The organism is Bacillus sp. FJAT-14266 (assembly GCF_001719225.1).
Classification (GTDB): Bacteria; Bacillota; Bacilli; order Bacillales; family Bacillaceae; genus Bacillus; species Bacillus subtilis.
Genome location: NZ_CP017072.1, coordinates 3,342,501 through 3,400,171, shown reverse-complemented (window position 1 = coordinate 3,400,171; position 57,671 = coordinate 3,342,501). Strand labels below are relative to the sequence as shown.

Sequence of the window (57,671 nt, the reverse complement as noted above, 5' to 3'; positions counted from 1 at the left end):
AAAAAACAAATTCCTCAGACATAAGGCAAATGAGAAATTTCCCGCTCTATGGGAAAAAACACTAAAATTGATCAAATGACCTAAGTGCGCCAAACGTGTTACGGGACGGGCTCTCCCATGGTATAAATGAAATTGTAAACGTTATCAAGGAGGTCGTCATATGAAGAAAAAATCATTCTCAATTGTAATAGCGGGCGGAGGAAGCACTTTCACTCCAGGGATCGTACTCATGCTCTTGGACCATTTGGAGGAGTTTCCGATCAGAAAGTTGAAGCTGTATGATAATGATAAAGAGAGACAGGATCGCATTGCAGGCGCCTGTGACGTTTTTATCAGAGAAAAAGCGCCGGATATTGAATTTGCAGCGACGACTGACCCGGAAGAAGCTTTTACAGATGTCGATTTTGTTATGGCGCACATCCGGGTGGGGAAATACGCGATGCGCGCGCTGGATGAACAAATTCCGTTGAAGTACGGAGTTGTCGGCCAGGAGACATGCGGGCCGGGCGGGATCGCGTACGGGATGCGTTCGATCGGCGGTGTGCTTGAAATATTAGATTACATGGAAAAATACTCGCCTGATGCGTGGATGCTCAATTATTCCAACCCGGCGGCGATTGTAGCTGAAGCTACGAGACGCCTTAGACCGAATTCTAAAATTCTCAATATCTGTGATATGCCTGTTGGAATTGAAGACCGGATGGCGCAAATTCTTGGCTTGTCCTCAAGAAAAGAGATGAAGGTCCGCTATTACGGATTGAATCATTTCGGCTGGTGGACATCGATTCAGGATCAAGAGGGCAACGATTTAATGCCGAAGCTGAAGGAACATGTATCCCAATACGGTTATATTCCGAAAACAGAGGCTGAAGCTGTGGAGGCAAGCTGGAATGACACGTTCGCCAAAGCGCGTGACGTGCAGGCTGCAGATCCTGATACACTGCCGAATACGTATTTGCAATATTATTTGTTCCCGGATGATATGGTGAAAAAATCAAATCCGAATCATACGCGGGCAAATGAAGTGATGGAAGGGCGCGAAGCTTTTATTTTCAGCCAATGTGACATGATTACACGTGAGCAGTCCACAGAAAACAGCGAAATCAAAATCGATGACCACGCATCATATATCGTTGATCTTGCCCGGGCGATTGCCTACAACACAGGTGAAAGAATGCTGTTGATCGTTGAAAATAACGGCACAATTGCGAACTTTGACCCGACTGCGATGGTCGAGGTCCCATGCATTGTCGGCTCAAATGGGCCTGAACCGATTACCGTCGGCACCATTCCGCAATTCCAAAAAGGGCTTATGGAGCAGCAGGTATCCGTTGAGAAGCTGACTGTTGAAGCGTGGGCGGAGAAATCGTTCCAAAAGCTGTGGCAGGCGCTAATTTTGTCAAAAACAGTGCCGAACGCGCGTGTGGCAAGACTCATTCTTGAGGATTTAGTGGAGGCCAACAAAGACTTCTGGCCTGAGCTTGATCAAAGCCCAACCCGCATATCATAAATGAAATTCCCCCATTTTCGAATCTGTAATTGTATATAATAGAAAGAAAATGGGGGGATCTGATATGCAGCTCGAAGAACTGATCAATCAGCACTACAGCAAATTGAATGACAACGATTTTCATATTTTAAAATATATATTGAATCATAAGCACACATGCTATCACCTTGGAATCGACGCGCTGGCCAAAGCTTGCAGTGTATCGCGTTCCTCAATTTTACGGCTTGCCCAAAAGCTCGGTTTCAGCGGTTACAGTGAATTTCGCGTCTTTTTAAAGTGGGAAGATCAGCCGGAAGAAGGCGAGAGTATGAGTTTTGAAAAGCTGCTTGATGATATTGAAGCAAATTTGAAGTTTTTACGGACAAAGGACATGACGGACATGTGCCAGCTGATTGATGCAGCTGACCGCATTTTCGTCTACGGTTCTGGAAATGCGCAAAAGATATGCGCCCGCGACCTGCAAAGAATGTTTATTCCGCGCCATCGCTATCTTATTTTGATTGAAGACACAAATGAATTTAATTTGATGCGCGATGATTTTAAAGTGAACGATCTGTTTATCATCATTTCTCTTTCCGGAGAAACACCGGAGCTGATTCCTCAGGCAAGAATGCTTTCTGCAAAGGGTATTCCCTTTATTTCCATTACGAATTTAAAAAACAATGTCCTCGCCCAGCTGACTCCGCATAATCTTTATGCGACAAGCAAACCTGTGACATTAAGCGATAGAACGGAAATTGTCGCTTTTGCACCGTTTTTTCTCGTTGGCGAAGCATTGTTCCGCGCATATGTTGATTACAAAGAGGCAGAAAAAAATGACAATGAGTAGCAGGGGGTTCTGGTATGATGCAAAAAATTCAGCGCTTTGGAAGCGCGATGTTTGTGCCTGTTTTATTATTCGCGTTCGCCGGCATTATCGTCGGTATCAGCACGCTCTTTAAAAATAAAACCCTCATGGGACCGCTCGCCGATCCTGACGGTTTTTGGTATCAGTGCTGGTATATCATTGAGCAGGGCGGCTGGACTGTTTTTAACCAAATGCCGCTCTTATTCGCCATTGGCATCCCGGTTGCTTTGGCGAAGAAAGCTCAGGCACGCGCCTGTTTGGAAGCGCTTACTGTCTACCTGACATTCAACTATTTTGTCAGCGCGATATTGACGGTATGGGGAGGAGCATTTGGCGTCGACATGAATCAAGAGGTCGGCGGAACGAGCGGGTTAACGATGATTGCGGGCATAAAAACGCTCGATACCAACATCATCGGAGCCATCTTTATTTCTTCGATTGTCGTCTTTTTGCATAATCGCTATTTTGATAAAAAACTGCCCGATTTTCTCGGCATCTTTCAAGGCTCAACATATATCGTGATGATTTCCTTCTTTATTATGATCCCAATTGCGTTGGCTGTGTCTTATATTTGGCCGATGGTTCAATCGGGAATCGGCTCGCTTCAAAGCTTCCTGGTTGCTTCTGGGGCGGTGGGCGTTTGGATATACACGTTTTTGGAACGGATTTTAATTCCGACCGGCCTTCATCACTTTATTTACACGCCGTTTATTTATGGCCCGGCTGTAGCGGAAGGCGGGATCGTCACGTATTGGGCACAGCATCTCGGCGAATATTCGCAAAGCGCCAAACCGCTGAAGGAGCTCTTTCCGCAAGGCGGATTCGCGCTTCACGGCAACTCGAAAATCTTCGGTATTCCGGGTATCGCCCTGGCTTTTTATGTGACAGCCAAAAAGGAAAAGAAAAAACTCGTCGCAGGGCTGCTGATTCCTGTCACACTGACAGCGATTGTCGCCGGTATTACAGAGCCGATTGAGTTTACGTTCTTATTCATTTCACCTTTCTTATTTGCGGTTCACGCCGTGCTTGCCGCCACAATGTCGACAGTTATGTATATGGCCGGCGTCGTCGGAAATATGGGAGGCGGACTGATTGAGGCGGTAACCTTGAACTGGATTCCGCTCTTTGGCAGCCACGGTATGACATATGTGTATCAAATTTTGATCGGGCTCTCGTTTACAGCAATTTATTTTTTCGTCTTCAGATTTTTAATCCTCAAATTCAATATCGCTACACCAGGACGGGAAAAGGATGAACAGCAGGAAACAAAGCTATATTCGAAAAAGGAATACAGAGAACGAAAAAACAAGGATGAAACGGCCTCCGCTGCTGAAACGGCTGATGACACCGCTTTTCTGTATATTGAAGCGCTGGGCGGAAAAGACAACATCACTGAAGTCACAAACTGCGCCACCCGCCTCAGAGTCAGTGTCAAGGATGAAACAAAGGTTGAACCCGACAGCGTATTCCGCGCGCTTGGCGCACACGGCGTTGTCAGGAACGGGAAGGCGTTTCAGGTAATTATCGGATTAAGCGTGCCGCAGATGCGGGAGCGTGTGGAAAAAATTTTGAATCAATAAAGACTGCCCTCCTTTTCGGGAGGGTTTTCGTTTGCCGTCAAAAAGACCGCCATAGTAAAGTAAAGAAAGAGACAATCGAGTAAAAAGGGGTTTGGAGGCTTTTACATGCAAAAGGCTTTGTCGTTTTTAAAACCATATTCATTGCTGGCGGGAATTGCTCTGATTCTTATGCTGACGGAGCTTGCAGTTGAACTGATGCAGCCTTTATTGATTGCAAAAATCATCGACGATGGGATATTGAAGCAAGATCTGCGGCATGTATGGATATGGGGCACGGTCATGATCGGGCTGACCGTGTTATCCTTTGCGGCGGGGATGCTGAATTCCTTTTATGCCGCCCATGTCAGCCAAAGCTTTTCCTATGATACGAGAAAAGGGCTTTTTCAAAAAATCCAGTCCTTCTCCTATTCCACATTTGGACAGTTTTCGTCCTCTTCTTATATTACAAGGCTGACAAACGACGTCACACAGGTTCAAAATATGATTTTTATGAGTTTGCGGTTTATGCTGCGGGCTCCCTTAATGATTGCAGGCGGCATTGTGCTGTCGCTTGCCGTTAATGTGAAACTCGGGTTTTTTCTGCTTGTGACCATTCCGATCCTGATCTTGTTTTTGCTATGGGTATTAAGGAAAGGCGGGGCACTGTTCCGCTCAGTGCAGAAAAGGCTGGATCAAGTGAACACCATCATGCAGGAAAATTTAATTGCAATCAAGCTGATCAAAGCGCTGCTTCGCGGCAGCCACGAAGTCAAACGATTTATCAAAGCCAACACAAGGCTGATGGAAAAAACGGTTTCGGCCTTTCAGCTTGTGGAATTCACGATGCCTGTACTGATGCTGCTGATGAATCTCTGCATCCTTTTGATTTTGTGGGCGGGGTCCTACAGTATTACGAGCGGAAGCACTCAGGTTGGCGATGTTGTTGCGATAATTAACTACGCAACACGAATTACAGGCGCGCTTTCGATGTTTCCGTTTTTGATTATGATTTTCACCCGGGCGAAGGCTTCAGGGGATAGAATCGGTGAGGTGCTTGAAACAGAAGGCGACGAGCGGGAGGAAGGCACCATATCTGATCGTTTGTCAGGACGGATTGAGTTTCAGCATGTATCCTTTCGCTATCCTGAAATGGACAGAGAAGCGCTCAGGAATGTCTCATTTTCCGCAAAGCCAAGAGAAACGATCGCGATTCTCGGTGCGACGGGCTCGGGCAAGTCCACGCTTTTTCAGCTCATTCCGCGGCTTTATCAGCCGGATTCAGGCCGCATTTACATAGATGAAAAGCCGGTTCAAGATATTCCGGCTGAAGGGCTGCGCAGGCAAATTGGATATGTACCGCAGGAAGTCCTCTTGTTTTCCGGCACAATCAAAGAAAACATCGCTTGGGGCAAAGAAAATGCTTCACTAGATGAAATAATGGATGCGGCAAAACTTGCGCAAATTCATGAAACGATTTTAAAGCTCCCAAATGGATATGACACTGTTTTGGGGCAAAGAGGCGTCAACCTGTCCGGCGGCCAAAAGCAGCGGATTTCCATTGCGCGGGCGCTGATTCGAAAACCGGCTATCCTTCTATTAGATGACAGCACAAGCGCGCTTGATCTGCAAACGGAGGCGAAGCTGCTTGAAGCAATCAGCACATACCATTGCACAACTTTGATCATTACACAAAAAATAACCACGGCGATGAAAGCTGATCAGATTTTGCTGCTTGAGGACGGCGAACTGATTGAAAAAGGCACTCACAGTGAGCTGCTTTCTGAATCTCAGTTATACAAGCGCATTTACGAGTCACAATTCGGAAGGGAGGGGAGCGAGTCATGCTAAAAGACATCCGCAAGCCTTTCCAATATCCCAAACTGCCAATTGACAAAAAAGAAGGCGCGAAAAAGCGGGCGAAAGCAAAGGATACAAAGGGCACACTGAGACGAATCTGGTCTTACTTGGCTGAAAGAAAAGGACTGCTCATACTTGTCATGCTAATGGTTGTCATCAGCGCCATATTCGGACTCCTTGGTCCCTTTGTGATCGGAAAGGCCATCGACCATTTTATCGTCGGGAAAACGGTCAGCGGCTTGATTCCTGTTTTGCTTCTTCTGCTCGCTATCTATATCATTCAGTCCCTGTCGCTTTGGTTTCAAAACTATTGGATGATTACGATCTCGCAGGGCACGGTTTTCAGAATGAGAAGCGAATTGTTCACCCATCTGCATGAGCTGCCGATTCCATTTTTTGATAAACAGCGGCACGGCGAGCTGATGAGCCGGGTGACGAATGACATCGAAAATGTCAGTTCTACCTTAAACACGTCAGTCATTCAAATTTTGTCAAGTGTGATCACCTTTGTCGGGACGATTGCGGTGATGCTGTACATGAGCCCGCTCCTTACTTTGATTACGCTGACCATTATTCCGGTGATGGCAGCGAGCCTGAAATGGATCACCAACCGAACGGGAAAGCTGTTTAAAGAACAGCAGAAAAACCTTGGTGATCTGAATGGGTATATTGAGGAATCTGTTTCAGGCGCAAAGGTCATCAAAGCATATTCACGTGAGAAGCAGATTACTGCTGAATTCCTCGAAAAAAACGCTGCACTCAAGACGTCGGGCTTTTGGGCGCAGACGATTTCCGGGTTTATTCCGAAGGTCATGAACTCTTTGAATAACTTAAGCTTTACAATGATTGCGGCAATCGGCGGTTTGTTTGCGCTGAAAGGCTGGATCTCGATCGGCTCCATCGTTGTCTTTGCCGAGTATTCAAGACAATTTACACGCCCTTTAAACGATCTGGCCAACCAGTTTAATACGATGCTGTCCGCAATCGCCGGCGCTGAACGGGTGTTTGACGTGCTTGATGAAAAAGAAGAGCGCGAGGATGAAAAGAACGCCGTGCATCAGCCCATCCAAACAGGCAGCATTGAATTCCGGGATGTGTCCTTCGGTTACGATAAAGGGCAGCAGACACTGAAGCATTTACAGTTTACCGTGCCTGCGGGGCAGTCCATCGCGTTTGTAGGACCGACGGGGGCGGGGAAGACAACCGTCACTAACCTTCTCGCCCGTTTTTACGAGCCTAACGATGGAAAAATTTTAATCGATGGTACAGATATTAAAACCCTTACTAGAGCAAGCCTAAGAAAAAACATGGGGTTTGTTCTTCAGGATTCTTTCTTATTTCAGGGAACGATCAGAGAAAACATTCGCTACGGCAGGCTTGATGCTTCTGATCAGGAAGTCGAAGCCGCTGCAAAAACAGCGAATGCCCATAGTTTTATTGAAAGGCTGCCAAAAGGGTATGACACCGTACTGACGCAAAACGGTTCGGGCATCAGTCAAGGGCAGAAGCAGTTGATTTCTATAGCGAGGGCGGTGCTTGCCGATCCGGTTCTTCTCATTTTGGATGAAGCGACAAGCAACATTGATACCGTTACAGAAGTCAACATTCAAGAAGCGCTCGCCCGTTTAATGGAAGGAAGAACAAGCGTCATCATTGCCCACAGGCTGAACACTATTCAAAGAGCGGACCAGATTGTGGTGCTAAAAAACGGTGAAATGATTGAAAAAGGCAGCCATGACGAGCTGATTCGGCAAAAAGGATTTTACAGTGACTTATATGAAAGCCAATTTGAGAAATAGACCTTTGTCCTGCACAGAGGTCTTTTTTTGTTACAGTTTTATAGTACTTTTATTTCATTTTCGTAAAATGTAACAAAATTACTTGACGTAAACAAGTTATGTATATATACTAGCTTACATTAAGTAAGTGATAACATTTATCAAGGAGGATAAAATGAATAAATCATTTGAAATTGGCACATTACTTTTAAGAGTTATTACAGGTATTATCTTTTTTGTTCACGGTTTATCAAAGTTTCAGGGAATGGAGGGCACCATCCAATTTTTCGGCAGCATAGGCCTTCCAAGCTTTATGGCGTATGTCATCGCAGCGATTGAACTGATTGGCGGAGTGCTTGTCTTCTTCGGATTGGCTACACGTATTGTCGGTGTACTGTTCGCTCTTACACTGATCGGCGCCATCATCACTGTTAAGCTGAAAGCGCCATTCATGGGCAATGCAGAATTTGATTACCTTCTGCTTTTGACATCCATTCACCTGGCGCTTACTGGAAGTCGATTCCTGGCGCTGGACCCATTTGTGTTTAAAGGAAAAAAGAACGGAAACGTTTCAGCATAAGAAAAGAGGCATGCAGCATGACCAGCATTCATGAGGATACACACATTGGCTATGCCAAACTCACAATTCGCAGTCTGGAGCGTTCGCTTCAGTTCTACTGTAACGTCATCGGTTTTCAAGTCTTAAAAAAGACGGACCGCCAAGCGGAATTAACGGCTGACGGGAAACGCGTACTGCTTATTCTTGAAGAAAATCCGAGCGCTGTCGTCTTGCCTGAACGGTCTGTGACAGGCCTTTATCACTTTGCGATTCTTCTTCCGGACAGGAAAGAACTTGGGATCGCGCTCGCCCGCCTGATTGAACACGGCATTGCTATCGGACATGGAGACCATGCTGTCAGCGAAGCGCTCTACCTGTCTGATCCTGACGGAAACGGCATTGAAATGTACGCTGACCGCCCCCGCAGCACGTGGCAGCGTGATCGGGAAGGAAACTACGTCATGACGACAACCGCTGTTGACATTGAGGGCCTTCTGGAAGAGGCAGGAGATGAGCGGAAAACATCGCTTCCGAACGATACAATCATCGGACACATTCATCTGCATGTCAGTGATTTGAAAGAAGCAAAGGCGTTTTATACAGATGTACTGGGCTTTGACATTGTCGGAAACTATGCGGGCATGTCCGCCCTCTTCGTTTCAGCCGGGGGGTACCACCATCATATCGGCTTAAACATTTGGGCGGGAAGAAATGCGCCGCCTAAACCGACAAATGCCAGCGGACTAGATTATTATACTGTTGTCCTGCCCCACCAAGAGGAGCTGGATTTGGTGGCAAACCGAGTCAAACATGCCGGGTATTCGATTGAAGAGACGGAAAACAGCTTTCGTGTGAAAGACCCTGTTTCCGGCGCCTATATTACATTTGTGATTTAACTGCAATCCCCTTGCCGAAATAACGGCAGGGGGATTTTTTATTTTTGTCCGCCTTGTTATGATGAGAGAACCAACTTGTTAGGAGGCGTTTACATGGAACTCAACCACCTTGTGACGGGCAAAATAGCATTAAATCAATATGTGCATCGCTTAGAGCAAAAGGATGTTTCATTTTACGTCCACTACTGGGGAGCGATGACGAACCACTATAACACACTGCTTCATAAGCATTCCTTTTATGAAATTTGTTACGTGGTAAGAGGTGAAGGATATTACCTTGAAGGCGATCGTACATATCCGCTTCGTGAACAGACGATTTTTTTGTCAAAGCCGGAGCATTTGCACCAAATCAAAAGTGAAACAGGGCTGTTCCTTTTTTACGTCGCTTTCGAGCTGAGCGAGGATCAGTCAAGCGCCGAATGGATCAAAGTGATGGAAGAAGTGAAACAAAGCCCCTTTATCACAATGCAATTGAAAGATGGCGAACCGCCGGGCCTGCTTTGGAAAACGTTAATGCTGCAAGCAGCGCAACCTGTCAATGCTTTTGACAAAGAGATCCTATCTCATTTGTCGCATGCATTGATCCTGTCATTAATCCAAACCTTTCTCCCGTACGCCCAACGCCCGAAACAAAAGCAGCCCATTCACACATCTTCTGCTTTGCTGACAGAGGTGAAACTGCACATAAAAGACAATCTGTCACAGCCGTTAAAGCTGACGGATGTCGCTAGCCACTTTCATATCTCAGGGAGGCATTTATCACGTTTATTTGCAGCAGAACTGGGCGTCAGCTACTCAGAATTTGTCCAAAATGAAAAAATAAACAAAGCTGCCGAACTGCTGAAATCAACGAATTTGTCGATTAAAGAAATAGCGGAAGAAATCGGTTTCTCAGTACATTATTTCACTCGCGTCTTTTCCGCTAAAATCGGCAGCTCTCCAGGGCTTTTCCGCTCCCTTTATAAAGACTCAAAAATGACCGCATTTCAAATCAATAAACCTTTTCAAAAAATCGAACAGGCCAAGCCGCACGAATAAGATGTCCTGAAATGACAAAACAATGTCTTCATATGATAAAGACGCGAGAAATCTCGTTGTCTTATAATCTTTTTAGAAAGCGGTTACAACAAGGGGTATTGCTGAAGGAGGGATGCATTGGCTTATGCTTGGTGTCGGGTGCTCTGCCATTCTTGAAAGAAGGGGAAGAAAGCCGTGAGTACAAAAAAGAAAGAGGCTGTAATAGGAAAAGAAAGCTTAGCTCATAAAGGGCTTTTACGAACGATTACATTGGTATCTACATTCGGCGGCCTGTTGTTCGGTTATGATACGGGTGTCATTAATGGGGCACTTCCTTTTATGGCAACTGCAGGTCAGCTGAATCTTACACCTGTTACAGAAGGACTGGTTGCGAGTTCCCTGCTTCTCGGGGCAGCCTTCGGGGCGATGTTTGGAGGACGTCTGTCCGATCGGCACGGCCGCCGAAAAACGATCCTTTATTTAGCCTTACTCTTCATCGCAGCCACACTTGGCTGTACCTTTTCACCAAACGCGTCCGTGATGATTGCCTTTCGTTTTCTGCTTGGACTGGCGGTTGGCTGCGCTTCTGTAACGGTTCCAACCTTTTTAGCGGAAATTTCGCCGGCAGAACGCAGGGGACGAATCGTGACACAAAATGAACTGATGATCGTAATTGGCCAGCTTCTGGCATACACCTTTAACGCCATTATTGGCAGCACAATGGGGGAGAGCGCAAATGTATGGCGGTATATGCTGGTCATCGCGACACTTCCGGCTGTTGTGTTATGGTTCGGAATGCTCATCGTGCCTGAAAGCCCGCGCTGGCTGGCAGCTAAAGGCAGAATGGGTGACGCCCTGCGGGTGCTTCGGCAAATCCGTGAAGACAGTCAGGCACAGCAGGAAATAAAAGAAATCAAACATGCGATTGAGGGCACAGCAAAAAAGGCCGGCTTTCATGATTTTCAAGAGCCGTGGATAAGGCGCATTCTATTCATTGGGATTGGAATCGCCATCGTACAGCAAATTACCGGTGTCAATTCGATTATGTACTATGGGACAGAAATTCTGAGAGAAGCCGGTTTTCAAACAGAAGCTGCATTAATCGGCAATATTGCAAACGGTGTTATTTCAGTTATTGCGGTCATTTTTGGGATATGGCTTCTCGGCAAAGTCCGTCGCCGGCCCATGCTGATCATCGGACAGATTGGCACGATGACAGCCCTTCTGCTGATCGGGATTTTATCCATTGTCCTTGAAGGAACACCCGCCCTGCCGTATGTTGTGCTGAGTTTGACCATTTTGTTTCTTGCGTTTCAGCAGACTGCCATTTCTACGGTGACGTGGCTGATGCTCTCGGAAATCTTTCCTATGCATGTGCGGGGGCTTGGCATGGGGATCAGCACCTTCTGCTTGTGGACAGCTAACTTTCTCATTGGATTCACCTTTCCCATTTTGCTCAATCATATTGGGATGTCGGCGACATTTTTTATCTTTGTCGCTATGAATATCCTAGCGATTCTATTTGTGAAAAAATATGTGCCTGAGACAAAAGGGCGGTCACTTGAACAGCTTGAGCATTCCTTTCGCCAGTATGGCCGCCGCGCTGATCAGGAAATCCAAAATCAAACAACTCACTTATCGTAACCTGAGATACCAGGAGGAATCTATCAATGAAACTATCTTATGTAACAGACAGCCTAGGGCATTTGCCTTTTGAAGACATGCTCAATTTTGCCGCAAAGCTTGGGATCGATACACTTGAAATGACAACCGGGGGCTGGTCGCCGGCACCTCACTTGAATCTTGATGAATTGCTGCAAAGCAGCGAAAAAAGAAAAGAATTTTCACAAGCGCTGGAAAAGCGGAACATGACACTTTGCGCATTAAACTGCTCGGGGAACCCTTTAGATCCGGGTGAATTGGGCAAATCGCACAGAGACATAACTGACAAAACGATGGAGCTGGCTGGATTATTAGGCGTCAAAAAAGTGATCATGATGAGCGGTTTGCCAGCCGGCGGCCCGGACGACAAAGTGCCGAACTGGATCACATACACAGTAAGCTGGCCTCCCGTTTTAAAAGATATCCTCAACTATCAATGGGAAGACGTTGCGATCCCATATTGGAAGAAGCTTGTCAAAAAAGCGGAGGCCTGCGGCGTGGGGAAAATAGCGCTTGAGAACTTCAGCTCTCAATTAGTCTATAATCCTGAGACTCTCTTTCGGCTCAGAAATGCAGTCGGCCCGATGGTCGGTTTGAATCTTGACCCGAGCCATTTGTTATGGATGGGCGCAGACCCGATCATCGCAGCAAGGGAGCTCGGCTCAGCCATTCACCATGTCCATGGGAAAGATGTCAGAATTGAAAGATATTTATCGGCGGTCAACGGACTTTTAGAAACAAAAGAAGTGACAGATCCTGCAAACCGGGCGTGGAATTACGTAGCTGTCGGCTGTGGACAGGATTTACAGTGGTGGAAGGAATTTTTTTCAGTTGTAAAAATGATGGGATATGAAGGTGAGGTTTCTTTAGAAATGGAGGATCTGACGATGTCACCTGAAGCGGGCATCCGTACTTCTGTAGAAGCTTTAAAACAAACCATCAGCCAATAGGAGGTTTTCATGATGCTAAATGGAGAAAGAATCATCTCTAAGCCGCTTCGCTGGGCAATGGTAGGCGGCGGGCGGCTCAGCCAGGTTGGATATAAACATCGTATTGGAGCGCTGAGAGACAATACTGCTTTTCAATTAACTGCTGGCGCTTTTGATATCGATGCCGAAAGAGGAAAAGATTTCGGGGTGAACCTTGGAGTGGATGCGGAACGCTGTTATCCCAACTATCAAACCATGTTTGCCGAGGAAGCGAAAAGACAGGATGGCATAGAGGTAGTATCGATTGCCACTCCGAACGGCACTCATTATGAGATTTGTAAGGCGGCGCTTGAAGCAGGAGTGCATGTCATCTGTGAAAAACCGCTGTTCTTCACTTCAGCAGAGGGGCAGGAAATCAAAGCGCTCGCAGAGAAAAAAGGGAAAATTGTCGGCGTGACGTACGGTTTTTCAGGCAATCAAATGCTTCTTCAAATGCGTGCGATGATTGAACAAGGAATGATCGGCGATATTCGCGTGGTTGACTTGCAGTACACACACGGTTTTTGTGCAACAGATGAAGGTGAAAAGATAAGCGCTGCACAGAAATGGCGTGTCGACCCTGCGATCGCCGGGCCAAGCTTTGTGCTGGGCGATTTATCTACCCACACGTATTATATGTCACAGCTTATTATGCCAAAGATGAAAATTAAGGAGCTGCTGTGTGACCGACAGAGCTTCGTCGGCAGCCGCGCACCGCTAGAGGATAATGCCCATGTGCTGATGCATTATGAAAATGGAGCGGTCGGAACGATGTGGACATCGTCAATCAATGCCGGATGTATGGATGGCCATAGAATCCGGATTGTCGGCTCAAAGGCAAGCATTGAGTGGTGGGACAGCAAGCCAAATGAACTGACGTATGAAGTGCAGGGAGAGCCGGGCCAGACACTCGTTCGCGGCATGCCGTATTTAGATGATGTTTGCAACGCCGATGAACGACTGGGCGCCTTACACAGCGAAGGGCTGTCCGAAGCATGGGCCAATATTTATCTTAAATTTGCCATTGCGATAGACGCCAAAAACCGTGAAGATGAAGAAATCTTGAACAACTTGGTTTATCCTGACATTGATGCAGGGATCGAGGGCATTCGCTGGATTGAGAACTGCGTGCGCTCGGCAAACCAAGGGTCAGTTTGGGTTGAATTTAAATAAATGAGGGAATGCGCCGCATATGACATAAAGTTCATATGCGGTTTTTATTTTCCAGAAACTCCTGTCAAAAATGCCCTGAGGCAGGTATGATAAGAAGGGAATTGGGTATCGGGAGTGATGAGCGTGAAAGCTCTTTTTTTTACGAGAATGTTCACCTTGATGGTGAGCTGTTTAATGTATCTGTCCATTGTGAAAGAGGATAACTGGTTTGGATATGTATTTATAGCAGCAGGTGCTGCCATGTATGCAGCCAATCATGTTTTGCTGACAAAAGAGACAAATGCCATCTGGTTCTGCCTGATTGATATTGCAATCGGCTTTTCGTTCGGATTTATCTTTCCCGGCACAGGTTTGTTCATTATTATGCTTTGTCCGGTTGCGGTCGCCTTTTTTCTGCGGGGGTTTCCTAAAAGAACAGCATGGTCTGTCTTATGTCTTTCCTCTATTTTATTTTTGACCGTCCTCATCCGTACATATGCGATGTTCGGCAATGAATTTGTCATTGATCATTTGACTAGCATGACATTCGTTGTCTTCTGCGGTGTCGTGGGCAAATTAATCCGCAAGCTGTTGGATGCGCAGGATACGGCAAAACAGCAGTTTCAGGAACTGACGGAGTCCCATCTGGCGCTGTCTGCTGCACATCAGGAGCTCCATTTATATGCGAAGCAGGTTGAAGAGCTGACTGCCATTTACGAGCGGAACAGAATGGCGCGTGAAATCCATGATACAGTGGGGCATAAAATGACGGCCCTTCTCGTCCAGCTGCAGCTTTTGCGTGAATGGCAAAAAAGAGACAGCCAAAAAGCGGATGAGACAGTAGGTGTCTGTGAAACACTTGCCCGTGAAGCGCTTGATGATGTCCGCTTATCAGTACGCACTCTGCAAACTGAAAACGATCCTTCGCTAATCGAATCGCTGAAACAGCTGACAGAGGACTTTTGCAAAAATGCAGGAGTCACAACAGAATTTGCGGTCAGCGGCGATCCTGCAATCATCCCGCTGTCTCTCCATCCGACCCTGATCAGAACGGCGCAGGAAGCACTGACCAATGCCAAACGGCACGGCGGCGCCACAGCTTGTTCGATACAGCTTGCCTGCACAACGGACAGCATCAGCCTTGTCATTAAGGATGACGGCAAAGGCAATCCCGAGGCAGCACTTGGTTTTGGCCTCTTGAATATGAAAAAGCGGGCAGCGGAACATGGCGGAATGATCCGCTTTGAAAGCGAACAGGATCAAGGATTTACTGTGAATGCAGAATTTTCACTTGCCAATAAAAAATGGAGCTTCAGGCCCGTGCAGCAAAAGGAGAGTTTATCATGATTAAGATCATCATTACCGACGATCAGGATATCGTCAGAGAAGGGCTGGCATCCCTGCTCCAGCTCCGAGAAGAGCTCGATGTGATCGCAACGGCGCGAAACGGACAGGAAGCATTCGAAAAGGCGAAAGAGCTGGAGCCGGATATCGTATTAATGGACATCCGCATGCCGGTTTCCAACGGGGTGGAGGGAACAAAATTAATCACAAGCTCGCTGCCCGGCGTAAAGGTTTTGATGCTGACAACCTTTAAGGATTCAGCGCTGATTGCTGAAGCGCTTGAAGAAGGAGCGAGCGGGTACCTGCTGAAGGATATGTCGGCAGATACGATTGTAAAAGCGGTGATGACTGTTCATTCTGGCGGAATGGTGCTTCCGCCGGAATTGACTGCCCAAATGCTGAATGAATGGAAGCGTGAAAAACAGCTGAAAGGAATAAATGAGATAGAAAAACCTAAGGAGCTGCTCGGCCTGACCGAGCGCGAAATCGAAGTTCTGGCTGAGCTGGGGTACGGGCTGAATAACAAAGAAATTGCCGAAAAGCTTTACATTACAGAAGGCACAGTCAAAAACCACGTTTCAAATATTATCAGCAAGCTGGCTGTCAGGGACAGAACCCAAGCCGCCATTTACTCGGTCAGATATGGTGTATCTGTCTTTTGACATATGACGTTTTGCATATACGCTTCTCTGAAAAGGCCTTTTACAGGCCTTTTTTTCATGCCCTATGTTCTATCTGCCGCTACATGCCGCACGCCTTTCTTTCTTCTACAATGGCAATGGATCAAAAAAGGAGTGAGACGACGTGCTGCAAGCAGAAAATATCAAAAAGGCATATGGGAAAAAAACAATCGTGAAAGGTATTTCTTTTTCCCTCCAAAAGGGGGAGTCGTTCGGTCTGCTCGGGCCAAACGGTGCGGGGAAGTCCACAACCATCTCGATGATTTCCGGCCTTGTGCCGCATGACAGCGGGAACATCACGGTGGGCGGCTATGTCATCGGAAAAGAAACGGCCAAAGCGAAACAAAAAATCGGCATTGTTCCGCAGGAAATTGCATTATATCCGACGCTGACGGCTCATGAGAATCTTATGTTTTGGGGGAAAATGTACGGACTTACGCACGGTGAGGCCAAAAAAAGATCGGCAGAGGTCCTTGAATATGTCGGTCTGACTGAGCGGGCTAAAGATAAGATTGAAACATTCTCCGGGGGGATGAAACGAAGAATCAACATCGGTGCGGCTTTAATGCATAAGCCCGAGCTGCTGATTATGGATGAACCTACTGTCGGTATTGACCCTCAATCGAGAAATCACATTTTAGAAACGGTTAAACAGCTCAACGAAACGGGCATGACGGTGATCTATACGAGTCATTACATGGAAGAAGTTGAGTTTTTATGCGACAGGATCGGGATAATTGATCAGGGGGAAATGATTGCGATTGGCACAAAAACTGATTTGTGCAGCCGCCTTGGGGGCGATACCATCATTCAGCTCACGGTCAGCGGGATCGATGAAGCGTTTCTTTTGGCGATCCGTTCCCTGGCTCATGTGAATGATGTAACAGTCCAAGAGTCAGAGCTCAAAATTGACATTTCTGCGGCTCATCATGAGAAAGTCGTCACAAGTCTGCTTGCTGAAGCTGCTGCTCATCATATAAACCTGCTGTCCCTTCAGGTGCAGGAACCGAATCTGGAGCGCCTGTTTCTGAATCTGACCGGCCGCACGTTGCGGGATTGAGGAGGGACGGCCATGAAAAAAAGCATATGGATCGCATGGAAAGATGTCAAAATCAGAATCACGGACAGAAAAGGGTTTATGATGCTTATCCTAATGCCGCTGATCCTAACGTGTATTTTAGGGGCGGCGCTCGGATCAGTTGTTGACGGAGGCAGCCGGATTGATGACATCAAAGTCGGCTACATTCAATCAGACCAGTCAGATGCAGCAAACATGTTTACAAAAGATGTTCTCAAAAAAATGAAGTCGATAAAGGCCACAAAAGCCGGCAGCGAAGACAAGATGAAAAAACTGCTTGATGAAAAGAAAATCGATGTAGGTATCGTCATCCCAAAAAATTGGGAAGCCGGCAAAACCTCAGCTGTTGTTTATGCCGCTCCTGATCAAACATTGAAAACTTCCATCATCGAAACAGCTGCAAGCTCTTTTATAGAGCAATATAAAGCGGTAAAGGAAGCCGCGTCAGCCTCAATGGACTACATCAGCAAAACGGAAGCTGTACAGCAAGGAAAACTTGACCCTGCACAGTTTGCAGAAAAGCTGGCAAAGACGCTAGAAAAAGAAACAGGTGACAAGCTGACTATTGCGGAAAAATCTGTGGGCAGCAAAGCCGTTAACAGTTTTCAATACTATTCGGCGGCAATGCTTTGCATGTTTATGCTGTTTCATATCACAGTCGGGGCGAAATCATTTTTACAGGAAAAGGATACGGAGACGCTTGCCAGAATGCTGATGACGCCTGCGCAAAAATCCGTCATTCTCTTCGGAAAATGGCTTGGGACGTATCTGTTTGCCATCATACAATTTTTCATATTTCTGATCGTCACAATCAATGTATTTGGTGTGGACTGGGGCGGTAATCTGCTGTTCGTGAGTGTACTCGGGCTTTCTTACGCCGCAGCTGTATCTGGTATTTCAATGCTGCTTGCGTCGTGCATCAGCGATATGAAAACTGCAGATGCGATAGGCGGCTTCGGCATTCAATTGCTTGCGGTTCTCGGCGGGTCCATGCTGCCGCTGTACCAATTTCCGGACGTCTTGCAGTCTGTATCCAAAGCGGTGCCAAATCGCTGGGCGCTTGACGGCTTTCTTTCTTTAATGGAAGGGGGAGGCTGGGCTGACCTTCAAAAGCCTGTGCTTCTTTTTGCGGCGATCGGCTTTTGTTCACTTGTAATTGGTATCAGACGGCTTCATACAAGATAAGGAGGTACAAAAGGTGAAAAAAATTCTAGCCATTTGCGGCATTGAGCTTTCTCTCATTTTTAAGAAGCCACAGAACTATTTGATCATGTTTGCTGCCCCGCTTTTGCTTACCTTTGTATTTGGGAGTATGCTCAGCGGCAATGATGATAAGGTACGGCTTGCAATCGTTGATCAGGACGATACGATTCTCTCACAGCATTATATTCGGCAGCTGAAGGCACACGATGATATGTATGTATTCGAAAACATGTCTGAAAGCAAAGCGTCAGAAAAGCTGAAACAAAAGAAAATTGCCGGGATCATCGTCATTTCCCGCTCGTTCCAGACACAGCTGGAAAAAGACAAACATCCTGAACTGATTTTCCGTCACGGCCCTGAGCTGTCGGAAGCGCCGATGGTCAAACAATATGCAGAAAGCACATTGGCAACGCTCAATATTCAGGTGACCGCGGCAAAAACGGCATCGCAGACAGCTGGAGAGAACTGGAAGGCTGCGTATAAAACCGTTTTCGCCAAAAAACATGAAGATACAGTTCCGGCTGTAACACGACAGACGCTCAGTGATAAAAAAGAGGGTGCGGAAGCAAGTGACACAGCCTCCAGAGCAGCAGGGTTTTCCATCCTGTTTGTCATGCTGACCATGATGGGAGCGGCTGGAACCATTTTAGAAGCAAGAAAAAACGGCGTATGGTCCAGATTGCTTACAGCCTCTGTCAGCCGAGCCGAAATCGGTGCTGGGTATGTGCTGTCCTTCTTTGTCATTGGCTGGATTCAATTTGGCATATTGCTTCTCGCAACCCATTGGCTGTTTGGCATCAACTGGGGGAATCCGGCTGCGGTTATGGTGTTGGTGTCGCTTTTTCTGCTGACCGTTGTCGGCATTGGATTGATGATTGCGGCCAATGTCAGAACGCCAGAACAGCAGCTTGCGTTCGGTAACTTGTTCGTCATCGCAACATGTATGGTGAGCGGGATGTATTGGCCGATCGACATTGAACCGAAATTTATGCAATCCATCGCTGAATTTCTTCCGCAAAAGTGGGCGATGAGCGGGCTGACAGAGATTATCGCTAACGGTGCCCGCGTCACAGATATTCTCGGAATCTGCGGCATCTTGCTTGCTTTTGCAGCAATCACTTTCGCAGCGGGGCTGAAAGCGCTCCGAGCCTAAAAAACATCTGCCGTTTAGGCAGATGTTTTTTTGCATGTGGGTACATTCGTATGGGTGCAGCCTGAACTGCGGTTAATCCTTATCTATCATAGCTAAAATTGATTCCAGCCAAGAAACGTAATTTTTCTCCCGCTCCAGCGCTTTCGTCAGCACAAGATAGTGGCCGAAGTCCGGTGAAGAAAATGACATCGGCTCTGCTGAAGCCATAAGCTTTTCATAGCTTCCCTGTAAGTCAGAAAGCTTGGCCTGGCGTTTTTGCAGCTGGTCTTTGAACAAATCAGAAGCCTCCTGGCGCGATAGACAAGAAATGAAATAAGCCTTCAGCATAAATTCATCCTTCACCGTCTCGGGTATCGGCTGGTGGCGGATCAGCCAGTCATGCAGCTCCTGCTTTCCGCTGTCTGTCAGGGTGTACATCTTTTTCTCCAGCTTTGTGCCCTGAATCGTTGTCCGGAACGTGATAAATCCTTCATCCGTCAGCTTTTTGAGCTCAGGGTAAATCTGGCTGTGCTTGGCGCTCCAAAACTGGCCGAGCTCCTCTTTAAAATAACTCGTAATATCGTATCCACTCAATTCGCCTTTTCGCAAAAGCCCTAATATGGCGTATTTTAATACTCTCATGCTATCCTCCGTGTCTGGCTGTTTCGCAAAACAGATGAGCCGGTGCTCAACTGTGATTCTAACTGCCTATTCCCCTTATTATAGAAAAGGGAGGAAGGGAACACAACCGGGCTCTTTGGAAATGAAGATAAAAGGTTTGTCAGTAGGTATCCGATTTATCTCCGTCAATATAAAAGAGATTTAAATTTAATTTTCAGAAAAAATATTAACCATATTGATTTTTTATGTATAATAGGAAATTGGTGTTATCAACATTTTAAGGGGGAATAAACGTGAAAAAAGTACTTATGGCATTCATTATTTGTTTATCGCTGATTCTATCTGTTTTAGCCGCTCCGCCGTCTGGCGCAAAAGCTGAATCAGTACATAATCCTGTCGTTCTTGTTCATGGAATAAGTGGTGCATCATACAACTTTTTCGCTATTAAAAACTACTTAATTTCTCAAGGCTGGCAAAGCAACAAACTGTACGCAATTGATTTTTATGATAAAACAGGAAATAACCTAAATAACGGCCCGCAGCTTGCTTCATATGTTGACCGTGTTTTAAAAGAGACGGGGGCAAAAAAAGTAGATATTGTGGCTCATAGTATGGGAGGCGCCAATACGCTGTACTATATTAAATATTTAGGCGGAGGCAATAAGATTCAAAATGTCGTAACGCTTGGAGGGGCTAATGGTTTAGTGTCATCAACCGCGCTGCCGGGTACAGATCCTAATCAAAAGATCCTCTATACATCTATTTACAGTCTCAATGATCAAATTGTCATCAATAGCTTGTCTCGGTTACAAGGAGCGCGAAACATCCAGCTTTATGGCATCGGTCATATTGGCTTGCTCTCTAATAGCCAAGTGAACGGCTATATCAAAGAAGGGCTGAATGGCGGAGGCCTCAATACAAATTAATATCTTCATAAAAAACCTGCAGTCTCCGTTACGGCAGGTTTTTTGCATTTTTCTAGCAATCTCGTCTGAGAAAGATACACCAATAAGCCAGAGGGGTTTATGACCTTAGTCTATCATGCATACGTCAATTTATGACATCAGGCACTTTTTCAAATAGAGCGGACATGTTAAGGTACAACCATCGATTTCTATCAATTTGAAATAAAAGGAGCGCTGTTATGCAAATTAAAGAAATTTTTATGATCCGCTGCATTTCGTGCTTAAGTGTCGTCTTGCTCCATATCATTTCAATGGTCCTGATGCTTCAGGCAGAAGCTCTTGCAGATATTTCTCACACTGTTGATTCTTTCCGCACACTCCTGATGTTCAGCACGCCCGCTTTTATTTTCATCTCTGAATTTTTACTGGCCCGTTCTTATCCTGATGGGGTGCCTGACGGTTTTTTAAAGAAGCGGGGAAAAGTGATTTTTGTTCCTTTTTTATTTATCGCGGCCATCGATGCGCTGCTGATGACCAGTGCGATGGGGGGAGAGGTAACCTTTCTCGCGTTTGTGCAAAAATATCTGGAGAACGTATTCTTAGGAAACTTTATCGGATACTTCATTCTCGTCATCTTTCAATTTTACATGCTGCATATGATGTTTCATGAGTATTTGAAAAAAGCATCGCCGAAATGGGTGCTGTCTATCTCATTTGTGGTGACAGCCGCTTATTTAGGCTATTTCTCCGCAGCCAGCCCGGCTCCTGCTTCTGAAGAGGGAGGGGCATTTCCGTTCTTCTGGGTTCCGTTCGCAGGCTGGCTTTTCTACTTTTGTCTAGCCTACTATTGCGGAAAAGAATACAAGCGTTTTTTAGCGCTGCTGAACCAATACCGCTGGGTGGTGTACGGCGCTGCAATTGCTTCTGGGGCGCTGGTTGTCACTGTTTCTTATGTCGGTGAAATCGGCATGATCAGCTCGAAGCGGCCTGATATCATGCTGTATTCAACAAGCATGATTTTCCTGTGTTTTCACTTGTTTTCCAAAATGAAGCATGTGCCGAAAATCATGATGTTTATCAGCAACTATTCCTTTTCGATTTATCTGCTTCATGCCTATTTTATGATTATAGGCTACGTGTTGCTTTTGAATATGCCCGAAATTCCTGCCGTACCGGCTGTTCTCCTGCTGTTTGCCGTGTGTACAGCCGGCCCGATTCTGACCTCGTGGGCACTGAATAAATTCAAATACGGGTATTTATTTGTGGGGAAAATTTATCAGCCAAAACAGAAGAAGGTAACAGTCGAAGTGCGTGATCACGCAGGGTGAAAAGCAAGCGGCAGGAGGGCTCCTGCCGCTTGTTGTGTATTAAATCATACAGCATACACAATCTTTTTCTTGTAAAATAAAAGATAAGAGTGAAAAGAAGGGAGAACATGCATGACATCAGTCAATCTAAGCTACCCAATAGGAGAATACAAGCCGAGGGAATCCATATCGAAGGAGCAAAAAGATAAGTGGATTCAAGTGCTTGAAGAAGTGCCGGCAAAATTGAAGCAAGCTGTAGAGGGCATGACGGACAGCCAGCTTGACACACCGTACCGGGACGGTGGATGGACCGTTCGGCAAGTTATTCATCATCTGGCTGACAGTCATATGAACAGCTATATTCGTTTTAAATTGAGCTTGACGGAAGAGACACCGGCTATCCGTCCGTATGATGAAAAAGCATGGTCGGAGCTAAAAGACTCGAAAACGGCAGATCCGAGCGGCTCACTCGCGCTTTTGCAGGAGCTTCACGGAAGATGGACGGCTCTGCTCCGCACTCTGACGGATCAGCAATTTAAGCGCGGATTTTATCACCCTGATACAAAGGAGATCATTACCCTGGAGAACGCGCTCGGCCTGTATGTCTGGCACTCACATCACCATATCGCTCATATTACGGAGCTTTCCAGACGGATGGGGTGGTCTTAACGCTTTTGCCGGCGGAAAGCCGGAATACTGATAGCAGCAATCACCAGAAGTGAGATCACAGCAGCCGCTGCATATAAATGATCATAGCCGCTGGCGACACTCGCATGAATGGCGTCGCTTATCGCGGTTTTGACTTCAGGAACGGGAATGCGTTCGATTTGTTCTTGTAAAGAAGAAACATCAGAACTGTCGATCTCCGGAATCATCTGCATCGCCTTTTCTGAATATCCGCTGTCCGATAAGCGGCTGCTGATCTCATCACCTATTTGGTCAAACCCGGCTGTGATAAAACCTGCATAAAGAGTAGGCGCCAAGGTCAGTCCAATTTGCCTTACTAATGAAAGCGTGCCAAGCGCTGTACCCTTATTTGTTTTTGCCGCTTCTGATACAAGGACGTTCAGCGGAGCGCCTAACAGAAAGCCAAAACCGATCCCAGCGACTACACTAGCGATTATAAACTCCCATTTTTCCGTCACCCAGAGCGGAAATAAAGCAAACCCCGCACATGAGATGATTCCCGAAAGAATAACGGTTTTTACAGGACCTTTTTTGTCGGTAAGCGCTCCGCCAAGCCAAGCGCCGATTCCGGAAGCCAACGCAAGCGGTGTCATCCAATAGCCTGCTTTTGCGGCAGGGACACCCAAATACTGCTCGACATATGACGGGATAAAAATGACTGCCGCCAAGAGCCCCCCGGATAACAAACCGATGATAAGCGTGCGCTGAAACATATGGTTTCGCAGCAGAGAATACGCCAAAATGGGATCGCCTCCTCGCATTTCAACTATCTTTTCATACGAGATAAGCGCTGCAAAACAGAGTATGCCAAAAATAATACATCCATAAACCTTCGGATTCCCCAAGCTGTGTAAGAGATTTGCCCCGTCAAGGTTCGTCATGCCGTACATCACGGCTAAAATCGACAGGGACAGAAGGAAGATTCCGGCCGCATCGAGGCGCTTAGCTTCAGGTGCTTTTGTTTCCGCGATAAAGTATGAGCCGAAAACAACCAATAGCACGGCAATCGGCAAATTAATCAAAAACAGCCAATGCCAAGACCCGGTCCAATCAAGCAGAAAGCTTCCGATATTTGGCCCGAGCACAGCGGCCATCCCGTTCATTGCGCCAAGCAGCCCAAGCGCCTTCCCCTGTTTTTCCTTTGGAAGGGTCGCGAGAATGTGAGAGCTGCCGATGATGAAAATCCCGCCGCCTCCAAGCGCCTGAATCAGCCGCGATATCAGAAAGAGCGGGAAGCTTTGGCTCAAAGCAACAAGCAAAGAACCAAGTCCGAACAGGCAAACCTCAATGAGAAAGAGTTTTTTTCTGCCGTAGCGGTCGGAAAGCTTTCCGACGATTGGCACACTGACGCTAAGACCAAGCGTATAAAGGGTAATGCCCCATGATCCCCAGGAAGGAGAAACGGAAAACGACTCGTTTATCGTTGTTAAGGCAGCTGAAATAATTCCGTTATCTAGCGCAGCCATAAATACACCAATCGTAAACAGGCTGATCGCCCACTTTTGGCCTTTCTGCTCTGTTAATGCTTCAGACATATTCATCAACCCCTTTTTTATTCATTCAAAGTATATTATTCATTTTAAATGAACTAAATGTCAAATAAAAAAAGCCTGCTCCCGCAGTTTGCGGATGACAGACTTACAGATTTATTCTTTTTTCGCTTTCTCTAATGCTCTTGAAAGGATAGACAGCCCTTCGGAAACCGCCTGCTTTTCTTCAGGGGACAGCAGCTCTAATGAACGCTTCAATTTCAGGTGGCCTTTTTCATACAAACCCCGGAAAATCTTTTTCGCATTCTCTGTCAACTGAACAACTACAGAGCGGCGGTCCTCTTCAGAATGTGAGCGTTTGACAAATCCTGATTTTTCAAGCCGGTCAAGCAGCCCAGTTGTATTGGACAGGGAAGCCCCCATTTTTTCAGCAATGTCGCTCACTTTCAATGTTCCATGGTTGTTTAATAGCATCAGCACCTTCATTTGCGGCATGCTCATATCCAGCTTCATCCACTCGGACACATCACCGAGCCCGGCGGACGTTAAGACTTTCATATAGAGCACCCATATTTCCCGTTCCTCCGATGAAAGAATGTTTTCGTTTAATACTGTTGTATCGTGTAAATTATATTCCATTTCATCACTTCCTCATCATTCACTCCTCTTACCATATTACTCGATTTTCACTCCTGAAAGAAAGTGAGCAGAAACCGCATGCGGGACTTTGTCCGAAAAATAACGGTAGTGTATAATGAGTTGGAGATTATTGGGGGAGAGGATCGAACTAGAATATGATTGGAGAGACCATTGCTGATTAAAAAGAATGCTTTATCAATATTAAAAATCGTTTTTCCTATTGCTGTTTTGCTATTTGTTATTTATCAATCGAAAAAAGAACTGACAAATCTGTCATTCAAACGTACGCTTATGGTCATCAACGGACTGGAACGAACGGATTTATTCATGCTTGTGTTGATCGGCTTGCTGGCTGTTGCGGCTATGTCGCTGTATGATTACGTCCTGAAGTACTCACTGCGCCTATCGATCACAAACGGAAAAGTTTTCAGGGTTTCCTGGATCGCCAATTCATTTAATAATGTGTTGGGATTCGGCGGTTTAGCCGGAGTCGGGTTAAGAATGATGTTCTATAAGGAGCATACGAAAGACCATAAGGCACTCGTGAAAGGAATCGCCTGGCTCACATCATCTATGCTGCTCGGATTATCTGTTTTCAGCATTTTCGTCGCTGCGAGAGTGCTGCCAGTGGATGAAGTGATTCATGAGAAGCCTTGGCTATGGGCGGTCGTTATCGGTTTTGCGCTGATATTGCCGCTATCTTTGGCGGTGTCCAAAATAAAAGACCGCAAAGCTGGGGACGAAGAGAATGCGGATAAAGTGAAAAATCCGATTTTCGCATATATTGGAGCTTCAGTTGTTGAATGGCTCATGGCCGGGACCGTCATCTATTTTGCTTTGTTCGCTATGGGCATTCATGCAGATATCAGGTATGTGTTCGGGGTGTTCGTCATTGCGGCGATCGGAGGAATGATCAGCCTCGTGCCGGGCGGCTTCGGCTCGTTTGACCTTTTATTTTTGCTGGGGATGGAGCAGCTTGGCTATCATCAAGAGGCCATCGTTACTTCTATTGTGTTGTACAGGCTCGCCTATTCATTTATCCCATTTATCTTGGGACTGTTCTTTGCCGCAGGCGACCTGACGGAAAATACAATGAAGCGGCTCGAAACGAACCCGCGCATCGCACCGGCAATTGAGACGACAAACGTTCTGCTTGTTGTTCAGCGTGCGGTATTAGTGAGAATTTTGCAAGGCTCGCTTTCCCTTATTGTGTTCGTAGCAGGTCTGATTGTCTTGGCCTCAGTTTCCTTGCCGATTGACAGGCTGACGGTTATACCGCACATTCCGCGCCCTGCGCTTTTGCTGTTCAACGGCCTGTCCTTAAGCTCAGCACTCATTCTGCTAATTTTGCCGATCGAGCTTTATAAACGGACAAAACGTTCCTACACGATGGCCATTACAGCGCTTGTCGGCGGCTTTGTGTTCAGCTTTTTAAAAGGGCTTAACATCAGCGCGATATTCGTACTGCCGATGATTATCGTATTGCTTGTGCTATTGAAAAAACAATTTGTCCGCGAACAGGCATCCTATACACTGGGACAATTGATATTCGCTGTGGCGCTGTTTACTGTGGCGCTCTTTAACTACAATCTGATCGCGGGCTTTATTTGGGACCGGATGAAGAAGGTGCTGCGTCACGAATATTTCGTCCACAGCACCTCGCATATTACACATGCAACCATCATGGCGATCATCATTGTGCCGCTGTTCTTCTTGATATTTACAGTGGTCTATCATAAGAGAACGAAACCGATCGGAGAGCAAGCTGACCCTGAGCGTCTTGCTGCGTTTCTTAATGAAAAAGGCGGCAACGCGCTGAGCCATCTCGGTTTTCTTGGAGATAAGCGGTTTTATTTTTCCAGCGATGGGAATGCACTGCTTCTGTTTGGGAAAATCGCCAGAAGGCTGGTCGTGCTCGGCGATCCGTCTGGCCAAAGAGAATCATTCCCGCTCGTGCTGGAAGAATTTCTGAACGAAGCGCATCAGAAGGGATTCAGTGTTTTGTTCTATCAAATTGAACGAGAGGACATGGCGCTGTATCACGATTTTGGCTACAACTTCTTTAAATTGGGCGAGGAAGCATATGTAGATTTAAATACATTTACCTTGACTGGGAAGAAAAAAGCCGGCCTTCGGGCAATCAATAACCGCTTTGAGCGGGAGGAGTATACTTTCCATGTGGATCATCCCCCATTTTCTGATGCGTTTTTGGAGGAGCTGAAGCAAATCTCAGACGAATGGCTCGGCTCGAAAAAAGAGAAGGGATTCTCGCTCGGATTTTTTGATCCTTCCTATTTACAGAAAGCGCCGATCGCCTATATGAAAAATGCAGAAGGAGAGATCGTTGCATTCGCAAATGTCATGCCGATGTACCAGGAAGGAGAGATATCGGTTGATCTGATGCGCTATCGCGGCGACGCTCCAAATGGCATTATGGACGCATTGTTTATCCGTATGTTTTTATGGGCAAAGGAAGAGGGCTGCACGTCATTTAATATGGGGATGGCACCCTTGGCCAATGTCGGCACTGCCTTTACATCCTTCTGGTCCGAAAGGTTTGCCGCTGTCATTTTTAATAATGTCAGATACATGTACAGCTTCAGCGGCCTAAGAGCCTTTAAAGAAAAATACAAACCGGAGTGGCGAGGGAAATACTTAGCGTATCGGAAAAACAGATCTCTTTCTGTCACCATGTTCCTCGTTACACGTCTGATTGGCAAAAGCAAAAAAGACTCCGTCTAATAAGACGGAGTCTTTTTTTATTTCGTTTTTAAAAAGTAGGTTTCAATATCATCAAGCAGGTAGTTTGCGGCTTTAATTCCGCCTGCGGTTGTCCATACGACGTCATCGACTTCATGTGCATTACCTGACTTCACGGCCTTCAGGTTTTTCCATAGTGAACTGCTTGTCCACTGATTGGTCCATTTTTCATTTTCCTTTGCATTATCGGCTTTATAAGTGAAATAAAACAGCACATCAGCATCCATATCAGGAATAGATTCTTTACTGTCAGTTGAGAACGTAAATTGGTCCTTTTGTTTCTTGAACAGTTCTACTTGTTTTTCAGGGCGTTTGAAGCCAAGCTGGTCTAAAATAATCCCTGAGAATGAATCGGTATAATAGATTCTTGATTCACCGGATAAAAAGCGTACGACTGAAACGGTTTTGTTTGTCTGGTCGCCCAGCTTGTTTTTTAAATCAGAAACACGTTTATCAAAATCGGCAATGACTTCCTTGCCTTTGTCCGCCTTATTCACCGCGTTGGCGTATAGAGTCAGGTTATCCTTCCAGTTCCCGGCCAAAGATTCAGCAAAAACAGTCGGCGCAATCGCATTTAACTGATCATAAATTTTTTCCTGGCGCACTTTGTTTCCAATAATCAAATCAGGCTTTAATTCTGCGATGGCTTCCACATTCGGTTCCGTTTCAAGACCGACGTTTTTAACACCTTTCATGTCATCTTTCAGATAGTCATACCACGGGTCGCCCTTCCATGACTTTACGGCTCCGACCGGCTTAATGCCAAGCGCTAAGAGCGCCTCTGTTCCTTCATTAGTTAAAACAACAATCCGTTTTGGATTGGCGGGAATGTTGTCTGATGTCCCCATTGCATGTTTGACCGTTCTTGTTTTGCTGCTTGACCCCTCGCTGTTGCTTGAACTTTCTGAACTATTACAGGCAGAAAGTACCATAACGGCCATTAAAAATACGAATAGCATGCTGATATGCTTTTTCATCTTTTTCCTCCCAATATTGAAATTCATTATCATTTAGATCATAATAAGCAGTGTTAAGAGTGTCAATCCCTAATTGAGGATTATTCTCAAAAACAAACATTACATAGTAAATAACTAGGAGAATTAGATCATGATCTGCAAAAAGGCATCTTCAAAATGGATTGTGTTAGTATGTCTGATTTTCATTTTACTGGCGGCTGTCTGCGCAAGCGTCGTGTACGGCTATACAGGTACGTCATGGAGACAGGTCTATCAGGCATTTACTTCCTTCAACGGAACAAATGAGCATGTCATCATCAAGGATGTCAGGCTTCCGCGCGCTTTGGTTGCGACAGTCGTCGGCGCCTCGCTTGCAGCCGCAGGCGCTCTCATGCAGGCGCTCACAAAAAATCCGCTTGCGTCACCGGGGATTTTCGGGATTAACGCCGGTGCAGGTTTTTTTATTGTTGCCGGATCGTTTTTTCTGCATATTCAGTCACCTCAGGCATTAGTATGGAGCTCGTTTCTGGGGGCAGCATTTACCGCCGCGATCGTCTATGCAGCAGGCTCGCTTGGGAGGGAAGGGCTGACGCCAATCAAACTGACGCTGGCGGGAGCTGCCATGGCAGCCATGTTTTCTTCTCTGACACAGGGCTTGCTGTCTGTCAACGAACTCGAGCTTGCCCAGGTGCTTTTTTGGCTGACTGGCTCTGTGCAGGGCCGGAGTCTGGATCTGTTGATGACGATGTTTCCATATGCAGCGGCAGCGCTGGTAATCTGCTTCTTTCTCGGCCAAAAAATTAATCTCCTCGTTATGGGAGAAGATGTGGCAAAAGGACTCGGCCAAAAAACAGGCCTGCTGAAATTTGTGATGGCGCTTTGTGTTGTCATGCTTGCAGGGTCCGCTGTCGCCATTGCCGGGCCGATTTCTTTTATCGGCATCATTATTCCGCATTTTGCCCGCTTTGTCGTTGGTAATGATTATCGCTGGGTTCTGCCATTTTCCGCTGTTTTGGGTGCCATTTTGCTTGTTTGCGCGGATATCGGTGCGCGATATATCATTATGCCTCAGGAGGTTCCTGTCGGGGTCATGACCGCCATCATCGGAATGCCTGTGTTTGTGTACATCGCAAGAAGGGGGGCGAAGCTATGAAACTTCGTTTTGGCGTTACTGCGGCTGAAAAGAAAGCATGGATCGTCTTTTTAATTTTACTAGGGTTAACAGCTGCTGTACTCATCATAAGCGCAGGTCTCGGACAAAGGTTTATTCCTCCCTGGGATGTAGCAAAAACATTCTTTGGTGCAGGTTCCAAGCTGGATGAACTGATGATCATGTCGTTCCGCATGCCAAGAATTTTGACGGCTTTATGCGCCGGTGTCTGCTTGGCAGCGGCAGGCGCGATATTGCAGGGGCTCGTCAGAAACCCTCTCGCATCTCCGGATATTATCGGAATAACAGGAGGAGCGGCGGTAGCGGTCGTGCTTTTAATGATGTTCTTCTCAGACCGCGGCAGTTCACTTACGATCAGTCTGTCATGGCTTCCAGCAGCCGCATTTATCGGCGCATCGGCTGTCGGGCTCATCGTCTATTTACTGGCATACAAAAATGGCGCCTCCACATTTCGGCTGGTGCTTATCGGAATCGGATTTTCAATGTCGGCGCAGGCGATGACTACCCTGTTGATGATCAAAGGCCCGATTTACCGGGCATCACAAGCCAATGTATATATCACTGGGTCAGTTTATGGGTCAAACTGGCAGCATGTAAAAATAGCTATTATCTTATCTGTCATTCTCTTATTCATTTGTTTTGTCGCGCTAAAAAATATGAATATACAGGTGCTGGGTGAAGATATTGCGGCGGGTGCAGGAAGCGCTGTGCAGCGAAATCGTTTTTTCTTGCTACTTTTGAGTACGGCTCTTACTGGTTGTGCAGTTTCAGTTGCCGGCACAATCGGTTTTGTCGGGCTGATGGCGCCCCATATTGCAAGACGGCTTGTCGGCTCATCTTATGGCGCGCTGCTCCCAGCGTCGGCACTTATTGGAGCTCTGCTCGTTTTAACAGCTGATATCGTCGGCAGAACCTTATTTGCTCCGGTGGAAGTGCCGGCCGGCGTCTTTACAGCGGCTATCGGCGCACCTTATTTTATTTATTTGCTCTATAAAACAAGAAATTCTTAATCGTTACACCCATTTTCTTAAAAAAGAAAATGGGTTTTTTTGATAATGACTGAAGATTCGTAATTATTTTTGCTATACTGACAGAGACATTGATAAAGAAAGGGCGGCAGATGAATGAAAGAAGCAGAGGTATTAAAATATGAAGCATTTACAAGCAGTCCCGGCAAAGGAAACCCCGCAGGCGTCGTTTTGCAGGGAGACGATTATACGGAAGACGAGATGCAGATCATAGCTGAGCGTGCCGGGTATTCAGAAACCTCCTTTATCCGAAAAAGCGAGTCGGCCGATCTTGAACTCCGTTACTTTACACCTGGACACGAAATGAATTTGTGCGGTCATGCGACAGTTGCGTCTCTTTACGCATTATGTGAGAAAGGAATGCTGGAGAGCGGTAAAACGTACAGCATCCAAACGAAAGCGGGTATCCTGCCTGTGAAGATTTCTGAAAAAGATGGCCGTATTCATATCACGCTTGAACAGGCCTCTCCGCAATTCAAACCATTTACAGGCGATCGGAAAAAACTTGCGGACGCACTGGGTATCACCGAAGAGGATTTTCATGAAGACCTTCCGATTGTGTTTGGCAGCACTGGCATATGGACAGCCATCGTTCCGCTTAAATCATTGGAGGCTTCCAAAAAAATGGTGCCAGATAACAAACAATTTCCGGAAGTGTTAATTGATCTGCCAAAAGCTTCAGTCCATCCGTTTACCTTTGAAACCGTTCATCCCGACAGCGACCTGCACGGACGCCACTTTTCATCCCCGTATTCGGGAACGATTGAAGACCCCGTGACCGGCACAGCATCCGGCGTGATGGGGGCTTATATGAAACATTATGGCAATGCCGAGCAGCATAAATTTATCATTGAACAAGGGCAGGAAATTGGAAAAGACGGAAAAGTGGAGATCGAAATAAACGAAGCCGGCGGCCATGTGAAAGTGAACATGACAGGAACAGCCGTTTACTCAGAAACCCGTATTCTTAAAATCTAATACGGATGATGGTTTACAAAAAGATGCACTTTCCGTTATCATTATGAAATGATAATCATTTTCAATTGCATAGGAAGGTGAGACGGTATGCCTCAAACCGAACAAATACATCAGCATTCAGTACTGCGGGACATCATACGCAGCAGAAGATCGATTCGAAAGTTTAAACAAGAGCCAGTACCTTCAGCAGTCATTCTTGACATGCTTGAAACGGCAAAATATGCGCCAAATCACAGAGTGACAGAGCCATGGAGATTTATTTACGTTTCCAGTGAGACAGGTAAAGCGAACCTCATCAATACATTTGCAGCGTTCTCTAAGAAATCCAAGCCGGATATGACAGAGGAAAAGCTTCAAAATTTCAAAAACACACTTGGGCGCGTTCCGGGATTTCTCCTCGTCGTGTTTCAGGAAGATGAAAACGAAAGAGCGCGGGACGACGATTTTGCGGCAACAAGCTCGTTGATTCAAAATCTTCAGCTTCTCGCTTGGGAAAAAGGAATCGGCATGGTTTGGAAAAGCGGAAAAATCCTTTATGACAAAGAAGTCCATCAGGCCTTTGGTTTACAGGATAATGAGCGTTTCGCCGCCATCATACAAACAGGTTATCCTGACGAGGCGCCGGAAGTGAAAAAACGCACACCGATCCGCGACCGATTCACTGAAATGTAAAAAACCCCTTGTCTCAAACGGAGACAAGGGGTTTTTCATTAACGAGATTTCTTTTTCGCTCTGTTGTCGGCTGCTTTCGCACGCTCTTGCGCTTCGCGGTCATCTGCATCAGCAAGCTCGGTTGAATATTCTTCGTAAACGCCGTCAGTTTCCCTTTTTAATGCATCGGGAACTTGTGGAAGCTTTTGTTTGTTTTTATCACGGTTTTTGTGGATATGATTTCTGCCCATATCAAATTCCCCCTAAAAAGTGATATCAAACAAAGATAGTATTTGGTTTTAAGGGGCTATGTATTCCTACTTCCGCTTAGCAGCTTTTTCCGCTTTTTTAAATTCGCCTGAATAAAGAACTTCCTGCATTTTTTTCAGGTTGGCGCCTTGCTGGTGCTTCTCCCTCTTTTTTTCCATAAAAAGGACCTCCTTCAACCATGTTATTCTTAAGGTTGACGCTTCCTGCTGTTTTTATACAGTCTTACGGTCCGCTATCAGCTGTGAGAGTGCAAATTCAAGATCCGAATATGTAAAACGAAATCCAGAGGTTATCGCTTTTTTAGGAAGAGCGCGCTGTCCTTTCACAATCAAAAGACTCATTTCACCCAATGTTTTTGATAAAAAGAATTCCGGGACGGGGAGCCAGTGCGGGCGGTGCTTCACCCGTGCAATCGCTTTTCCGAATTGCTTCATGTCCACAGGATTGGGCGCGGTGACATTCATTGGGCCTGAGATGCCGGCGTTTTCCACCGCATATCGGATCATCTGGGCCGCATCCTCGACATGAATCCATGACAGCCACTGCCTTCCCGTTCCAATCGTTCCGCCGGCCAGAAACTTATAGGGGAGAACCATAAGCGGTAAAGCGCCTTTTTCTCCAAGCATCACGCCAAATCTTGCATAAACCGTCCGGATGCCCATCGCTTCAATATGCTGTCCTTCCTTTTCCCACAGGTGTGCAGTATGGCTGAGAAAATCCTCATCTGACGTTGCAGAATCCTCTGTGAAAGTTCTCTCAAGGCTTGTGCCGTAAATGCCCACGGCACTGGCTTGGATCAATGTCTTCGGCTTCTCCTTCTGTTTCTGAATAAGCCGCTGCACTTCACGCGTCGCATTGATACGGCTGGAGAGAATGTGCTGCTTCGTTTTTTCTGTCCAGCGGCCAAAAATCGATTTTCCCGCAAGATTTATCCAGACATCAATATGAGGAAGTTCCTGCTCCGGGGCGGCTCCTTCCGACAGCCATTGGACATATGTCATATTTTTTTGTTCAGTTTTCCTTGCGTTTCTTGATAAAATATAAACATGGTGTCCTTGGCGGGTAAGAACGCCTGTCAGATGCTGGCCGAGAAAACCGGTTCCGCCCGTCATTGCGATATTCATGAACATCTCTCCTCATCGTTCTAATAAATATACTTTACCTCATTGTAATAAAAGAAAACGCGTTTCAGGCCTGAGAAGGGAGATTAAGATGCCGTTTATTACAAAAATATCAACGCAAAAAAAGAATACGGAACGCTTCAATATTTTTCTGGATGATAAATACGCCTTCAGCGTGGACGCGGATGTGCTCGTGAAATTTGAGCTCAAGAAGGGAAAAGAACTCGATGATCTTGACATCATTGAAATTCAATACGGCGATGAAGTGAAGAAAGGCTTCAACCGTGCGCTTGACTTTTTATCCTATCGAATGCGGTCGACGAAAGAGGTCGAGGACCACTTAAAGAAAAAAGAAACCTCGCCCCCCGTCATTGCGGAAGTCATCCATAGGCTTAACGATTACAAGTACTTAAACGACCAGGAATTTGCCGCAGCCTATGTCAGCACTCACAAAAAAACAAACGGAAAAGGCCCTGATGTTTTGTTCAGAGAGCTAAGAGCGAAGGGAATTGATGACGATACAATTAAGGAGGCGCTAAGTTCCTTTTCCTTTGAAGATCAGACAAGAGAAGCGGTCAAGCATGTTGAAAAGCTTCTCAAAAAAGATAAAAAGCTTTCGACGAAAGAATTCAAACAGCGCGCCCAGCTGCAGCTTCAGCGCAAGGGCTTCTCATTTGATGTTATCAGCGCGGCGATGGATCAGATTGAATATGAAAATGATGAAGACACGGAGAAAGAAGCGCTGCGCCTTCACGCGGAAAAAGCGTTTAGAAAATACCGCTATGACGGCTCATATGAAAGCGCCATGAAGGTCAAACAATTTTTATTCCGCAAAGGATTCTCACTCGATTTAATCGAGCAATTACTGCAGGAAGAGGAGTACTGAAATGGAGAAACGATACAGTCAAATGACACCTCACGAACTCAATACCGAAATCGCATTACTTTCTGAAAAAGCAAGAAAAGCCGAACAGCATGGTATCATAAACGAACTGGCAGTGCTCGAACGGAAAATTACGATGGCAAAAGCATATTTGCTGAACCCGGAAGATTACTCACCGGGAGAAACATATCGTGTGGAAAACACTGAGGACGAGTTTACCATCAGTTATTTAAATGGCGTTTTCGCATGGGGATACAGGACCTCTTCCCCTCAGCAAGAGGAAGCGCTGCCAATCTCAGTATTGAAGAAAAAGAATAAAGCGTAACGGGGAGGCTGATGATCAGCCTCTTTTTGTTTGCAGCACATTTACACGAATTCTTAAAGAAAAAATCATTGAATTCACTTGAAAAATCTTTTAAGATGAAACTCGTTGTTTTTTAAAATCAAAGGAGGCGATGACGTTGAGTATCAAAAACCCATCTGTAAAATTTATTATATTTGTTCTTATGATTTGCACATTTTCAATTGGCTATACAGAATACGCGGTGATGGGTATTTTGACGTCGATTGCCAATGACTTTCATATACAGGTTTCATCCGCAGGGCTTCTTGTCACGGCTTATGCGGCAAGCGTTTGTTTGACAGGACCGCTCGTCACCATCATTTCCGTCAAGCTTCCGAGAAAGCCTGTGCTTCTTGGGCTGATGGCGGTTTTTATCCTTTCCAACCTGATGAGCGCACTGGCGCCGAATTTTGCTGTATTGGCCATTTCAAGAATTTTATCTGCGTCCATTCACGGCGCTTTCTTCGCGATTGCCATGGTATTCGCAAGTGAAATGGTTCCGCCGGAAAAGCGTGCTGCAGCTGCTGCTTCAATGAACGGCGGACTGACAGTGGCTCTAATGCTTGGTGTTCCATTCGGCTCTTATCTCGGAGATGTCCTGAATTGGAGAGCGGTGTTTTCCATCATTACGGCTCTTGGTGTCATCGGATTTTTAGGCCTTATGGCTGCCGTGCCGAACAGAAAACCAAAAGTGATCCCAATGCTTATGAATGAGTGGGGGGTTTTTAAACACAAACAAGTGCTGTTTTCCTTCGCGATTACCATTTTAGGCTATTCCGGTGTCTTTATCGCCTACACCTTTATCGAACCCATTTTGAGGCATTCAGCCGGATTCAGCACGGTTGGCATTACAGGTGCTCTTTTTGCGTATGGATTGGGAGGCGTTGCCGGGAATTTCTTTGCTGGAAAAGTACCGCTGCCTTTGCTGACTCGGACGATGATCGGCGTAATGATCGGTTTAATCGGTGTTCTGGCTGTATTTCCTTATATCGCCATTTACCCGGCTGCAGCCATTGTGGCAACGTTCCTATTCGGGGCATGCGCATTCGGCACGCCGCCTCTTTTGCAAACAAAGGTCATTTCATCATCTGAGGGCGGCACGACCATTGCCGCAGCTGTCAGCGTATCAGCATTTAACCTTGCCAATGCCCTTGGTGCATGGATCGGCGGAATGATTTTAAACGGAACAGGCTCTTATTCCTGGCTGTTTGCAGGAGGTGCGCTTATGACTGCATGCGGACTTGTGCTTTCTACCTTCGCACACTTATCAGAAAAGAAGAGCGTCTACGAATATCAAGTCAATAAAGGGTAAAAACAGCTGCAGTGTATGCAGCTGTTCTTCTTTACCGTTTGCCTGAGGCTCTCATTCTTTCTTGAGGATGCTGATTGATAGATCCGTCAGCACGCTTTGAAGCATAATCGTCCTTTGCTCTCGGTTCACCCTGAAATTTGTTTTCGTTTTCGTAAGGAAATCCTTTTTCTTTATTTCGGACCATGTCATATCCCCCTAGGTTCGAGATCAAAAAGTTGCGTCTTTCCAGATGAAGACGTAAGGTTAGTATATGGAGAACACCACGTAATAAAGCGTTATTTTTTTCCTGAAGAAAGGAGACTGCACACATGAATATGTACATTGAGAAACTGACTAATCTGCTTCTGGAAAAGAACGAGATGATCAGCTATATACAGGCAAAAACGTGGGTGGAATTGTTATGGAGTGATTTCGAAGCAACCTATGCAAAAGCCGGACACGCCTATCAAGGTGAAAAAATGACTGAAAAAATCGTCACACAATGGATTGAAAACTATGGCGGCCAGCTCCACCTTTTTCAAAGCTCCCGTAACGACGTGAATGATTACTTAAATCAAAGCAGAGGCCTTTTGCATTAAAAACCTGCCGTTAACGACCGGCAGGTTTTTTCATTTTCTTAAAATTACCTTAACAGGAAGAAATCATAAACAAAACATGTTTCACCAGCCTGTCAATCAGGGAATACCACTTATATCTTGTCAAAATGCGAGGAGGAGCTTTATATGAAAAAGAAACAAGTAATGCTCGCTTTAACAGCTGCCGCAGGACTGGGTTTGACAGCACTTCATTCCGCTCCCGCAGCAAAAGCTGCGCCCCTTCACGACATATCTGTCAGCATGCCATCATCCGATACTTACATCATAAAAACAGGAAAGCTGAATGTCCGGACTGAGCCAAATCATGAAGGTGATATTCTCGGCACTGTATCATCAGAACAAAAGGTAAAAGTCGATAGGTTCGTAAATGCCGATTGGGCTCAAATTTATTTCAAAGGAAAGAAAGCATATATTTCAACTCACTTTTTAATGAAAACCGCAAGCCAAGCGAAAACAACGAAACAGACAGCCTTCTATGCACCGACGCCCGAAAATGGAAAAGCTAAACAGCTCTCATCTGGAACAGAGGTGACAATACTTGGGTGGGGATTCAGTGAAAACGGCGGATTTGACTTCACTTGGGCGTTCGTGGATTATGGCGGAGTTAAAGGCTATATTCACACAAAGGATTTACAAATGCGATAAAAAGGCAGGCCGAGGCTTGTCTTTTTGCCTATGCATGAAACATTTCTTCTTTCTGCACGTAACAATGAGAAAGGAGATGATGATATGACGGGTTTAGTCGGCGGAGGGCTTATGATCATTGCGGGCATACTGATCAAACTGTTTCCTCCCAAATCGATCAACAGTGTGTATGGATACAGAACGAGACGCTCAATGTCAGATCAAAGATTATGGAATGAAGCGAACCGTTACAGTGCATCATTAATGATCCTGTCAGGCTTGGTGATTGCGGGAATGGGTTTGCTGCTGGGATCAAACTTGATTATTCTTCAGCTTATCCTGCTGATTGCCGCCTGTGTCATAACATTTATGCTAACGGAGAAAAGGCTGAAAATCATTACGCACAGTCAAGGAGGAGATTGAAGTGGACGGAGTTAAATGCCAGTTTGTCAATACGAACGGAATCACGCTCCACGTTGCAGCCGCAGGACCGGAAGACGGCCCGTTAATTGTCCTGCTCCATGGATTTCCTGAGTTTTGGTACGGCTGGAAAAATCAAATCAAACCGCTTGTTGATGCGGGTTACCGGGTCATTGCTCCTGATCAGCGGGGCTACAATCTCAGTGACAAACCAGAAGGAATTGATTCATATCGGATTGATACATTAAGAGATGATATCATCGGGCTTATTACGCAATTCACTGATGAAAAAGCAATTGTCATCGGTCATGACTGGGGAGGAGCTGTCGCATGGCATTTGGCTTCCACACGCCCGGAATATCTTGAAAAACTGATCGCGATCAATATCCCGCACCCGCACGTCATGAAAACCGTAACGCCGCTTTATCCGCCGCAATGGCTGAAAAGCTCGTATATCGCATACTTCCAGCTGCCCGATATACCGGAGGCATCACTAAGGGAAAATGATTATGATACATTAGACAAAGCGATTGGATTATCCGACCGTCCCGCGCTTTTTACATCCGAGGATGTCAGCAGGTACAAAGAAGCGTGGAAGCAGCCGGGCGCGCTGACAGCTATGCTGAACTGGTACAGAGCCCTCAGAAAAGGAAGCTTGGCAGAGAAACCCTCTTACGAAACAGTACCTTACCGAATGATCTGGGGAATGGAAGACCGCTTTTTGAGCAGGAAGCTTGCGAAAGAGACGGAAAGGCATTGCCCGAATGGACATCTCATCTTTGTTGATGAAGCTTCCCATTGGATTAACCACGAAAAGCCAGCCATCGTCAATCAGCTGATTTTGGAATATCTTAAGAACCAATAAGCTAAAATTTCTCTCCATCCGTCTGTCATAATGGCAGACTTTTTCTGTGCGTTTTTTTCATAGTCTGTTTTAAACATGACAAAATAACATTAAAAATCATGAATGTCACCATAAAATTGTAACAAAAAACAGGTTTAAACGACTTTAAAAAAAGGAATAGCCTTACTGAAGATTTGTGTAAAACTCCCCTAAGGCAATACTTAAAAAGAATAATAAAAAGAAGGTGCCTTAATGAAGCAAGGATTAATCTCGATTATTATCCCGTCTTACAATGAAGGGTATAATGTCAAACTCATTCATGAATCTTTAAAAAAGGAATTTAAAAACATTCATTATGACTATGAAATATTCTTCATAAACGACGGAAGTGTTGATGACACGCTTCAGCAGATCAAAGACTTGGCAGCGACGTGCAGCCGGGTAAAATATATATCTTTTTCTCGAAACTTTGGAAAAGAAGCCGCAATTTTGGCGGGCTTTGAGCATGTTCAGGGCGAGGCGGTTATTGTCATGGATGCCGATCTGCAGCATCCGACATATTTGCTGAAGGAATTTATCAAAGGCTACGAAGAAGGGTATGACCAAGTCATTGCCCAAAGGAACAGAAAAGGGGACAGCTTTGTCCGCTCACTCTTATCATCTATGTATTACAAGTTCATTAATAAAGCGGTGGAAGTCGATTTGCGTGACGGTGTCGGTGACTTCAGATTGTTAAGCCGCCAAGCTGTGAATGCACTTTTGAAGCTGAGCGAAGGAAACCGCTTCTCAAAAGGCCTTTTTTGCTGGATTGGCTTTGATCAGAAAATTGTATTTTATGAAAATGTCGAACGAAAAAACGGCACCTCCAAATGGTCGTTCAGCAGTCTGTTTAACTACGGAATGGACGGCGTCGTTTCATTTAATCATAAGCCGCTGAGATTATGTTTTTATACAGGCATTTTCATCCTGCTGCTTTCCATCATTTATATCATTGCCACATTCGTTAAAATTCTGACTAACGGTATTTCTGTGCCTGGGTATTTCACCATTATCTCAGCAGTGTTATTTCTCGGCGGAGTACAGCTGTTAAGCCTCGGAATTATAGGCGAATATATCGGCCGAATCTATTATGAAACAAAAAAACGCCCGCATTATTTGATCAAAGAAGCGAATATCCCGAACAAAGACCTGCCTGAAACGAACGAATTAAAAAGCATGCGGCGTCTGACAAAAATGCACTGAAAATACCAAGCGCCATTGGCAGTGCTTTTTTTGCGTGTCTATTATCTTAAAAGCAAGACTGGAGAATTTATATGAAAAGAAAACATATCATGATCTATGCGGCCAGTTTGCTGGTGTCCGTTCTGGCACACGCTTTTTTTGTGAAAGAATGGGCGGAAGGCAGGTATATGACAGGTCCGGGTGACGGGCTTGCGCAAATGATCGTATTTAAAAAATTATTATTTGACCAATATACACACGGGAATTTTTTCTACAATTATTCATTCGGACTTGGCGGCGGCACATTCAGTCAGCTCGGCTATTATTTTTCTGCGTCTTTTCTTTTTCTTGCTGTGTCCGCCGCTGTTTGGCTGCTTCAAGCCGTCCAGCTGATCGGAGAAGCGGATACGCTTTTTTGGGCTGAGTCAGCTGTTTTTATCAGTATTTTCAAATTGAGCTTGATCATCTTTACGTCCGCTTCTGTTTTTCATTATCTTCTTAAGCACAGGGCGGCATCGTTCACGGGAGCCGTGTTATACGGCGTCTCAATTATTTATTTCCGTCACGAAGCGTATTGGGAATTTTTCACCGATACAATGGTTTGGCTTCCGCTGCTTGTTTTCGGCGCAGAAAAAATTATTAGAGAGCGGCGTCCGGCGTGGTTTATCGTTGCGTGTTCGCTGACGTTAATCAATAATTTTTACTTTGCATACATAAACCTTATATTCATCGGAATCTATGTGCTGTTCAGATGGCTGATCCGTTTGGAACCACATGAAGAGAAAAGATGGATTCAAATCAGATTATTTCTGGTTTCAGGCTTCATTTCTTTTGGCATCAGTGCGGCGGCGTTTGTGCCCGTAGTATACGGTTTTTTAAACAACCTGCGCCCTCCATACAGCCAGAAAATAGAGTGGCTCAATTTCGATGATAATATCTTATTTTCGAGCCGGATCATCATTGTGCCGGCCGCTTTTCTGCTGTTTTTGTTTATTATTTCTTTTTACAAAAACCGTGTGTTTCGTCTCTTTGCCGGATTGAGCCTGCTGTTTATCCTTTTTCATTTCAGTCCGTATGCGGCAAGCGTCTTTAACGGTTTTTCCGCCCCGCAAAACCGGTTTGAATATGTTCTGGCCTTTACCATTGCGGGAGCAGCTGCGGCTGGTTTGTCACAGCTGTCTGAATTGAAACGGAAAGAACTGCTCCCGGCCGCAGCTGTCGTCCTGCTTCTTTACTTGTATCATATCCAAAGGTATAAGCTCGATATATGGAAGCCTGCGAATGAAAGTATTCTATTGCTCTTACTCATGACAATCGCAGCCTTGTTTGCTGCAGCTTTTGCGAAAAAACGGGCAAAAATGGCTGTGTACGGTATAATCATTCTTTCTTCGCTGTTTGTCGCCAACTCCTATCAAAAATACGCGCTCTCAGAAGGCGGCGATTTGGACAGTGTGACAAAAGAATATCTTACAAGTGAGGAATACAGAGGGCGGGAATCATCTGAGCTCATCAGACGTTTACAGAAGGAAGACGATGACCCGCTCATGAGAATCGACTGGATGAACGGGGTCCGCAATAATACGCCAATCATTTACGGATTTAATGGCTTCAGCGCGTATTCCAGCATTTTAAACAAAGATCTGCTGGCCTTCTATTGGAATGATTTAAGCATCGATATGGGCAGGGAAAGCGTCAGCCGTTACGCGTCATTGGGAGACAGGGCGAATTTATACAGCCTGCTTTACGGCAAATATTATATGACCGAAAAAACAAACGAAGCCAGCGTCCCGTACGGCTTCAAAAAGCATTTAGAAACAGAGCATTATGCAGTTTATGAGAATCAGTACATGCTTCCATTCGTTAAAACAGCGGATGCCATATACAGCGAAAGTGAGCTGGACCGATTGCCCGCTCTTGCGAAAGAACAGGCGATGCTGAAAGGAATTATATTAAAAGATCCATCAGGAAAAACGGAGCAGACACCAAAACCGTCCAATTTGATCACCAAGTCGGACATCACCGCAAAACAAGCCCAGTATCAAAACGGGCTGCTAACCGTAACTGGAGAAAACGGAGGAGAGCTGATCATCACCCCGAAACAGCCATCATCCGCTCCGGGAGACTACTATGTCAGCTTTTATTTGAAAAGCAAAGCAAAAGACAAAGGATTTGCGTTAAAGGTAAATGATTATGTCACAACAAGGAAATCGAACAAATCGATATATAAAACCGGAGTAAATAATATAACGGTAAGAGTGCCTAAATCAGGCCATATCTCAATCAATCTTCCGAAAGGAACCTATGAGCTGAGAAACATAGCGCTCTATGAAGAAAATTACCAAACGCTGAAAAACGCTGTAATGCAAAATAAAACAGAGAAAGCAGACAAACTGAATTGGAACAAAAATCGACTGACCTTTGCCTATCATCTGTCAAAAGACCAGTACATCATGCTTCCGATCCCATATGAAAAAGGCTGGGAGCTGAAGATCAACGGAAAAACACAGAAGATCGAAAAAGCGGATTATGCTTTTATAGGCTTCAAGGCGCAAAAGGGAGACAATCACATTGAGCTGACTTACTATCCGCCATACTTCAAAATATCGGCGGTCATATCTCTCGTCAGTCTGCTGTTTGCTGTTTTCTATATAAGACGTAAAAAGCCCGGCTCTATATAGAGCCGAGCTTTAATTTTTTCTGAAGTTTTTCTTCGCTGAATATCCATCCCGTATAGGACGAACGAATAGTGAGATCATGGCCGATGTGAACAATTGCGACAAACGGATAATGGCCTTTGCTCCGATAACGCAGGTCGATAAATCTCACCTCATAATGATCTTTAAACGTATCCACTTCCCACCGGTAAACCGGAGAAAAGGACAGAAACGCCGCGATGTTATCATCCTGCTTTGCCGCATGCATTACATCGGTTTCAGGAACAGGCACCCGATTAAATGTATCCAGAATCACGACATGTCCTTCCATGCTTCTTCCTACATAGAAAGCATGTGCTGTCGTCACTGCGATTCGCCATTGCCTGAATTTCATCGTTGGAGAAATAATAATGCTTTCGATCTCATCATGAATCATCTCATGAAGCTTCCGTTTAATTCTCAGCTGCATGATCAGGCGCACCAAGTAGTAGCCTACCAATATGATATATAAGCTGAGAAACGTGATGCCGGGACTCCCGCCTGCATACCAAATCGCGATAGCTGCCAGATGGCTGATAAAAATAAACGGATCAAACGTATTAATCAGCCCGAGCGCAACCCATTTTTTCGAAAACGGACGAATGGCTTGTGTTCCATAGGCGTTGAATATATCAACAAAGACATGCAGAACGACTGCCAGCAGTGTCCACAGCCACAGGTGCAGAAAATCGGCCTGAGGATAAAATAAATACAGAATCGCCGGGATGATGACAGACCAAAACAAAACGGCGGGAATTGAATGGGTAAATCCTCTGTGATTCCTTATATAAACAGCATTGTTTTTAAGCTTTAACACAGTATCAATATCCGGAGCCTGAGAGCCCGCAAGCGTTGCGATCATAACAGCGTGAGCCATTGCCGGATCTGATCCGACAACAGGATCAAGCGTCGCAATACCGCCCAGTGCGATGCCCATAACGACATGTGTGCCCGTATCCATAGGTGACCTCCTTGCAGGGTGATCCTGCACATTCACTTTGTAAGAAATTCCCCATTTTCATATACCCAATTTTTAAACTGATTCAATCGTTCTCATATGTTTCCGCTTTTTCTTTATTACTATTTAATGTAACATATTATCGTACTGTGCCCTTAGTGTACAACAAAAAACAGTCTAAAGAAAAGCGGGGCGCGAAAGACTGGGGAGAAACACATATGAACGTACTTGAAGACAAATTAAAACAAAAAGACATACAGCAATTTCGCGATGATTTAATCTCATGGTTTGAACGAGAGCAGCGCGTTTTGCCGTGGAGAGAGGACCAAGATCCATATAAGGTGTGGGTATCTGAAGTGATGCTGCAGCAAACGAGAGTAGAGACAGTGATTCCTTACTTTCTCCGGTTTGTAGAACAATTCCCGACAGTGGAAGCGCTCGCTGATGCTGATGAAGAAAAGGTGCTGAAAGCATGGGAAGGGCTCGGCTATTATTCGCGAGTCAGAAACCTGCAAAGCGCGGTAAAAGAAGTGAAACAGGAATACGGCGGCATTGTTCCTCCAGACGAGAAAGATTTTGGCGGGTTAAAAGGCGTCGGCCCTTATACAAAGGGAGCGGTGCTCAGCATTGCCTACAATAAACCCATTCCCGCAGTTGACGGAAATGTGATGCGTGTCATGTCCAGAATTCTATCTATTTGGGATGATATTGCCAAACCAAAAACAAGAACGATCTTTGAAGACGCCATACGAGCTTTTATTTCCAAAGAAAAACCATCTGAATTTAATCAGGGCTTGATGGAGCTTGGAGCCTTGATCTGTACGCCAAAATCACCCTCATGCCTGCTTTGCCCGGTTCAGCAGCATTGCTCAGCATTTGAAGAAGGCACTGAACGGGAGCTTCCGGTAAAAAGCAAAAAGAAAAAGCCCGGGATCAAAACCATGGCCGCGATCGTACTGACTGATGAAGACGGACAAGTGTATATCCACAAACGGCCGTCTAAAGGTTTGCTCGCCAACCTGTGGGAATTCCCGAATCTTGAAACACAAAAAGGGATCAAAACTGAGCGTGAACAGCTCATTGCTTTCTTAGAAAACGAATATGGCATACAAGCTGATATCAGTGATCTGCAAGGTGTAGTCGAGCATGTTTTCACCCACCTGGTATGGAATATTTCAGTGTTTTTCGGTAAAGTAAAACAAGTGTCGGATACCAGCGAGCTGAAAAAAGTATCGAAAGAAGAGCTCGAACAATTTGCGTTCCCGGTGTCACATCAAAAAATCTGGAAGATGGCAGTAGAAGCAGCCGCCATCTCGGCTGCTCCGTAAACCATTCTTAATCGTAAGAGACGCGCGTGCCGTGGCTGTAGTCCGCTTCATTGCGCTTCATTCCGCCGCGCGCTTCAATTTCTTGCGTTAATTCCCGGTATTTTGATTGGCCTTCTTCGTTCAAATAAGGCATAATTTGCTGAAAGGCATGATGAAAATAAGCGAGTTCACTGTTCTTCCAATCTTTTTTGGAAACCATGTTCAATTCGCTCATATCACGTCCGACATACATAACAGAAGACCCCCTTTAAAGTTCTTGCCATTATTGTTTGTGGAAATAAAAGAACTATACGCTACAAGGAGATGAGGAAAAATGGAACAAAATAAATGTGCACTCGTAACAGGAAGCAGCCGCGGTGTCGGAAAAGCGGCCGCGATCAGACTTGCTGAGAACGGCTATAACATCGTCATTAACTATGCACGCAGCAAAAAAGCAGCATTAGAAACAGCGGAAGAAATCGAAAAGCTTGGCGTTAAAGTGCTTGTCGTAAAAGCAAACGTAGGACAGCCTGCAAAAATCAAAGAAATGTTTCAGCAAATTGATGAAACGTTCGGCAGACTTGATGTTTTTGTCAATAATGCCGCTTCAGGAGTACTAAGACCTGTCATGGAATTAGAAGAAACACACTGGGACTGGACGATGAACATTAATGCGAAAGCATTGCTTTTCTGCGCTCAGGAAGCTGCCAAGCTAATGGAGAAGAACGGTGGCGGGCATATTGTCAGCATTAGTTCATTAGGCTCTATCCGCTATCTTGAAAACTACACCACGGTCGGTGTATCAAAAGCAGCGTTAGAGGCTTTAACCCGTTATCTTGCCGTTGAGCTTTCACCAAAACAAATTATCGTCAATGCTGTTTCAGGCGGAGCGATCGACACAGATGCGCTGAAGCACTTCCCGAATAGAGAAGATCTGCTTGAGGATGCGCGCCAAAATACGCCGGCGGGACGCATGGTCGAAATTAAAGACATGGTTGATACTGTGGAGTTTCTAGTGTCTTCCAAGGCTGACATGATCCGCGGACAGACAATTATCGTTGACGGCGGACGCTCACTGCTCGTTTAAAAATTTTTAAAAAAGAGGAATAGCTATACGATCACCTGCACATTCTAATGACCGTGGAGGTGATAACAATGGCTAACTCAAATAACTTCAGCAAAACAAACGCTCAACAAGTTAGAAAACAAAACCAACAATCAGCTGCTGGTCAAGGTCAATTTGGCACTGAATTTGCTAGCGAAACAAACGCTCAGCAAGTCAGAAAACAAAACCAGCAATCAGCTGGACAACAAGGTCAATTCGGCACTGAATTCGCTAGTGAAACTGACGCACAGCAGGTAAGACAGCAAAACCAATCTGCTGAACAAAACAAACAACAAAACAGCTAATCACTGAAACAGAAAAAAGCACTTCATCTTCGGGTGGAAGTGCTTTTTTCTGTTTGAAAAACGACAAAACTTGTGGAAGGTCTACAGAATGAGTCAAAGGGTTTGCTTTATGGAGATCGAAATGATTAAAGGAGGAAATGTTTATACTTTCATCAGGCTGAAGGAGGAACCGATGACCGAATTTGAAAAGCTGGTAAGTGAACAGATGAAAACGATGGATAAGCTTCTCGATCTCCAATCAGAGCTCGACCGCTGCAAACAAATTGAGGCGGAACTCCGGCATTTGGAAAGGGATGCAAGGCTGCGTGGGATTCAGGCTGAAATTGCGGTAAAACGGAAACACCTTGCCGATATACAGGAAATGTTTCAAAAGCAGACAGAGCAGGTCATTCGTTCATATCGCAGCTCAGAAAAGCCGTCTTCCTTTGTGTAGTGCAGGAATGTGCCATTCCCCGGCCGGAATGGCTCTTTTATTTTCATTTTTCAATTTGTAACGTTATAATAGGTAAAAGACGTTGTCGGTAAGCAAATTTGGACATACTAACTGTAGGGCTTTATAGAAAGTAGGGGAGAAATATGGGCTATCCCAAGGAAGGAGAAACCATTCAAATTCACAGCTATAAGCACAACGGGCTGATTCATAGAATTTGGAATGAGACAACAATCTTAAAAAGTACAGAAATGTGTGTCATCGGAGCCAATGACCGGACGATGGTAACCGAATCAGACGGCCGGACATGGATAACCAGAGAGCCCGCAATCTGTTATTTTCACGCAAGACAATGGTTTAATGTCATCGGGATGCTGAGGGAAGACGGGGTTCATTATTATTGCAACATCAGTTCTCCGTTTGCCTATGATGGCGAAGCAATTAAATATATTGATTATGACTTAGATGTTAAGGTTTTTCCTGACATGACCTACAATATTCTCGATGAAGACGAATATGATGATCATCGGAAAGCCATGAATTATCCAAAAGAAATCGACAGTATTTTAAGAGACTACTTAAATACGCTGCTCCATTGGATTCACCAGCGTCAGGGACCGTTTGCGCCCGAGTTTGTCGATATGTGGTATGAACGGTATCTGCGCTATACAAAATAATGGTTACGTAAAAACCTGTTGCGGGGTACAACAGGTTTTTCACATGGGCTCACACACATCATGAGAAAGAGAGAGGGGGAATCAACGTGGGGGTTATGAAACGCTACATGCAATTCGTCAAACCTTATAAGAAGCAAATTTTCGTTACAGTGTTAATCGGGATCGTAAAATTCTCCATTCCGCTTGCTCTCCCATTGCTTCTGAAGTACGTAGTTGACGACATTATTCAAGGAGGCGGCACGGCCAGTGACAAAACCACGTCATTGTTCACGATTATGGCGATCATGTTCGCCTTATTTTTAATTTTGCGCCCGCCTGTTGAATATTACCGGCAATATTTTGCCCAGTGGACTGCCAGCAAGGTGCTTTATGATATAAGAGCTAAGCTGTTTGACCATATACAAAAACTGAGCCTTCGTTTTTACGCGAATACAAGAACAGGGGAAGTCATTTCCCGAGTGATTAATGATGTAGAACAAACAAAGGATTTCGTCATCACAGGGCTGATGAATATATGGCTCGATATGCTGACGATTTTGATTGTAATCTCTATCATGCTCACACTGGACGTTAAATTAACGCTGATCTCTATCGTTTTATTCCCATTATACGGAATATCAGTGAAGTATTTTTACGGCCGTTTACGAAAGCTGACAAGGGAGCGCTCACAGGCTCTTGCTCAAGTGCAGGGGCATTTGCACGAACGAATTCAAGGCATGCCTGTCATCAGAAGCTTTGCGATAGAAGATCATGAACAGGCTCAATTTAATGAGAAAAACGGTCATTTCTTAGATAAAGCCATCCGCCACACGAATTGGAACGCCAAAACCTTTGCGGTCGTTAATACCATTACAGATTTGGCGCCGCTCATCGTCATAGCGTGCGCCGGGTATTTTGTCATTAATGGACCGCTGACAGTCGGAACAATGGTCGCGTTTGTCGGATATATTGACAGAATGTACAACCCTGTTAGAAGGCTGATCAATTCCTCTACAACTTTGACACAGTCAATCGCATCAATGGACAGGGTGTTTGAATTTATTGACGAGCCCTATGAACTCACTGACAAACCAAATGCGATAAAGGCCGATCAGATTCGCGGAGGAGTGGAGTTTCAAAACGTTTCGTTTCAATATGAGAAGGATAAAGAAAATATTCTTCATGATGTATCCTTAAAAGTAAATAGAGGAGAAACTGTAGCTCTCGTCGGCATGAGCGGAGGAGGAAAATCAACGCTCGTCAGCCTGATCCCAAGATTTTATGATGTAACAAGCGGCAGACTGCTGATTGATGGGACGGATATTCGCGATTATGAAGCAAGAAGCCTTCGCAACCAGGTTGGTATGGTGCTTCAGGATACCTTTTTATTTAGTGAAACGATTCGGGAAAATATCGCGATCGGCAAGCCTGATGCCACACTTGAAGAGATAATCGAAGCCGCCAAAGCTGCAAATGCCCATGAATTTATCATGAGTTTTCCAGAAGGATATGAGACCCGGGTGGGGGAACGAGGCGTTAAGCTTTCAGGCGGACAAAAGCAGCGGATCTCAATTGCGCGGGTATTCCTGAAAAATCCGCCGCTCCTCATTTTAGATGAAGCTACATCAGCTCTGGATTTGGAAAGTGAGCATTACATTCAAGAAGCGATGGACAAACTGGCGAAGGATAGAACAACTTTTGTTGTCGCCCACCGTTTATCGACAATCACCCATGCGGATAAGATTGTTGTCATGGAAAACGGCACAATCATTGAAATCGGAACCCATGATGAACTCATGGACTATGAGAGCCAGTACAAGCATTTATTTACCATTCAAAATTTGAACTAAAACATCAATCTTATATCCTTTTAACGAAGGATATAAGATTTTTTTGTATATAAAAAAACCCGGCTGTTTAACCGGGTTACTCTTCTGTTTCTATTTCGCAGTCTTTCGGATGATACGTTTGAAAACTTGTGATAAGTGTTTCCAAATGTTCAAGCTGCTCGCGATATTCCACGGCGCTTGCCATAATATTGAGCATGTTGTAATCAATGAGCTCCTCATCCGTATTCTGCTGATTTTTTAAAAATGACTTTGTTAAAAGCTGCTTATACCGGATGCCTTCTTCAACCGCGTCATCATGCGGCTTGATTTTTCCGACAAACCTCATCAAAATCCGTTCGTGCCAGTAAAGCAGGTAATCAAGTTCTTCAGTCAGTGTTTCCTGAAACTCTTCCGGCATATGATAGATCTCGTTTTCCAGACGATGCAGCTTCTTCAATGTATCAAGCGCCCGATTTGCCGTAATAATGGCCTGTCTGAACAGGACAAGCTTTCTTGATTTCACATAAGTCGTTTTCTTAAAGTAACTTCTTTCTTCTTTATATAGAAGATATGTCTGATCAAGCTTGATCATTTTTTCTTTCAGTTTTTCAATATCCTCTTTCAAAATCGAATGCTCTGTCGACTGCCGCATGGACAATCTGATCCACTTCATAATTTCTTCGGTGTTTTCGACGGTATTATGAATCAGCTTTGTTTCGTACTTAGGAGGCAAAAACACAAGGTTGACGATAAAGGAAGAAAGCACCCCTAAGATGACTGTGCTTGTTCTGATCAGCGCGAACATTAAAAAGTCGTCACCGGCAGATTCTAATATCGCAATGACTGTTACAAGAGCAATTGAAATTGTATGTTCAATTTTAAGTTTCAGCATGATTGTAATGACAATAACTGCTGTTAACCCGATCATAATCGGGCTGGGTCCGAAAATAAGGCCGAACACTGTGGCAATCACAGCTCCGATGATATTTGCTTGAACCTGGTCAATAATAATGAGAAAAGAGCGGTAAATCGACGGCTGGATCGCAAATATCGCTGCAATTCCAGCGAAAATCGGCGCGGGAAGCCCGATCCACGAAGCCAAATAAAGGGCAAGTGTAATCGCAATCCCGGTTTTGAAAATGCGGGCACCAAGTTTCATTGGTTTGTGCGTGCATTCCTTTCTATAGTAAATTGTGTGACATAGCAAATGGGCTAATCCTTAAAATTCCCGGTTAGTTTATTTGCTAAACAATTAAGTAATATACAGGGATCGATACAAATATTCAAGCTATTTTTCTAGAAAAAGACCAAAATCTTACACGTTGTTTGATTCCATAAAAAAAACAGGAGCTCAAAGCTCCTGTTCAAGGTATTTGATTCTAGTTTTTTAGATGTTTAAATGCATCCTCGACCGCTGTAAGCGTGTCTTTAATATCCTGCTCTGTATGTGCTGTGGTAATAAACCAAGCTTCATACTTAGAAGGTGCTAAATTAATTCCGCGTTCCAGCATCAGCTTGAAAAACGTAGCGAATGTTTCTCCGTCACTCCGTTCAGCCTGCTCGTAATTTTCCACTTTCTCATCAGAGAAGTATACCGTGAGCGCACCTTTTAACCGGTTGACCGTAATGGTGATGCCGTGTGTTTCTGCGTGCTTCAAAATACCTTCCTCAAGCATAGCGCCAAGATGATCAAGCTTTTCATACACGCCTTTTTCTTTGAGCACTTCCAGACAAGCGATGCCTGATAGGATGGAAGCGGGGTTCCCTGCCATTGTTCCTGCCTGATAAGCAGGCCCTAGCGGAGCTACCTGCTCCATGATTTCTTGTTTGCCGCCATAGGCGCCAATCGGAAGTCCGCCGCCGATAATTTTCCCGAGTGCTGTTAAATCTGGTTTCACCTGTAAGAGATCCTGCGCGCCGCCATACATAAAGCGGAAAGCCGTAATGACTTCATCGTAAATAACGAGAGCGCCTGCATTATGTGTCAATTCATTTACTTTTTCTAAGAAGCCCTCTTTCGGCTCCACGATACCGAAGTTGCCGACAATCGGTTCAACGAGAACCGCCGCGATTTCACTGCCCCATTTATCAAGAGCCGCTTTATAGCTATCGATATCATTAAATGGTACTGTGATCACTTCGTTTGCAATGCTTTTCGGTACACCGGCTGAGTCTGGTGTGCCAAGAGTAGACGGGCCGGAGCCTGCGGCGACAAGCACAAGGTCCGAATGCCCGTGATAACAGCCCGCAAATTTAATGATTTTTGTCCGGCCTGTATATGCGCGAGCCACGCGGATGGTCGTCATAACGGCTTCTGTACCCGAATTGACGAATCTTACTTTGTCCATAGCGGGAATGGCTTCTTTGAGCATCTTTGCAAATGTAACCTCGTGTTTCGTTGGTGTTCCATACAATACACCGTTCTCTGCCGCTTTTTTAATCGCTTCTGTAATATGCGGGTGGGCATGTCCTGTAATAATCGGACCGTACGCCGCTAAATAATCGATGTATTTGTTGCCGTCCACATCCCAAAAATAAGCGCCGCTTGCTTTCTCCATTGCAACAGGAGAACCGCCGCCGACTGCTTTATATGATCTAGACGGGCTGTTTACACCGCCGACAATGTGCTGTAATGCCTCATTGTGAAGTTCAATTGATTTTGTATGCAAGAATAAAAACCTCCTATATCTCCATGCGTCCTTTCTATTGTAGCATGCTTCCGAACAAGAACAATGGCTTCGGGCTTCAGATTCAGCTGAGATGGTTGTAATCTGGACAAGAATTGGATACGCTTAATAAAAAACATCCGGAGGTAACGTAATGACTATAGAAATCGGACATAAAGCGCCTGATCTTGAGTTAAAAGGTGATCATGGGGAAACAGTAAAATTATCGGATTATAAAGGAAAGTACATCGTGCTTTATTTTTATCCAAAGGACATGACACCGGGGTGTACAACTGAAGCATGCGATTTTCGGGACAGTCACGAAAGCTTCGCTGAACTGGATGCCGTCATTATCGGCGTCAGCCCGGACAGCCAGGAAAAACACGGAAAATTTAAAGAGAAGCATAACCTTCCATTTCTGCTTCTTGTTGATGACGAGCATAAGCTGGCGGAAGCATTTGATGTGTGGAAGCTGAAGAAAAATTTCGGAAAAGAGTATATGGGAATCGAGCGTTCCACTTTTTTAATTGATAAAGAAGGCCGGCTCATTAAAGAATGGAGAAAAGTAAAAGTAAAGGACCATGTAGCCGAAGCGCTTCAAACCCTCAAAGATATGTCGGAAAAGTAAATCTCTATGAGCCTATGCTTACTTTTACCCTGATATCAATTGACAAATTATCGTAGAAAGAGTTACACTAATTATAAACATTACAATGTAAGAATTTTTTTTAGAAGAGAGGTGCATGACGGATGGCTGCACATGAACTAAAAGAAGCCTTAGAAACGTTGAAGGAAACCGGAGTTCGCATTACTCCTCAACGTCATGCGATTCTGGAATATCTCGTTAACTCTATGGCTCATCCAACAGCGGACGATATATATAAAGCTCTGGAAGGGAAATTTCCTAACATGAGCGTAGCGACGGTATATAACAATTTGCGTGTGTTCCGGGAATCAGGTTTGGTAAAAGAGCTCACATACGGTGATGCTTCCAGCAGATTCGATTTTGTCACATCCGATCACTATCACGCGATTTGCGAAAACTGCGGTAAAATTGTGGACTTCCACTACCCGGGCCTTGATGAAGTGGAGCAGCTCGCTGCCCACGTCACGGGCTTCAAGGTAAGCCACCACCGTTTAGAAATTTACGGCGTCTGCCAAGAGTGTTCGAAAAAAGAAAATCATTAAAAATAAGCTGACCGCACGAAACGGTCAGCTTATTTTATTTCGACATTTTCTTTTTATTATAAGACTCATCAAATTCTTTTCCTTCTAATCCCTTATCTAAGGTCAGTGGCTCTCGGCAATGCATGCACATATCGACTCTTCCTAAAACCTTTGTCTCTTTATCACAGCCTGGACAAATGACGCGAACCGCTTTAGTCGAAAGCATTCCGATCCAAAAGTAAACTACCGTGCTGAGACCGATGGATAAAAGCCCAAGTATCATAAACAAACTAGAAAGCAAAACTGACTCTTTGAAAAAGATCCCGATGTACATAATGATAAACCCAACGAAAACCAAACTTAACGCAAATGTTCTGATTTTATTAATTTTGCTGGAGTATTTCGCCATGTCCATCCCCCTCTGTTTTAACTATAGCACAAACCCGATGGGATTTTCTTCATGTTTTCGGTTGAACTGGAATTTACATATGGAGAGTTACTGTGAAATTGTTTATAATAGTTCAATGTGTTTAGAAAAAAGGAATTTCGTTTTAACCATAGAATTGAATCAAATAGAGAATAAAAAAATTTGAACAATTGCATTGGAGGAATAGTGATGGAAAATCTTCTCCGTCCAATTTACCAAGAAAGAGCAAGTCACCCCAATACATTGGCTGTCATTATGATTGAGAGAAGAAACAAAACATCTTCCTTAACAGATAACTTTGATGCAGCTTTGCTGGTGATTGTAAAGGATGCTGATGAGCCAGTTTTTATAAAGCATTATGAATTTGATCATCAAACAGCTTCTTTGCATGTGGTAACAGATTCTCAGATTCAAGAATGGATTTTGCTTGGAACAAATAGAAGAATCATAGATTGGATTGTAAATGGCAGAGTCTTATTTGACCGTAATGAATACGTAGTTGAACTGATTGACAGGCTGAATACATTTCCGTTTGCCGAACGTAAACTGAAGATCGGACTCGAATACGGCAAATTAATCAGAAGGTATGTTGAAGGGAAAGCTTTTTTTGAAGCCAATCAATTTTTAGATGCCTACAATGCCGTTGTTCATGCGCTGCATCATTTAGCACGTATTGAAGTAATCGACAGAGGATTCCATCCCGAAACCACGGTGTGGAGCCAAGTGCGCCAGATGGAGCCCCAAGTGTACAAATTATATTCCGAGCTGATTGAAAGTCATGAGAGCCTGGAAAAAAGACTTGAATTATTATTCTTAGCAAATGATTTTCTCATCCATTCCAAAGCCGAGATCGGTTCGGCGCATCTTTTCGAAGTAATGAAAGAAAAAGACATTTGGCAATTCGGTGAGCTTCTTCAACATCATGACCTAAAGCACTTTACCCAAGATCTTGGCGTTATGCTTGATTACTTGACGGAAAAGGGACTTATCAACGTCTGCCAGATAGAAACGAAAGGACAGGCTGTCTATCACCGAGGATATTCTTTTAAAAAAGGTGTTGACTCTGATTCTTGACCGTGTTATATTATTAAACGTCGCTGATGCGCTTCTGAGAAAACAAGCTCACAGCGGCGGGAAAATAAATCAAAAAAACATTTGACAAAAGAAAGTCAAAATGTTATATTGATAAAGTCGCTTCAACAAGAAGTGAAAATGATCTTTGAAAACTAAACAAGACAAAACGTACCTGTTAATTCAGTTTTTAAAAAATCGCACAGCGATGTGCGTAGTCAGTCAAACTAGGGCCTGTATGACGCAGGTCACACAGGTGTCGCCGCAGGATGCGGTGAACTTAACCTGTGATCCATTTATCGGAGAGTTTGATCCTGGCTCAGGACGAACGCTGGCGGCGTGCCTAATACATGCAAGTCGAGCGGACAGATGGGAGCTTGCTCCCTGATGTTAGCGGCGGACGGGTGAGTAACACGTGGGTAACCTGCCTGTAAGACTGGGATAACTCCGGGAAACCGGGGCTAATACCGGATGGTTGTTTGAACCGCATGGTTCAAACATAAAAGGTGGCTTCGACTACCACTTACAGATGGACCCGCGGCGCATTAGCTAGTTGGTGAGGTAATGGCTCACCAAGGCAACGATGCGTAGCCGACCTGAGAGGGTGATCGGCCACACTGGGACTGAGACACGGCCCAGACTCCTACGGGAGGCAGCAGTAGGGAATCTTCCGCAATGGACGAAAGTCTGACGGAGCAACGCCGCGTGAGTGATGAAGGTTTTCGGATCGTAAAGCTCTGTTGTTAGGGAAGAACAAGTACCGTTCGAATAGGGCGGTACCTTGACGGTACCTAACCAGAAAGCCACGGCTAACTACGTGCCAGCAGCCGCGGTAATACGTAGGTGGCAAGCGTTGTCCGGAATTATTGGGCGTAAAGGGCTCGCAGGCGGTTTCTTAAGTCTGATGTGAAAGCCCCCGGCTCAACCGGGGAGGGTCATTGGAAACTGGGGAACTTGAGTGCAGAAGAGGAGAGTGGAATTCCACGTGTAGCGGTGAAATGCGTAGAGATGTGGAGGAACACCAGTGGCGAAGGCGACTCTCTGGTCTGTAACTGACGCTGAGGAGCGAAAGCGTGGGGAGCGAACAGGATTAGATACCCTGGTAGTCCACGCCGTAAACGATGAGTGCTAAGTGTTAGGGGGTTTCCGCCCCTTAGTGCTGCAGCTAACGCATTAAGCACTCCGCCTGGGGAGTACGGTCGCAAGACTGAAACTCAAAGGAATTGACGGGGGCCCGCACAAGCGGTGGAGCATGTGGTTTAATTCGAAGCAACGCGAAGAACCTTACCAGGTCTTGACATCCTCTGACAATCCTAGAGATAGGACGTCCCCTTCGGGGGCAGAGTGACAGGTGGTGCATGGTTGTCGTCAGCTCGTGTCGTGAGATGTTGGGTTAAGTCCCGCAACGAGCGCAACCCTTGATCTTAGTTGCCAGCATTCAGTTGGGCACTCTAAGGTGACTGCCGGTGACAAACCGGAGGAAGGTGGGGATGACGTCAAATCATCATGCCCCTTATGACCTGGGCTACACACGTGCTACAATGGACAGAACAAAGGGCAGCGAAACCGCGAGGTTAAGCCAATCCCACAAATCTGTTCTCAGTTCGGATCGCAGTCTGCAACTCGACTGCGTGAAGCTGGAATCGCTAGTAATCGCGGATCAGCATGCCGCGGTGAATACGTTCCCGGGCCTTGTACACACCGCCCGTCACACCACGAGAGTTTGTAACACCCGAAGTCGGTGAGGTAACCTTTTAGGAGCCAGCCGCCGAAGGTGGGACAGATGATTGGGGTGAAGTCGTAACAAGGTAGCCGTATCGGAAGGTGCGGCTGGATCACCTCCTTTCTAAGGATATTATACGGAATATAAGACCTTGGGTCTTATAAACAGAACGTTCCCTGTCTTGTTTAGTTTTGAAGGATCATTCCTTCGAAACGTGTTCTTTGAAAACTAGATAACAGTAGACATCACATTCAATTAGTAACACAAGATATCACATAGTGATTCTTTTTAACGGTTAAGTTAGAAAGGGCGCACGGTGGATGCCTTGGCACTAGGAGCCGATGAAGGACGGGACGAACACCGATATGCTTCGGGGAGCTGTAAGCAAGCTTTGATCCGGAGATTTCCGAATGGGGAAACCCACCACTCGTAATGGAGCGGTATCCATATCTGAATTCATAGGATATGAGAAGGCAGACCCGGGGAACTGAAACATCTAAGTACCCGGAGGAAGAGAAAGCAAATGCGATTCCCTGAGTAGCGGCGAGCGAAACGGGATTAGCCCAAACCAAGAGGCTTGCCTCTTGGGGTTGTAGGACACTCTATACGGAGTTACAAAAGAACGAGGTAGATGAAGAGGTCTGGAAAGGCCCGCCATAGGAGGTAACAGCCCTGTAGTCAAAACTTCGTTCTCTCCTGAGTGGATCCTGAGTACGGCGGAACACGTGAAATTCCGTCGGAATCCGGGAGGACCATCTCCCAAGGCTAAATACTCCCTAGTGACCGATAGTGAACCAGTACCGTGAGGGAAAGGTGAAAAGCACCCCGGAAGGGGAGTGAAAGAGATCCTGAAACCGTGTGCCTACAAGTAGTCAGAGCCCGTTAACGGGTGATGGCGTGCCTTTTGTAGAATGAACCGGCGAGTTACGATCCCGTGCAAGGTTAAGCAGAAGATGCGGAGCCGCAGCGAAAGCGAGTCTGAATAGGGCGCATGAGTACGTGGTCGTAGACCCGAAACCAGGTGATCTACCCATGTCCAGGGTGAAGTTCAGGTAACACTGAATGGAGGCCCGAACCCACGCACGTTGAAAAGTGCGGGGATGAGGTGTGGGTAGGGGTGAAATGCCAATCGAACCTGGAGATAGCTGGTTCTCTCCGAAATAGCTTTAGGGCTAGCCTCAAGGTAAGAGTCTTGGAGGTAGAGCACTGATTGGACTAGGGGCCCCTACCGGGTTACCGAATTCAGTCAAACTCCGAATGCCAAT

Annotated in this window: 55 protein-coding genes and 2 rRNA genes (1 of these 57 only partly in view); 44 read left to right on the top strand and 13 right to left on the bottom strand. The window is 45.4% G+C overall.

The window, feature by feature from the left end:
- Positions 1-160: 160 nt before the first annotated feature.
- The 16 genes from glvA (at position 161) to lnrN (ending at position 19,263) form a co-directional block, all read left to right on the top strand.
- Positions 161-1,510, top strand: a complete 1,350-nt coding sequence (gene glvA / locus BGM23_RS17655) for a maltose-6'-phosphate glucosidase (RefSeq protein ID WP_046664318.1) — start codon at positions 161-163, stop codon at positions 1,508-1,510.
- A gap of 64 nt (positions 1,511-1,574) precedes the next feature.
- A complete protein-coding gene (gene glvR, locus BGM23_RS17650) occupies positions 1,575-2,339 on the top strand; it encodes a MurR/RpiR family transcriptional regulator GlvR (RefSeq protein WP_003233607.1) in 765 nt (254 codons plus the stop codon).
- A 14-nt stretch (positions 2,340-2,353) separates the two neighbouring features.
- Complete coding sequence (gene malP / locus BGM23_RS17645; protein WP_003233606.1) at positions 2,354-3,937, top strand: PTS maltose transporter subunit IIBC; 1,584 nt, start codon at positions 2,354-2,356, stop codon at positions 3,935-3,937.
- 105 nt (positions 3,938-4,042) lie between these two features.
- Positions 4,043-5,764, top strand: a complete 1,722-nt coding sequence (locus tag BGM23_RS17640) for an ABC transporter ATP-binding protein (protein ID WP_003243936.1) — start codon at positions 4,043-4,045, stop codon at positions 5,762-5,764.
- On the top strand, positions 5,758-7,572 hold the full coding sequence (locus BGM23_RS17635) for an ABC transporter ATP-binding protein (RefSeq protein WP_003244082.1): 1,815 nt from the start codon (positions 5,758-5,760) through the stop codon (positions 7,570-7,572). Before BGM23_RS17640 ends, BGM23_RS17635 begins: the two co-directional genes overlap by 7 nt.
- 154 nt (positions 7,573-7,726) lie before the next feature.
- Positions 7,727-8,131 (top strand): DoxX family oxidoreductase CatD, encoded by a 405-nt coding sequence (gene catD, locus BGM23_RS17630; RefSeq protein WP_003244204.1) that lies wholly within the window; start codon positions 7,727-7,729, stop codon positions 8,129-8,131.
- A gap of 17 nt (positions 8,132-8,148) precedes the next feature.
- The gene (gene catE / locus BGM23_RS17625) at positions 8,149-9,006 is read left to right on the top strand and encodes a catechol 2,3-dioxygenase (protein ID WP_003233597.1); all 858 of its coding nucleotides are present in this window, start codon (positions 8,149-8,151) and stop codon (positions 9,004-9,006) included.
- A gap of 93 nt (positions 9,007-9,099) precedes the next feature.
- Positions 9,100-10,044 (top strand): AraC family transcriptional regulator, encoded by a 945-nt coding sequence (locus BGM23_RS17620; RefSeq protein ID WP_003243004.1) that lies wholly within the window; start codon positions 9,100-9,102, stop codon positions 10,042-10,044.
- Between the two features lie 174 nt (positions 10,045-10,218).
- A complete protein-coding gene (locus BGM23_RS17615; RefSeq protein WP_003244331.1) occupies positions 10,219-11,667 on the top strand; it encodes a sugar porter family MFS transporter in 1,449 nt (482 codons plus the stop codon).
- A 26-nt stretch (positions 11,668-11,693) separates the two neighbouring features.
- Complete coding sequence (locus BGM23_RS17610) at positions 11,694-12,635, top strand: sugar phosphate isomerase/epimerase family protein (protein ID WP_003244504.1); 942 nt, start codon at positions 11,694-11,696, stop codon at positions 12,633-12,635.
- A 9-nt stretch (positions 12,636-12,644) separates the two neighbouring features.
- Positions 12,645-13,826: a Gfo/Idh/MocA family protein gene (locus BGM23_RS17605; protein WP_010886447.1), complete on the top strand. Its 1,182-nt coding sequence runs from the start codon at positions 12,645-12,647 to the stop codon at positions 13,824-13,826.
- A 123-nt stretch (positions 13,827-13,949) separates the two neighbouring features.
- Positions 13,950-15,152, top strand: coding sequence for a two-component system sensor histidine kinase LnrJ (gene lnrJ / locus BGM23_RS17600; protein WP_082359969.1), 1,203 nt, complete (start codon positions 13,950-13,952; stop codon positions 15,150-15,152).
- Positions 15,149-15,811, top strand: coding sequence for a two-component system response regulator LnrK (gene lnrK / locus BGM23_RS17595; protein WP_032726622.1), 663 nt, complete (start codon positions 15,149-15,151; stop codon positions 15,809-15,811). Before lnrJ ends, lnrK begins: the two co-directional genes overlap by 4 nt.
- A gap of 142 nt (positions 15,812-15,953) precedes the next feature.
- The gene (gene lnrL / locus BGM23_RS17590; RefSeq protein ID WP_024572985.1) at positions 15,954-16,889 is read left to right on the top strand and encodes a linearmycin resistance ATP-binding protein LnrL; all 936 of its coding nucleotides are present in this window, start codon (positions 15,954-15,956) and stop codon (positions 16,887-16,889) included.
- 12 nt (positions 16,890-16,901) lie between these two features.
- A complete protein-coding gene (gene lnrM / locus BGM23_RS17585; protein ID WP_046664317.1) occupies positions 16,902-18,092 on the top strand; it encodes a linearmycin resistance permease LnrM in 1,191 nt (396 codons plus the stop codon).
- A 13-nt stretch (positions 18,093-18,105) separates the two neighbouring features.
- Positions 18,106-19,263 (top strand): linearmycin resistance permease LnrN, encoded by a 1,158-nt coding sequence (lnrN, locus tag BGM23_RS17580; protein WP_038829492.1) that lies wholly within the window; start codon positions 18,106-18,108, stop codon positions 19,261-19,263.
- Between the two features lie 72 nt (positions 19,264-19,335).
- Here the strand turns inward: lnrN and padR are convergent, their stop codons facing one another.
- Positions 19,336-19,884, bottom strand: a complete 549-nt coding sequence (gene padR, locus BGM23_RS17575) for a transcriptional regulator PadR (RefSeq protein WP_003233588.1) — start codon at positions 19,882-19,884, stop codon at positions 19,336-19,338.
- 272 nt (positions 19,885-20,156) lie between these two features.
- On the opposite strand from padR, the gene estB reads away from it, so the two are divergent.
- The 3 genes from estB to bstA all read left to right on the top strand — a co-directional run bounded on the left by estB (position 20,157) and on the right by bstA (position 22,744).
- Entirely contained in the window at positions 20,157-20,789 is a 633-nt protein-coding gene (gene estB, locus BGM23_RS17570; RefSeq protein WP_003243184.1) for an esterase EstB, read from the top strand.
- A 218-nt stretch (positions 20,790-21,007) separates the two neighbouring features.
- Positions 21,008-22,096 (top strand): acyltransferase family protein, encoded by a 1,089-nt coding sequence (locus BGM23_RS17565; protein WP_029317461.1) that lies wholly within the window; start codon positions 21,008-21,010, stop codon positions 22,094-22,096.
- Between the two features lie 111 nt (positions 22,097-22,207).
- Entirely contained in the window at positions 22,208-22,744 is a 537-nt protein-coding gene (gene bstA / locus BGM23_RS17560) for a bacillithiol transferase BstA (RefSeq protein ID WP_003233581.1), read from the top strand.
- Here bstA and BGM23_RS17555 read toward each other — a convergent pair.
- The gene (locus BGM23_RS17555) at positions 22,741-24,297 is read right to left on the bottom strand and encodes an MFS transporter (protein WP_046664316.1); all 1,557 of its coding nucleotides are present in this window, start codon (positions 24,295-24,297) and stop codon (positions 22,741-22,743) included. The genes bstA and BGM23_RS17555 overlap by 4 nt on opposite strands.
- A 111-nt stretch (positions 24,298-24,408) precedes the next feature.
- Positions 24,409-24,891: a MarR family transcriptional regulator gene (locus tag BGM23_RS17550; RefSeq protein WP_003233577.1), complete on the bottom strand. Its 483-nt coding sequence runs from the start codon at positions 24,889-24,891 to the stop codon at positions 24,409-24,411.
- Between the two features lie 171 nt (positions 24,892-25,062).
- On the opposite strand from BGM23_RS17550, the gene mprF reads away from it, so the two are divergent.
- Positions 25,063-27,633, top strand: a complete 2,571-nt coding sequence (mprF, locus tag BGM23_RS17545) for a bifunctional lysylphosphatidylglycerol flippase/synthetase MprF (RefSeq protein ID WP_003233575.1) — start codon at positions 25,063-25,065, stop codon at positions 27,631-27,633.
- 17 nt (positions 27,634-27,650) lie between these two features.
- Here mprF and BGM23_RS17540 read toward each other — a convergent pair whose 3' ends face one another.
- Positions 27,651-28,628, bottom strand: a complete 978-nt coding sequence (locus tag BGM23_RS17540) for an ABC transporter substrate-binding protein (protein ID WP_029726846.1) — start codon at positions 28,626-28,628, stop codon at positions 27,651-27,653.
- Between the two features lie 130 nt (positions 28,629-28,758).
- On the opposite strand from BGM23_RS17540, the gene BGM23_RS17535 reads away from it, so the two are divergent.
- From BGM23_RS17535 to BGM23_RS17520, 4 genes are all read left to right on the top strand, one after another.
- On the top strand, positions 28,759-29,760 hold the full coding sequence (locus tag BGM23_RS17535; RefSeq protein WP_003233570.1) for a FecCD family ABC transporter permease: 1,002 nt from the start codon (positions 28,759-28,761) through the stop codon (positions 29,758-29,760).
- Positions 29,757-30,788 carry a FecCD family ABC transporter permease gene (locus tag BGM23_RS17530; protein WP_046664315.1) on the top strand — a complete coding sequence of 344 codons (1,032 nt, stop codon included), beginning with the start codon at positions 29,757-29,759 and terminating at the stop codon, positions 30,786-30,788. The genes BGM23_RS17535 and BGM23_RS17530 overlap by 4 nt, the downstream gene beginning before the upstream one ends.
- 114 nt (positions 30,789-30,902) lie before the next feature.
- Positions 30,903-31,784 (top strand): PhzF family phenazine biosynthesis isomerase, encoded by an 882-nt coding sequence (locus BGM23_RS17525; RefSeq protein ID WP_046664314.1) that lies wholly within the window; start codon positions 30,903-30,905, stop codon positions 31,782-31,784.
- Positions 31,785-31,871: 87 nt separating this feature from the next.
- A complete protein-coding gene (locus tag BGM23_RS17520) occupies positions 31,872-32,456 on the top strand; it encodes a nitroreductase family protein (RefSeq protein WP_003243940.1) in 585 nt (194 codons plus the stop codon).
- A gap of 38 nt (positions 32,457-32,494) precedes the next feature.
- Here BGM23_RS17520 and BGM23_RS17515 read toward each other — a convergent pair whose 3' ends face one another.
- The 3 genes from BGM23_RS17515 to BGM23_RS17505 all read right to left on the bottom strand — a co-directional run bounded on the left by BGM23_RS17515 (position 32,495) and on the right by BGM23_RS17505 (position 33,829).
- Positions 32,495-32,686 carry a YfhD family protein gene (locus tag BGM23_RS17515; RefSeq protein ID WP_003233561.1) on the bottom strand — a complete coding sequence of 64 codons (192 nt, stop codon included), beginning with the start codon at positions 32,684-32,686 and terminating at the stop codon, positions 32,495-32,497.
- Positions 32,687-32,752: 66 nt separating this feature from the next.
- Positions 32,753-32,863, bottom strand: a complete 111-nt coding sequence (locus BGM23_RS17510; RefSeq protein ID WP_003223230.1) for a YfhE family protein — start codon at positions 32,861-32,863, stop codon at positions 32,753-32,755.
- 54 nt (positions 32,864-32,917) lie between these two features.
- Positions 32,918-33,829, bottom strand: a complete 912-nt coding sequence (locus BGM23_RS17505; RefSeq protein ID WP_029726845.1) for a TIGR01777 family oxidoreductase — start codon at positions 33,827-33,829, stop codon at positions 32,918-32,920.
- A gap of 88 nt (positions 33,830-33,917) precedes the next feature.
- Between BGM23_RS17505 and recX the strand changes: the two genes are divergently transcribed.
- The 3 genes from recX to BGM23_RS17485 all read left to right on the top strand — a co-directional run bounded on the left by recX (position 33,918) and on the right by BGM23_RS17485 (position 36,364).
- Positions 33,918-34,712 carry a recombination regulator RecX gene (gene recX, locus BGM23_RS17500; RefSeq protein WP_029726844.1) on the top strand — a complete coding sequence of 265 codons (795 nt, stop codon included), beginning with the start codon at positions 33,918-33,920 and terminating at the stop codon, positions 34,710-34,712.
- A 1-nt stretch (position 34,713) separates the two neighbouring features.
- Complete coding sequence (locus BGM23_RS17495) at positions 34,714-35,034, top strand: YfhH family protein (protein ID WP_029726843.1); 321 nt, start codon at positions 34,714-34,716, stop codon at positions 35,032-35,034.
- 136 nt (positions 35,035-35,170) lie between these two features.
- A complete protein-coding gene (locus BGM23_RS17485) occupies positions 35,171-36,364 on the top strand; it encodes an MFS transporter (RefSeq protein WP_072692836.1) in 1,194 nt (397 codons plus the stop codon).
- Positions 36,365-36,395: 31 nt separating this feature from the next.
- On the opposite strand, the gene BGM23_RS17480 is transcribed toward BGM23_RS17485, so the two are convergent.
- A complete protein-coding gene (locus tag BGM23_RS17480; RefSeq protein WP_003223241.1) occupies positions 36,396-36,548 on the bottom strand; it encodes a small, acid-soluble spore protein K in 153 nt (50 codons plus the stop codon).
- 124 nt (positions 36,549-36,672) lie between these two features.
- Between BGM23_RS17480 and BGM23_RS17475 the strand changes: the two genes are divergently transcribed.
- The 6 genes from BGM23_RS17475 to BGM23_RS17450 all read left to right on the top strand — a co-directional run bounded on the left by BGM23_RS17475 (position 36,673) and on the right by BGM23_RS17450 (position 42,747).
- Positions 36,673-36,942 (top strand): YfhJ family protein, encoded by a 270-nt coding sequence (locus BGM23_RS17475; protein ID WP_003243789.1) that lies wholly within the window; start codon positions 36,673-36,675, stop codon positions 36,940-36,942.
- Between the two features lie 144 nt (positions 36,943-37,086).
- On the top strand, positions 37,087-37,605 hold the full coding sequence (locus BGM23_RS17470) for an SH3 domain-containing protein (protein ID WP_029726841.1): 519 nt from the start codon (positions 37,087-37,089) through the stop codon (positions 37,603-37,605).
- 84 nt (positions 37,606-37,689) lie between these two features.
- Positions 37,690-38,007 (top strand): SdpC immunity protein SpdL, encoded by a 318-nt coding sequence (spdL, locus tag BGM23_RS17465; protein ID WP_032679045.1) that lies wholly within the window; start codon positions 37,690-37,692, stop codon positions 38,005-38,007.
- A gap of 1 nt (position 38,008) precedes the next feature.
- A complete protein-coding gene (gene ephM / locus BGM23_RS17460) occupies positions 38,009-38,869 on the top strand; it encodes an epoxide hydrolase EphM (RefSeq protein ID WP_029726839.1) in 861 nt (286 codons plus the stop codon).
- A gap of 231 nt (positions 38,870-39,100) precedes the next feature.
- The gene (locus BGM23_RS17455; protein ID WP_003244113.1) at positions 39,101-40,090 is read left to right on the top strand and encodes a glycosyltransferase family 2 protein; all 990 of its coding nucleotides are present in this window, start codon (positions 39,101-39,103) and stop codon (positions 40,088-40,090) included.
- 71 nt (positions 40,091-40,161) lie between these two features.
- Complete coding sequence (locus BGM23_RS17450; protein ID WP_029726838.1) at positions 40,162-42,747, top strand: YfhO family protein; 2,586 nt, start codon at positions 40,162-40,164, stop codon at positions 42,745-42,747.
- Here BGM23_RS17450 and BGM23_RS17445 read toward each other — a convergent pair.
- The gene (locus BGM23_RS17445; RefSeq protein ID WP_003244136.1) at positions 42,740-43,723 is read right to left on the bottom strand and encodes a metal-dependent hydrolase; all 984 of its coding nucleotides are present in this window, start codon (positions 43,721-43,723) and stop codon (positions 42,740-42,742) included. The two genes, BGM23_RS17450 and BGM23_RS17445, sit on opposite strands and share 8 nt — an antisense overlap.
- 215 nt (positions 43,724-43,938) lie before the next feature.
- Between BGM23_RS17445 and mutY the strand changes: the two genes are divergently transcribed.
- Positions 43,939-45,048, top strand: coding sequence for an A/G-specific adenine glycosylase (mutY, locus tag BGM23_RS17440; RefSeq protein WP_029317454.1), 1,110 nt, complete (start codon positions 43,939-43,941; stop codon positions 45,046-45,048).
- Positions 45,049-45,055: 7 nt separating this feature from the next.
- Here mutY and BGM23_RS17435 read toward each other — a convergent pair whose 3' ends face one another.
- Positions 45,056-45,280 (bottom strand): hypothetical protein, encoded by a 225-nt coding sequence (locus BGM23_RS17435; protein ID WP_003233542.1) that lies wholly within the window; start codon positions 45,278-45,280, stop codon positions 45,056-45,058.
- An 81-nt stretch (positions 45,281-45,361) separates the two neighbouring features.
- On the opposite strand from BGM23_RS17435, the gene fabL reads away from it, so the two are divergent.
- The 5 genes from fabL (at position 45,362) to BGM23_RS17410 (ending at position 49,373) form a co-directional block, all read left to right on the top strand.
- Entirely contained in the window at positions 45,362-46,114 is a 753-nt protein-coding gene (fabL, locus tag BGM23_RS17430; protein ID WP_003223262.1) for an enoyl-[acyl-carrier-protein] reductase FabL, read from the top strand.
- Between the two features lie 68 nt (positions 46,115-46,182).
- The gene (gene sspE, locus BGM23_RS17425) at positions 46,183-46,437 is read left to right on the top strand and encodes a gamma type acid-soluble spore protein SspE (RefSeq protein ID WP_003233541.1); all 255 of its coding nucleotides are present in this window, start codon (positions 46,183-46,185) and stop codon (positions 46,435-46,437) included.
- Between the two features lie 172 nt (positions 46,438-46,609).
- Positions 46,610-46,870, top strand: a complete 261-nt coding sequence (locus BGM23_RS17420; RefSeq protein WP_046664347.1) for a YgaB family protein — start codon at positions 46,610-46,612, stop codon at positions 46,868-46,870.
- 143 nt (positions 46,871-47,013) lie between these two features.
- On the top strand, positions 47,014-47,544 hold the full coding sequence (gene ntdP / locus BGM23_RS17415; RefSeq protein ID WP_003223272.1) for a nucleoside tri-diphosphate phosphatase: 531 nt from the start codon (positions 47,014-47,016) through the stop codon (positions 47,542-47,544).
- Positions 47,545-47,630: 86 nt separating this feature from the next.
- A complete protein-coding gene (locus BGM23_RS17410) occupies positions 47,631-49,373 on the top strand; it encodes an ABC transporter ATP-binding protein (RefSeq protein ID WP_009966836.1) in 1,743 nt (580 codons plus the stop codon).
- A gap of 76 nt (positions 49,374-49,449) precedes the next feature.
- On the opposite strand, the gene BGM23_RS17405 is transcribed toward BGM23_RS17410, so the two are convergent.
- A complete protein-coding gene (locus BGM23_RS17405) occupies positions 49,450-50,511 on the bottom strand; it encodes an aromatic acid exporter family protein (protein ID WP_003233537.1) in 1,062 nt (353 codons plus the stop codon).
- Positions 50,512-50,731: 220 nt separating this feature from the next.
- On the bottom strand, positions 50,732-52,021 hold the full coding sequence (locus BGM23_RS17400) for a glutamate-1-semialdehyde 2,1-aminomutase (RefSeq protein WP_029317453.1): 1,290 nt from the start codon (positions 52,019-52,021) through the stop codon (positions 50,732-50,734).
- A gap of 151 nt (positions 52,022-52,172) precedes the next feature.
- Here BGM23_RS17400 and bcp point away from each other — a divergent pair, with 151 nt between their 5' ends.
- Both bcp and perR read left to right on the top strand, forming a co-directional pair.
- Positions 52,173-52,646: a thioredoxin-dependent thiol peroxidase gene (bcp, locus tag BGM23_RS17395; RefSeq protein WP_029726836.1), complete on the top strand. Its 474-nt coding sequence runs from the start codon at positions 52,173-52,175 to the stop codon at positions 52,644-52,646.
- 122 nt (positions 52,647-52,768) lie between these two features.
- Entirely contained in the window at positions 52,769-53,206 is a 438-nt protein-coding gene (gene perR, locus BGM23_RS17390; RefSeq protein ID WP_003223285.1) for a peroxide-responsive transcriptional repressor PerR, read from the top strand.
- Positions 53,207-53,240: 34 nt separating this feature from the next.
- On the opposite strand, the gene BGM23_RS17385 is transcribed toward perR, so the two are convergent.
- Positions 53,241-53,594: a YgzB family protein gene (locus tag BGM23_RS17385; RefSeq protein WP_014479226.1), complete on the bottom strand. Its 354-nt coding sequence runs from the start codon at positions 53,592-53,594 to the stop codon at positions 53,241-53,243.
- Between the two features lie 207 nt (positions 53,595-53,801).
- Between BGM23_RS17385 and BGM23_RS17380 the strand changes: the two genes are divergently transcribed.
- The 3 genes from BGM23_RS17380 to BGM23_RS17365 all read left to right on the top strand — a co-directional run.
- Complete coding sequence (locus BGM23_RS17380; protein WP_003243727.1) at positions 53,802-54,686, top strand: nucleotidyltransferase-like protein; 885 nt, start codon at positions 53,802-53,804, stop codon at positions 54,684-54,686.
- A 293-nt stretch (positions 54,687-54,979) separates the two neighbouring features.
- Positions 54,980-56,529 (top strand): 16S ribosomal RNA (locus tag BGM23_RS17370).
- 170 nt (positions 56,530-56,699) lie between these two features.
- A 23S ribosomal RNA gene (locus BGM23_RS17365) occupies positions 56,700-57,671 on the top strand (it continues 1,956 nt past the right edge of the window).
- Together the 16S and 23S rRNA genes form the textbook arrangement of a ribosomal RNA operon.

Coding starts and splice junctions, on each gene's coding strand:
- bstA (WP_003233581.1), top strand. CDS start 22,208: ATGACATCAGTCAATCTAAGCTACCCAATAGGAGAATACAAGCCGAGG.
- ntdP (WP_003223272.1), top strand. CDS start 47,014: ATGGGCTATCCCAAGGAAGGAGAAACCATTCAAATTCACAGCTATAAG.
- BGM23_RS17525 (WP_046664314.1), top strand. CDS start 30,903: ATGAAAGAAGCAGAGGTATTAAAATATGAAGCATTTACAAGCAGTCCC.
- BGM23_RS17510 (WP_003223230.1), bottom strand. CDS start 32,863: ATGGAAAAAAAGAGGGAGAAGCACCAGCAAGGCGCCAACCTGAAAAAA.
- BGM23_RS17520 (WP_003243940.1), top strand. CDS start 31,872: ATGCCTCAAACCGAACAAATACATCAGCATTCAGTACTGCGGGACATC.
- BGM23_RS17530 (WP_046664315.1), top strand. CDS start 29,757: ATGAAACTTCGTTTTGGCGTTACTGCGGCTGAAAAGAAAGCATGGATC.
- BGM23_RS17450 (WP_029726838.1), top strand. CDS start 40,162: ATGAAAAGAAAACATATCATGATCTATGCGGCCAGTTTGCTGGTGTCC.
- catD (WP_003244204.1), top strand. CDS start 7,727: ATGAATAAATCATTTGAAATTGGCACATTACTTTTAAGAGTTATTACA.
- recX (WP_029726844.1), top strand. CDS start 33,918: ATGCCGTTTATTACAAAAATATCAACGCAAAAAAAGAATACGGAACGC.
- BGM23_RS17480 (WP_003223241.1), bottom strand. CDS start 36,548: ATGGTCCGAAATAAAGAAAAAGGATTTCCTTACGAAAACGAAAACAAA.
- BGM23_RS17470 (WP_029726841.1), top strand. CDS start 37,087: ATGAAAAAGAAACAAGTAATGCTCGCTTTAACAGCTGCCGCAGGACTG.
- lnrM (WP_046664317.1), top strand. CDS start 16,902: ATGAAAAAAAGCATATGGATCGCATGGAAAGATGTCAAAATCAGAATC.
- BGM23_RS17515 (WP_003233561.1), bottom strand. CDS start 32,686: ATGGGCAGAAATCATATCCACAAAAACCGTGATAAAAACAAACAAAAG.
- glvA (WP_046664318.1), top strand. CDS start 161: ATGAAGAAAAAATCATTCTCAATTGTAATAGCGGGCGGAGGAAGCACT.
- catE (WP_003233597.1), top strand. CDS start 8,149: ATGACCAGCATTCATGAGGATACACACATTGGCTATGCCAAACTCACA.
- BGM23_RS17505 (WP_029726845.1), bottom strand. CDS start 33,829: ATGAATATCGCAATGACGGGCGGAACCGGTTTTCTCGGCCAGCATCTG.
- BGM23_RS17535 (WP_003233570.1), top strand. CDS start 28,759: ATGATCTGCAAAAAGGCATCTTCAAAATGGATTGTGTTAGTATGTCTG.
- malP (WP_003233606.1), top strand. CDS start 2,354: ATGATGCAAAAAATTCAGCGCTTTGGAAGCGCGATGTTTGTGCCTGTT.
- BGM23_RS17435 (WP_003233542.1), bottom strand. CDS start 45,280: ATGTATGTCGGACGTGATATGAGCGAATTGAACATGGTTTCCAAAAAA.
- BGM23_RS17640 (WP_003243936.1), top strand. CDS start 4,043: ATGCAAAAGGCTTTGTCGTTTTTAAAACCATATTCATTGCTGGCGGGA.
- lnrK (WP_032726622.1), top strand. CDS start 15,149: ATGATTAAGATCATCATTACCGACGATCAGGATATCGTCAGAGAAGGG.
- sspE (WP_003233541.1), top strand. CDS start 46,183: ATGGCTAACTCAAATAACTTCAGCAAAACAAACGCTCAACAAGTTAGA.
- BGM23_RS17620 (WP_003243004.1), top strand. CDS start 9,100: ATGGAACTCAACCACCTTGTGACGGGCAAAATAGCATTAAATCAATAT.
- BGM23_RS17420 (WP_046664347.1), top strand. CDS start 46,610: ATGACCGAATTTGAAAAGCTGGTAAGTGAACAGATGAAAACGATGGAT.
- BGM23_RS17475 (WP_003243789.1), top strand. CDS start 36,673: ATGAATATGTACATTGAGAAACTGACTAATCTGCTTCTGGAAAAGAAC.
- BGM23_RS17495 (WP_029726843.1), top strand. CDS start 34,714: ATGGAGAAACGATACAGTCAAATGACACCTCACGAACTCAATACCGAA.
- BGM23_RS17445 (WP_003244136.1), bottom strand. CDS start 43,723: ATGGATACGGGCACACATGTCGTTATGGGCATCGCACTGGGCGGTATT.
- spdL (WP_032679045.1), top strand. CDS start 37,690: ATGACGGGTTTAGTCGGCGGAGGGCTTATGATCATTGCGGGCATACTG.
- BGM23_RS17550 (WP_003233577.1), bottom strand. CDS start 24,891: ATGGAATATAATTTACACGATACAACAGTATTAAACGAAAACATTCTT.
- BGM23_RS17455 (WP_003244113.1), top strand. CDS start 39,101: ATGAAGCAAGGATTAATCTCGATTATTATCCCGTCTTACAATGAAGGG.
- BGM23_RS17605 (WP_010886447.1), top strand. CDS start 12,645: ATGATGCTAAATGGAGAAAGAATCATCTCTAAGCCGCTTCGCTGGGCA.
- BGM23_RS17540 (WP_029726846.1), bottom strand. CDS start 28,628: ATGAAAAAGCATATCAGCATGCTATTCGTATTTTTAATGGCCGTTATG.
- padR (WP_003233588.1), bottom strand. CDS start 19,884: ATGAGAGTATTAAAATACGCCATATTAGGGCTTTTGCGAAAAGGCGAA.
- BGM23_RS17565 (WP_029317461.1), top strand. CDS start 21,008: ATGCAAATTAAAGAAATTTTTATGATCCGCTGCATTTCGTGCTTAAGT.
- BGM23_RS17380 (WP_003243727.1), top strand. CDS start 53,802: ATGGAAAATCTTCTCCGTCCAATTTACCAAGAAAGAGCAAGTCACCCC.
- fabL (WP_003223262.1), top strand. CDS start 45,362: ATGGAACAAAATAAATGTGCACTCGTAACAGGAAGCAGCCGCGGTGTC.
- perR (WP_003223285.1), top strand. CDS start 52,769: ATGGCTGCACATGAACTAAAAGAAGCCTTAGAAACGTTGAAGGAAACC.
- BGM23_RS17610 (WP_003244504.1), top strand. CDS start 11,694: ATGAAACTATCTTATGTAACAGACAGCCTAGGGCATTTGCCTTTTGAA.
- BGM23_RS17385 (WP_014479226.1), bottom strand. CDS start 53,594: ATGGCGAAATACTCCAGCAAAATTAATAAAATCAGAACATTTGCGTTA.
- glvR (WP_003233607.1), top strand. CDS start 1,575: ATGCAGCTCGAAGAACTGATCAATCAGCACTACAGCAAATTGAATGAC.
- bcp (WP_029726836.1), top strand. CDS start 52,173: ATGACTATAGAAATCGGACATAAAGCGCCTGATCTTGAGTTAAAAGGT.
- BGM23_RS17405 (WP_003233537.1), bottom strand. CDS start 50,511: ATGAAACTTGGTGCCCGCATTTTCAAAACCGGGATTGCGATTACACTT.
- mutY (WP_029317454.1), top strand. CDS start 43,939: ATGAACGTACTTGAAGACAAATTAAAACAAAAAGACATACAGCAATTT.
- BGM23_RS17635 (WP_003244082.1), top strand. CDS start 5,758: ATGCTAAAAGACATCCGCAAGCCTTTCCAATATCCCAAACTGCCAATT.
- BGM23_RS17555 (WP_046664316.1), bottom strand. CDS start 24,297: ATGTCTGAAGCATTAACAGAGCAGAAAGGCCAAAAGTGGGCGATCAGC.